This window comes from Paraburkholderia sp. CNPSo 3274 (genome assembly GCF_024206475.1).
GTDB lineage: Bacteria > Pseudomonadota > Gammaproteobacteria > Burkholderiales > Burkholderiaceae > Paraburkholderia.
In genome coordinates this window covers 1-57,109 of record NZ_JAMBPR010000059.1, presented here as the reverse complement: position 1 = coordinate 57,109, position 57,109 = coordinate 1, and the positions used below count along the sequence as shown (strand labels likewise).

Below are 57,109 nucleotides of genomic sequence, written 5' to 3'. Positions count from 1 at the left end.
CGGCGCACCTCACGCTCAAGGACGCGAGCGTACCCGTGAACGTGAACCTGCGCACCTACGCGGGCCCCGAAGCGCGCTTCTGCCCGGCCGCGGTGTACGAGTTCATGAAGAACGACGACGGCAGCGACCGCTTGCAGATCAACGCGCAGAACTGCGTGCACTGCAAGACCTGCGACATCAAGGACCCGACGCAGAACATCGTGTGGGTCACGCCGGAAGGTGGCGGCGGCCCGAACTATCCGAACATGTGAGTCCGGTAAACGAAAACAGCCGCTTCAGGTGCAAGCCTGAAGCGGCTTTTTTGTTGCCCGCGCAACGAGTGCGGCTCACGCCGCGCCGATCGACTTCACTCGTCGCTGGCTGCGATCCTGGGCGTCGTCACGACGACGTCGGCATTCTGCGCGCGGTGGCGCAGCGCGTGATCGATCAGCACGAGCGCGAGCATGGCCTCGGCGATCGGCGTCGCGCGAATGCCCACGCACGGGTCGTGGCGGCCGAAGGTCTCGACCGTCGCGGGCTCGCCCGCCTTGTCGATCGAACGTCGCGGCGTGCGGATGCTCGAGGTCGGCTTGATGGCGATCGAGACGGTGATGTCCTGCCCCGTCGAAATGCCGCCGAGCACGCCGCCAGCGTGGTTACCGTGGAATCCATTGGGCGTGAGTTCGTCGCCGTGTACCGAGCCGCGCTGTGCAACGCTCGCGAAGCCCGCGCCGATCTCCACGCCCTTCACCGCGTTGATGCCCATCATGGCATGCGCGATGTCGGCATCGAGCCGGTCGAACAGCGGCTCGCCCCAACCGACCGGCACCCCGCTCGCCACCACGTTCACGCGCGCGCCGATCGAGTCGCCGTCCTTGCGCAACGCGTCCATGTAGTCCTCGAGCTGCGGCACGACGTCGGCGTTGGGCACGAAGAACGGGTTCTCGTGCACGTGCTCCCAGCTCACGAACGGCACGTCGATCTCGCCGAGCGCGCGCATGTAGCCGCGCACTTCCACGCCGAAGCGCTCGCGCAGCCACTTCTTCGCAACGGCGCCCGCCGCGACCGTGGGCGCCGTGAGGCGCGCCGACGAGCGGCCGCCGCCGCGATAGTCGCGAATGCCGTACTTCTGCCAATAGGTGTAGTCGGCGTGTCCGGGGCGGAAGGTCTCGACGATGTTGCCGTAGTCCTTGCTGCGCTGGTCGGTATTGCGGATCAGGAGCGCGATGGGCGTGCCCGTGGTGCGCCCTTCGAACACGCCCGAGAGAATCTCGACCTTGTCCTCTTCCTGCCGCTGCGTCACGTGACGCGACGTGCCGGGGCGACGGCGGTCCAGGTCGATCTGGATGTCGGCTTCGGTGAGCGCCATGCCGGGCGGGCAGCCGTCGATGACGCAGCCAATGGCCGGACCGTGGGATTCGCCGAAGGTGGTGACGGTGAAAAGCGTACCGAGCGTGTTGCCGGACATGGCGGTCGTCCAAAGTGAATCGGGGAATCCAGCATTATGCCAGCCCGTGCGCGGCGTCGCCCGACCGGGCGGTCGGGCGAAAGGCGGCGCAACGCCGGTTTGGGTCGCGCGCCCGGCCCCGCGCCGCATGGCCCCGAGTCAGCGCCGCGCGCCGCGCAGTTCCTCCACTGTCTCCTGCAGGCGCTCTAGCGTGGCGTCCGCCGCTGCGATCGGCTCGCCCACCGCGAGCGTCAAACGGCTGGTCAGACCGCGTCGCAGTGGCCGTTCCTGACCGGACCCCGCATAGCGCGAGAACGCACTGCCCCAAAGCCCGCGCAACGCCATCGGCACGACCGGCACGGGCGAGCGCCTGAGGATTTCGCTCACGCCGTGGCGAAACGGGTTGATCTCCCCGGTGCGCGTGAGCTTGCCCTCGGGAAAAATGCAGACGAGGTCGCCCTCGGCCAGTGCGGCGGCGCACGCATCATAGGCAGCGACGAGCGCATCCGGGTCCTCGTGCGCGGGCGCAATCGGAATCGCCTTCGCGTGGCGGAACACCCAGCCGAAGAACGGCGAGCGGAAGATCTGCTGATCCATCACGAAGCGGATCGGCCGCGGGCTCTCCGCCATGATGACGATTGCATCGACATAGCTCACGTGATTGCAGACGAGCACTGCCGCGCCCTCGGCGGGAATGCGTTCGGTGTGGACGAGCCGCACGCGGTAGACCGTATGCACGAGCACCCATGCGACGAAACGCAGCAGGAACTCGGGCACGAGCGTGTAGATATAGGCGGCCACGACGATATTGAGCAGCGCCGTGGTGAGAAAGATGCCGGGAATGCCGACGCCCGCGGACGTGAGCGCCATCGCCATGAGCGCCGAGACGATCATGAAGAGCGAATTGAGGATGTTGTTCGCGGCGATGATGCGCGCGCGGTGGCTGGGCGCGCTGCGGCTCTGGATCAACGCGTAGAGCGGCACGCTGTAGAAGCCGCCGAACATGGCGAGCAGGAACAGGTCGGCGAGCACGCGCCAGTGCGCGGCGGTGCGCAGGAATTCGCCCACCGAAAGCAAATGGGGCGCGGCAGGCAACGCATGGCTCGCAAAGAACAGATCGATGCCGAACACGCTCATGCCGATCGAGCCGAGCGGCACGAGGCCCACCTCGATGCGCCGCCGCGAGAGCCGCTCGCAGAGCAGCGACCCCAAGCCGATGCCGAGCGAAAACATGGCGAGCAGCACAGTCACGACGTCGGGGTCGGCCGACATCACGTCTTTCGCGAAATTGAAGAACGAGGCGAGAAACGTCGCGCCGACGAACCAGAGCCACGAGATGCCGAGCAAGCTCAGAAACACGGTGCGGTTGCCGTGCGCGAGGCGCAGATTGCGCCAGGTCTCGGAAACCGGATTCCAGTTGATGCGCAGATCCGGCTGCGACGGCTCGCACGGCGGCACAAAAGCCGAAGCCACGCGCCCCACGAGCGCGATCACGATGCACATGCCGCCGAGCCACCATGCACCAAGTGGCGGCCCAACATCCGCATGCGCCGCGGCGGCGTCCATCGCCCCGATACCCGCCGCCACGCCCCCGAGGATCGTGCCGAGCAGAATCGCGACGAATGTGCCCATCTCGACGAGCCCGTTGCCGCCAACCAGTTCATCGGGCGCCAGGCGCTGCGGGAGGTACGCGTACTTGACCGGCCCGAATACGGTGGAATGCACGCCCATCAGGAAGGTGCACGCATACAGCAGCGGCGCGCTATGCATCCAGAAGCCGGCCGCGCCGATCAGCATGACCGCGATCTCGAAGGTCTTGACCCAGCGTGTGAGCATCGCCTTGTCGTACTTGTCGGCGACCTGGCCCGAGGTCGCGGAAAACAGCACGAACGGCAAGATGAAAATGGCCGAGATGAGGAACGCGACCGTCTTCGGATCGACGCCCGAAAAGCGTGCGGCCTGATACGTGACGAGCGAGGTGAAGCCGATCTTGAAGACGTTGTCGTTCATCGCCCCGAGGAACTGCGTCCAGAAAAACGGGGCGAAACGACGCTGGCGCAGCAGCGCGAACTGCGACGCATGCGAAGCGTGGTCACCCTCATGGTGCGCTTTGCGCTCGTCACGCTGCGCCGCGGGCATCGGTCTATCGTTCATCGAGTAGGAATCGCACTGACAGAGTTCATGGGGCCCAGACGCGAAAAAGCGCGCCTGACGCGCGCTTTTTCATGCCGATCTACCAGGCGTTAGACGGGCTGCGCTCAGCGCGCCGGCTGACGCTCCTCTTCGGGCCAGTCGCGAATATAGGCCTTGAGCAGCTTGTTCTCGAAGCCCTGCGCTTCCACCACGGCCTTCGCCACGTCGTAAAACGAGATCACGCCCATGAGCGAGCGGCTTTCCATGACCGGCAGGTAGCGCACATGGTGCTCGAGCATCATGCGGCGCACCTCGTCGACCTCGGTTTCCGGCGTGCAGGTGATGGGATGATCGTCCATGACCTTGCGGATCGTCGTGGTGCCGATGCTGCCGCCGTTTGCCCGCAGCGTGAGGATGATCTCGCGGAAAGTGAGCATGCCGACCAGATCGCCGTACTCCATGACGACGAGCGAGCCGATATCGTGCTCGGCCATGGTGTTGACTGCCTCGTGCAGCGCAGTGTCGGGCGTGACGGTGTAGAGCGTGTTGCCCTTCACCTTGAGGATGTCGCTGACACGCATGATGTGTCTCCAGAAATGCCGCTAGTAATGGGGGAAATGCTGAAAAGATGCCTACCTGATTCGATCCTAGCGGAAAGATTGTTAAAAGGAAAGCCGCCCGGCGGCCGGTCCACGGCGGCCCGAAACGTCTGCCGAAAGCCGTGGCGAGGGGTTTTCCACACGAATCCGGCCGCGCAGGACACGCTCCATCAGGCCCGAAAAACGCCCGGCCGGGCGTCCCCGCGCCCCGCCGCCGGTGATACGATGCCCTTCACCCTCGACACCAGGCCGGTTCGCGCCGGCCGCGCCGCCACGATGCCATCGAATCCCGCATCAAATCCCGCATCAAATCCCGATACCCGCTTCGACACGCTCGCGCTGCATGCGGGCGCGGCGCCCGACCCTGCCACCGGCGCCCGCGCGACGCCGATCTACCTCACCACCTCGTTCTCGTTCCGCGACACCGACCACGCCGCCGCGCTCTTCAACATGGAGCGCGCGGGCCACGTGTACTCGCGCATCTCGAACCCGACCGTCGCCGTGTTCGAAGAGCGCGTCGCTGCGCTCGAAGGCGGCGCGGGCGCGATCGGCACCGCGAGCGGCCAGGCGGCGCTGCATCTCGCGATCGCGACGCTGATGGGCGCGGGCTCGCACATCGCCGCCTCAGCGGCGCTTTACGGCGGCTCACACAACCTGCTGCACTACACGCTCAAGCGCTTCGGCATCGAGACGACCTTCGTGAAGCCCGGCGACCTCGACGCCTGGCGCGCGGCGCTGCGGCCCAACACGCGCCTGCTGTTCGGCGAAACGCTCGGCAATCCGGGCCTCGACGTGCTCGACATTGAAGCCGTCGCGCAAATCGCGCACACACATGGCGTGCCGCTCCTCGTCGATTCCACGTTCACCACGCCTTACCTGCTGCGCCCCTTCGAGCACGGCGCGGATCTCGTCTATCACTCGGCCACCAAGTTCCTCGGCGGCCATGGCACGACGATCGGCGGCGTGCTGGTGGATGGCGGCACCTTCGACTTCGAAGTGTCGGGCCGCTTTCCCGAACTCACCGAGCCCTATGCAGGTTTTCACGACATGGTGTTCAGCGAGGAAAGCACGGTCGCGCCCTTCCTGCTGCGGGCGCGCCGCGAGGGCCTGCGCGACTTCGGCGCGTGCCTGCATCCGCAGGCCGCGTGGCAATTGCTGCAAGGCATAGAAACGCTGCCGCTGCGCATGGAGCGGCATGTGGCGAACGCGCGGCGTATCGTCGAATTTCTCGCCGCGCACGAGGCGGTCGAATCGGTCGCGTGGCCGGAGCTGCCGAGCCATCCCGATTACGCGCTTGCCAGGCGTCTACTGCCGCGCGGCGCGGGCGCCGTGTTCAGCTTCAACCTGCGCGGCGGCCGCGCGGCGGGCAAGCGCTTCATCGAATCGCTCACGCTGTTCTCGCATCTGGCCAACGTCGGCGACGCGCGCTCGCTCGTGATCCACCCCGCCTCGACCACGCATTTCCGCATGGACGCCGCCGCGCTTGCGGCCGCCGGCATTGCGGAGGGCACGATCCGGCTCTCGATCGGGCTCGAAGACCCCGCCGATCTGGTCGATGACCTCAAGCGCGCGCTGAAGGCGTCGCAGAAAACGGAAGCGTCGATTGCCAGGCCCACCGGCAAGGAGGCGTCATGATCGTCGATGTCGCCGGTAAGCCGGTCTATGCCTACACGGCGTCGCGCCCTATCGACCGCGCGCTGCCGTTCGCGGTGTTCGTCCACGGCGCGCAGCACGACCACAGCGTCTGGGCGCTGCAGTCGCGCTATTTCGCGAACCACGGCTTCAACGCGTTGGCCGTCGATCTGCCCGGCCACCTGCGCAGCGCGGGCCCGGCGCTGACGAGCATCGGCGCGCTCGCCGACTGGCTCGCCGCGCTGCTCGACGCGCTGAACGCCCCGCAAGCTTTTGTCGCCGGCCACAGCATGGGCTCGCTCATCGCGCTCGAATTCGCCGCGCGCCATCCCGAGCGCGCGCAGCGCATCGCCCTGCTCGCCACCGCGTTCCCAATGACAGTCGCGCCATCCCTGCTCGAAGCCGCGCGCGAACGCGAGCCGGAGGCGATCGCGCTCGTCAACGCGTGGTCGCATTCGACGCTCGCCGCCAAGCCGTCGAGCCCCGGGCCCGGCTTCTGGCTGCGCGGCATGAACCAGCGGCTCATGGAGCGTGCCTCGGCGCGCGGCGAGCCGCAGCTTTTCCATATCGATTTCGCGGCCTGCAATGCCTATGCGGACGGCCTCACCAGCGCTGCGAACGTCCGCTGCCCGGTGCGCTTGATCGTCGGCAAACGCGACGCGATGACGCCCCCGCGCGCAGCGCGCGCCCTCGCTGAGGCGCTTGCGCAAGCGGGCACGCCCGTGGACACGGTCACGCTGGACGCGGGCCACGCGCTGATGACCGAGCAACCCGATGCGACGCTGGACGCGCTCTATGCTTTTGCAACGCAGCAAGCGCCGCGCGTGGGCAACGGCTGACGGCTGTGATCAGCCCTGGTTGCACGGTCGTTCGGAACGCCGGAAAATGGCTCAACCAACCATCCCCTGCGTGCCCGCGCAGAAAGGAGGAGACGATGCAACCCACCACGCATACCGAGCATTTTTCGAGCTTCGCGCAGTTCTATCCGTTCTACCTGAGCGAGCATAGCCATCCCGTGTCGCGGCGGCTGCATTTCATCGGGTCGCTTGGCGTGATCGGCTTCGTCTGCATGGCGATCGCCACCGGCAACTGGCTCTGGCTGCCGCTTGCCATCGTGTGCGGTTACGGCTTCGCGTGGGTCGGACATTTCAAGTTCGAGAAGAACCGCCCCGCCACTTTCCGTCACCCCATCTACAGCTTGATGGGCGACTGGGTCATGTTCGCGGATATCTGCCGCGGCAAGATTTCTCTTTGATTCGACTCTGATGCGACGGCGCGCCTCTCATGGGCGCGCCGCATCGTTACGTCGCCGGATGCGGGAGCCCCGGCGGATGCTCCTCCGTGAGCGCCGGGAAACGCCGCGTCGCGAGCAGCGAGGCGAGCGAAATCGCGAGCTTGTCGTTGTCGAGCGCACCCAGCAGCATGTGCGCGTCGATACTGCTCGACTTGAGCTGATACGCCAGTTCCTCGCGATCGATCGCGAAGCGGTTGAAGATGCGCGTCACCGAAATGCGCGCGGGATTGCCGATCAGCAGGAACAGCGTTTTCGCGCGTTCCTCTTGCTCGAGACGCCCCACGAGTTCATCCTCTTCGAGGCCGTCGATCAGGCGCGTTACCGTGGCCAGGTCACGCCGCAGCAACTGAGCGAGTTGCTCGGTCGTGCGGCCCGGCTCGCCCGCTTCTCGCGCATCGGCGAGACCCGCGAGCAGTTCGAGCGCGTCGAGCAGATCGCTGCCCGGAAAGCGCGGCCGGTCGAAGCGCCCGGTGCGGATTTCGGGCAGCGCCGAGGTGATCATCGCGCCCACGAGCGTGATGAACCAGCTCAGGTACATCCATAGCAGGAACATCGGCGCGGCCGCGAAGGCGCCATAAACAGCGGTATAAGTCGGAATGCGCCGCACGTAGTAGCCAAAGCCGCGCTTGGCCGCCTCGAATGCGATCGCCGCGGCGATGCCGCCCACCAATGCATCGCGCCACTGCACGCGGCAGTTCGGCAGATACACATAGAGCATCGTGAACGCGAGCGCCGTAAGCGGCAGCGAAGCGCCGATCAGCATCCAGTCGAGGATGCCCGAAACGTGCTGCTCGGTCGCAATCACGGCCGAGCGCGTGAACACGTACGAGGAGATCGACAGGCTCACGCCGATCAGGATCGGCCCGAGCGTGAGAATGGCCCAATAGACGAGCACGCGCTGCGCGAAGGGCCGCGCCTTGCGCACGCGCCAGATCAGGTTGAAGGCCGACTCCACGGTCATCATGGTCATGACCGACGTGACGAAGAGCACGATCATGCCCATCGTCGTGAGGCCCTTGGCCTTCGAGGCGAACTGATTCAGGTACTTGAAGATCTGGCTGTTGATCTGCGCCGGCATGAGGTGGTCGGCGAGAAAGGCCTGCAGCGAGTTCTGGAACGAAGCGAAGATCGGGAACGCGGTGAAGAGCGCAAACGCGACCGTGGCGAGCGGCACGAGCGAGAGCAACGTGGTGAACGTGAGGCTGCCCGCGACCTGCGGAATGCGATCTTCGCGGCTGCGCCGCACCGCGAAACGTGCGAGCCGCTTCACGATGTCCAGATCGATCTTCACCCTCGACAGCACATCCATTGGCCCGCCTTCCTCGCCACCGTGAACACTTTGATTGCTACGCTTTTTGCCGCGGCTTCGTCCCACCGATTTCGCGCGCACGCAGTGTACCTATTTGCCCATGATTTGCACGTGACATGCGCCTCGCTCGCCATGCGCCGCTGCGGCGGCAAACCCAACCCCTATAATATCCCGTCCACCGACGAGGCCCGATGAAACCGATTCTTGTGCTCTATTACAGTCGAAATGGCGCAACGCGCGAACTCGCGCGCGCCATCGCCCAGGGTATCGACAGTGTTCCCGGCGCCGAAGCACGCGTGCGCACGGTGCCGCCCGTCTCGACGGTCTGCGAGGCCACCGCGCCCGACATCCCCTCCGACGGCCCACCCTACGTCGAACTGCGCGACCTCGAAGAATGCGCGGGTCTCGCGCTCGGCTCGCCCACGCGCTTCGGCAACATGGCTGCGCCGCTCAAGTACTTTCTCGACGGCACCACGCCGCAGTGGCTTTCGGGTGCGCTCGCGGGCAAGCCCGCTTGCGTGTTCACGTCGACGGGCAGCCTGCACGGCGGCCAGGAAAGCACGCTGCTCTCGATGATGCTGCCGCTGCTCCATCACGGCATGCTGCTCGTGGGCATCCCCTACACGGAAAGCGCGCTCACGACCACGCAGGGCGGCGGCACGCCCTACGGCGCCTCGCATCACGCGCGCCAGGACGCGCGCGGCCACGGTTTGAGCGCCGACGAAAAGACACTCGCGAGTGCGCTGGGCGTGCGGCTTGCGCGCGCGGCGCTCGCGCTGACTGTGACTGAGCAAGGCCAGCGGCTGTGAACACCCGCGTGGACAGCGTCACTGAGCCCATCGCCCAGCGTCGCGGCGCCGCGCTCGGCGCCTTTGCGATGCTCGCCGCGCTCACGCTGCTGTGCATTGCGTGGGAATGGCGGCTCGCGCCGCTGCGCCCCGGCGGCAGCGCGCTCGTGCTCAAGGCCGTGCCGCTCGCCATCGCCCTGCCTGGCGTGCTGCGACGCAGGCTTTACACGCTGCAGTGGGCGGCGATGCTCGTGCTGCTCTACTTGGCGGAAGGCATCGTGCGCGGCATGACCGATCGCGCGCCCGGCAACCGGCTTGGCTGGGTTGAAGTCGCGCTGGCTCTTGGCTTCTTCGCGTGTGCGCTTGCCTATGTCGCGCCGTACAAACGCGCTGCGAAACGTGCCGCAAAGCCTGCGAAGCGCGAGTCGGCCTAAGCGGCTCCCTCTACCGCGCATCCACGCCGCATCCGCCCTGTCCACGAGCGCTGCGTGAAGGCTATCGCCGTGTCACACTAGCCGCTTCAGCCTCGCGATTTCACGACAATCGCGCCGCGAGCCAGCCCAGGCGCGAAACTCCGAGACACCATGACCGACTCCACCCCGACTGCCTGCCAAGCCTTTCTCGACGCCTGCGCCGCCGCCATCGGCGCGCAATACGTGCTGACCGACGCGCACGACACCGCGCCCTACCTGGCCGACTGGCGCCGCCGCTACCAGGGCGCGGCCATCGCCGTGCTCTGCCCGGCCAAGACGCAGGAAGTCGCCGCTGTCGTGAAGCTCGCGCACGAGCATCGCGTCGCGCTCGTGCCGCAAGGCGGCAACACGGGCCTCGCGGGCGGCGCGACGCCGGACGCGAGCGGCAACCAGGCCGTGCTGAGCCTGCGCCGGCTGAACCGCGTGCGCGAAATCGACGCGCACAACAACACGATCACCGTCGAAGCCGGTGTGATCCTCGCCGAAGTCCAGGCGCGCGCAAGGGATGCGGGCCGCCTCTTCCCGCTTTCGCTCGCGGCCGAAGGCAGCTGCACGATCGGCGGCAACCTCTCGACCAATGCGGGCGGCACCGGCGTGCTGCGCTATGGCAACACGCGCGAGTTGTGTCTCGGCCTCGAAGTCGTCACGCCGCAAGGCGAAATCTGGGACGGTCTGCGCGGCCTGCGCAAGGACAACACCGGCTACGATCTGCGCGATCTCTTCATTGGCGCGGAAGGCACGCTCGGCATCATCACCGCTGCGGTCATGAAGCTGCATCCGCTGCCGGCCGCACGCGTCACCGCGCTCGCCGCGCTCGGCTCGGCACATGCCGCGCTCGACTTCCTCGCGCTCGCGCAGCGCCACGCCGGGCCGCTGCTCACGGGCTTCGAGCTGATGTCGGACTTCTGCATGTCGCTCGTCGGCCGTCACTTCCCGCAACTGCGCTATCCGTTCGCGGAGCATCACGCGCAAGTGGTGCTGCTCGAACTGTCGGACAACGAAAGCGAAGAACACGCGCGCGCGCTCTTCGAGCGGCTCATGGAAGAAGCGCTCGAACAAGGTCTAGTGGAAGACGCCGTGGTCGCGGAAAGCCTCGCGCAGTCGCAGGCGTTCTGGAATATCCGCGAGCACATTCCGCTCGCGCAGGCGCAGGAAGGGTTGAACATCAAGCACGATATCGGCGTGCCGATCTCGCGCATTGGCCATTTCATCGAGGAAACCGACGCCGAAATCGCCCGCGCGGTGCCCGGCGCGCGCATGGTCACCTTCGGCCATCTCGGCGACGGCAATTTGCACTACAACGTGCAGGCGCCCGAAGGCGGCGACCCGAAGCGCTTCCTCGCCGAAAACGAGAAGACGCTGAACCGCATCGTCTACGACAGCGTGGATCGCCATCGCGGCACGATCAGTGCGGAACACGGCCTCGGGCAGTTGAAGATCGACGAGAACATGCACTACAAGAGCGAGGTCGAACTCGCGTTGATGCGCGCGATCAAGACCGCGCTCGATCCGCTGAACCTGCTGAATCCGGGGAAAGTGCTGCGCTAAAAGCGCAGGACGCAAGGAGCCGACATTGTGTTGAAGATCCGCGTGCTGTCCGACCTGCATCTGGAAAACGACGAGCCCGACACGATCCCGCATGCGCAGGCCGATCTCGTCGTGCTCGCGGGCGACATCCACAATCACGGGCTCGGACTGCGCTGGGCAGCCGAAACGTTCGATCCGCAGGTGCCGGTGGTGTACGTGCCCGGCAATCACGAGTACTACGACGGCGACCTCGGCGCGCTGGAAACGGCGATGCGCGACGCGGCCTCCACGCTCGACAACGTGCATTTCCTCAACGACGGCATGTATCTCGATCCGGCGGGCCGCTTTCGCGTGCTCGGCACGACGCTGTGGGCGGACTTCGCACTCTTTGGCGCCGACGATGCCGCGCGTGAGGCCGCCATTGCGGCTGCGATGCGCGTGATGCTCGACTTTCGCGGATTGATCCAGGTGTCCTGGCCGGATAGCCCGCAAGCGCTCGCTCGCGACTTCACGCCGGCCGACTCGCTCGCGCTCCATGCGCGTTCGCGCGAATGGCTCGAAGCGGAACTGGCGAAGCCCTTCGCGGGCGAGACGATCGTCGTCACGCACCACGCGCCACACAAGCAGAGTCTCGCGCCGCGTTACGCGGAAGATCTGGTGTCGGCGGGATTCGTGAGCGATCTCGACGCGCTGGTGCGCGCGCCTGTCGCGTTATGGATACATGGCCACACGCATACGTGCTTCGACTACACGGTCAACGGCACGCGCGTGGTGTGCAATCCGCGCGGCTATCGCGACCGCCGCACGGGGCAGCCGGAGAATCCGGCCTTTGCGTGGGACAAGGTGGTGGACATCTAGCGGGGCAAACGCGCCCGCAGCTTTAGTGCAGGCGTGCGTCGTCGCGGCGCGCGCTCAGCGTCACGGGCTGGAGCTGCGCGCGGCGCATGCGCAGCAGATCGCGCGATGCCGCGATGCCGATCAGGCCCATCATCACGGCGATGCCGATCATCAGATGCGTATCCATTCGAGTTCCCGGTGTTGGCAGAAAGAGGGTTGCGTGAAACAGTCCCGCTACCTTACCAAGCCGCCGCGCCGCCGGGCGTAAGGAAGTGTTGCCATCTGCGCAAGCTGTAACAGGCTGTCACAGCCGGCGTGCGCCTTTTGTTCGCGCGCAAGCGCAACAGGCTCAGGTGCGCGCGAACTGTCGCAGTTCGTTCTGATCCCGTGCGAGCGTCGACGGCATGCTCTCGCGCAGCAGCTCGACCCATGTGCGGATCTTCGCGTCGAGATACTGTCGCGACGGGTACACCGCAAAGACGTTCATCTCCTGCGACTTGTACTCCGGCAGGATCCATTGCAGCTCGCCGCTGCGCAGACCGCTGATCGCCGAATAGATCGGCAGCAGGCCCACGCCCATGCCCTCGCGCACGGCCACCGCCATCGCCTCCGCCACGTTCACCTGGAAGGTCGCCGTGCCGAGATCGACCGCGGTCTCGCCTTCGGGGCCGGTGAACTGCCACTGCGCGGTCGGGAACACAGGCGTCACCATCTGCAGGCAGGTGTGGGTCGCGAGATCGGCGGGCTTTTGCGGCACGCCGCGCTTTTCCAGATACGCCGGCGAGGCAACCGCGATGCTGAACGCGCTCGTCAGCCGCTGCGACACGAAACCGGAATCCGGCAGATCGGTCGCGACCACGAGGGCCACGTCATAACCCTCGTCAAGCAGGTCCGGCATGCGCTGCGCGAGCGTGAGTTCCACGTGCACGTCCGGATAGAGCTGCTGATACTGCCCCACCGCCGGCACCACATAGTGCTGGCCGAAGCTCGTCATGGCGTGGACCTTGAGCTTGCCCGAGGGGCGCGCATGCGCGTCGCCGGCTTCCGCTTCGGCCTGATCGACGTAGGCGAGTATCTGCTCGCAACGCTGCAGATAGCGCTCGCCCGCCTCGGTGAGCGCGATGCGGCGCGTCGTGCGGTTCAAGAGGCGCGTGCGCAGATGCGCCTCCAGATCGGAGACCGCGCGCGAAGCGTAAGCCGTGGTCGTGTTCAGGTATTGCGCCGCGCCCGTAAAGCTGCCCGCCTCCACCACCCGGACGAATACACGCATGTTTTGAAGCGTATCCATACCAATCCTCTATCTGACACACGAATTGTTTCATATTTCGCAAGATCGATTGTCTCATGTTCCGTAAAAATGCCTTGCATCCTTACCGGTTATTCATCAATCGGGCAAAAAATATAATGACGGACAGTGATTCATAGTCAAGATAAGGAGTAAATCGTGCAGTCTCCGGTACCGAAAGGACTAGTCGCACTCACGGTTCTTACGTTCTCGTTGATAATCGCGGGCTGCGCCAGTACCGGGGGCATCGCACCGCAAGCAAAACAGGCCGAAGCCGCGCAACTCGACGCCGGATCGGCGATCCGCGCGGCCAACACCGACGCCGGCTGGCCCGCCAGCGACTGGTGGCGCGGCTATAACGACCCTCAACTGAACGCCTGGATCGAAGCCTCCGTGGCCGGCAACCCCTCGCTTGCCGCCGCCCAGGCGCGTGTGCGCGAAGCGCGCTCGATGGTGGGCGTGGCCCAGGCCGGGCTCCTGCCGCAAATCAACGGCAGCATGTCCATCCAGCGCCAGCAATGGTCCGACAACGTCTACTACGGGCCGGGACCGCTCGCGGGCGCGAACACGTGGAACAACACGGCCACGCTCGGCCTCTCGTATCACCTCGACCTCTGGGGCCAGGACAAGAACAACGCCGAGCGCGCACTGGACGTGGCGCACGCCAGCGCCGCCGATGCGCGCGCGGCGCAGCTCGAACTCGAAGTCAATGTCACGCGCACCTACATCGAGATGTCGATGAACTACGCGCTGCTCGACATTGCGAAGCAAACGCTCGGCCAGCAGCAGCGCATTCTCGCGCTCGCGCAAAAGCGCCTGGCGGGCGGCATCGGCACCCAGCTCGAAGTAAGCCAGGCGCAAACGCCGCTGCCCGAGTACGAACGCCAGATCGACGCGCTCGAAGAATCCATCGCCCTCGGCAAGAACCAGCTTGCGGCGCTCGCAGGCAAGGGCCCCGGCGCCGGTGAATCGATCCAGCGGCCAGCGCTCGCGCTCGCCGCACCCGCGGGCCTGCCCTCGGCGTTGCCCGCCCAGTTGATCGGCTATCGCCCCGACGTGGTCGCGGCGCGCTGGCTCGTCGCCGCGCAGGCGCGCGGCATCGACGTCGCGAAGGCCGACTTCTATCCGAACGTGAATCTGCTCGTCTCGATGGGCGGCTACGCGGCGGCCGGCCCGCTGTTCCAGTTCCTCAAGTCGATGAGCGGCAGCTATGCGGCCGGCCCTGCGTTCTCGCTGCCGATTTTCGACGGCGGACGCCTGCGCGCGCAGCTCGGCGCGCAGTCCGCCGCGTACGACATCGCGGTCGATCAGTACAACCAGACGATCGTCACCGCGCTCAAGGAAATCGCCGATCAGGTCGTGCGCATGCGCTCGCTCGCGACGCAGGAAGACGACGCGCATCGCTCGGTCGCGGCCGCGCAGCGCAACTACGATCTCGCGCAGGAAGGCTTCCGCCGTGGTCTGACCGACTATGTGAACGTGCTGATCGCGCAAACGCAGTTGCTGCGCGCCCAGGAAGGCGTCGCGCACATCCAGGCCGAGCGGCTCGCCGCACACGCCACGCTCGTCGCGGCGCTGGGCGGCGGCATGATCGACGCATCGAGCGATACCGCAGCGAAAGGCCCGACCGAAGCCGAGCAACTCCCCGCGCACGGCAAGAAGACGCGCGACGTGCCGCTCATGCCCGCGGCGCTACTCGCGCCGCACGGGTCGCATGCTGCGTCCGGACCAGACGCCGCCGATGCGAGCGCATCGGGCAACGCCAGCGCAACCAGCGCGGCGCACTGAGGCAGCCGACCATGCAAGTGTCCACATCCTCACCCTCGCAGCCGGGGGGCCAAAGCCTCTACGCGGCGCTCGCCGACTGGGCGCGTACCGACGGCCTCGTCTGGATCTATCTCTTCAAGGCGATCGCCGCTGCGCTGCTCGCGCTCGGCATCGCCATGAAGCTCGATCTGCCGCAGCCGCGCACGGCCATGACCACCGTGTTCATCGTGATGCAGCCGCAAAGCGGTCCCGTGTTCGCAAAGAGCTTCTACCGGCTTTGCGGCACGCTCGTGGGCCTCGTCGCGATGCTCGCGCTGATCGGCCTCTTTGCGCAGCAGCCGGAACTCTTCATCGTCTCGACGGCGCTGTGGGTTGGCCTGTGCACCGCGGGCGCCGCGCGCAACCGCAACTTCCGTTCGTACGGCTTCGTGCTTGCGGGCTATACGGCGGCGCTCATCGGCATTCCGGCCTCGCAGCATCCCGACGGCGCGTTCATGTCGGCGATGACGCGCGTGGGTGAGATCTCGATCGGCATTCTTTGCTCGGGCTTCGTCAGCGCCGTGGTGTTTCCGCAGTTTACGGGCGAGATGCTGCGCTCGAACGTGCGGCGCCGTTTCTCGTCGTTCGTCGATTACGTTTCGGCTGCGCTTGCCGGACGTATCGATCGTTCGCACATCGAAGCGAGCAATGCGCGCTTCGTCGCCGACGTCGTGGGCCTCGAAGCGAGCCGCAGCATGGCCGTGTTCGAGTCGCCCGACGCGCGTATGCGCTCGGGGCGCCTCGCGCGCCTGAACAGCGAGTTCATGACGGTCTCCACGCGCTTTCACGCGCTGCATCAGTTGATGAACCGTCTGCGTGCGGATGGCTCCTCGGCTACCGTCGATGCGCTCGAACCGTACTTCCGCGAGATCGCGCCGCTGTTCGCAAAAGCGGGCGAGCCGGTGCTCACGGCCGCCGACGCGACCCATGTCTCAAAGCAACTCGACGCCTACCGCTCGGCGCTGCCGAGGCGCGTGCGCGCCACGCGTGCCGGGCTCGAAGCACAAGGCGATGCGCGCCTGCTCGACTTCGACACCGCCACGGAACTGTTCTACCGCTTCGTGCACGAGATGACCGAGTACACGGCCACCTACGCCTCGCTCGCCGTCGATACGCACTCGCGGGAGAAATGGATCGCGCGCTACGTGCCGAAGACGAACCTGATCGCAGCGGGCGTGTCGGGCTTGCGCGCCGCGATCGTGATGACGCTGCTCGGCGCGTTCTGGATCGCCACCGCGTGGCCGAGCGGCACGACCCTCGTGCTCAATGCCGCCGCGACCTGCGCGCTCGCCTCGTCCGCGCCGCAGCCCTCGCGCATGGCGACGCAGATGGCGCTCGGCACCGTGCTCGCATCGGTCGTCGGCATGATTCTCACGTTCGGCGTGTTTCCGCATATCGACGGCTTCGTGATGCTGTGCGTCGCGCTCGCACCTGCGCTCGCGTTCGGCGTGTTCCTCACGACGCGCCCGAAGTACGCAGGCTACGGCGTGGGCTACTGCATCTTCCTGTGCTTTCTCGCGGGGCCGGACAACGTCGTGCAGTACAACCCGAGCAGCTATATGAACGACGCGCTCGCGCTCATCGCGTCGATGGCGGTCTCGGCGCTGGCGTTCGCCGTACTCTTGCCGCCGTCCACGCCGTGGCTGCGCCGGCGTCTGCTCGCCGACCTGCGCGGCGGCGCCGTGCACGCTTGCCGCGCGCGCCTGAAGGGACTGCGCAACCGCTTCGAGAGCGGCGCGCGCGACCTGATGTTCCAGCTCTCCGCAATCGCCGGCAACGACGACGCGCAACGCCGCGACACGCTGCGCTGGCTCTTCTCGACGCTCGAAGTGGGCAACGCCGCGCTCGATCTGCGCCACGAGCTGGCCACGCTGCCCGCGCATCCGCAGTACGCGCCGGCAACGGTATGGCGGGTGGCGATCGACGCGACGCTCAAGGCCGTGAGCGCGCTCTTCGATCGACCGAGCGAGGCGCGCTACCGCGACGCGCTCGCGGCGACGGAACGCGCCATCGACGCAAGCCAGGCCGTGCTGCAAGGCATGTGGAAGACCGATGCGACGAGCGCAACCGAGCGTGGCGACACGCCGCCCCGCGAAGAGCGCCACCAGTTGCTGCGCATCCAGAGCCATCTGCATTTCATCCGCACCGCGCTCATCGACCCGCAATCGCCGCTCGCGGCGTATGCGGGCAACGAAGGCGCGAATGCCAGCCAACATCATGAAGACAATCGGGGAGCCAACCATGCCTCGTGACGTCGCGTTTCTCGACGCCTATATCCCGGCGATCGTGCTGCTCTTCATTCTGGGCGCGGCGATCACCTGGGTGCTCGATTCCGTACTGGCCAGAACCGGTCTCTACCGCGTCGTGTGGCACCCATCCCTCTTTCGCGTGAGCCTGCTCGTGGTCGTATGCTGCGTGCTCGGTCTCGCGGTCTATCACTAAATGCGTCGCTGAATGCATCGCTGAACGAATCAACCGAATCATGACAATCCGCAACCTCATTGGCTTTATCGCGACGGCCATCATCTTCGTCGTCGCCATTCTGGTCGGGCGCGTCCTGTGGGTTCACTACATGGACGAGCCGTGGACCCGCGACGGCCGCGTGCGCGCCGAAGTGGTGAACATCGCCCCCGACGTCTCGGGCGCCGTGGTCGAGCTGCCCGTGAAGGACAACCAGTTCGTGCACAAGGGCGACCTGCTCATGCAGATCGACCCGTCGCACTATCAGATCGCCGTGGAGCAGGCCGAGGCCGCCGTGGCCGCGCGCAAGGCCGAGCTGACGATGCGCCAGGACGACGCGCGCCGACGCGCCGACATGGACAGCGAGGTCGTCTCGGCGGAAAACCGCGAAAACGCCTCGCACACGGCCAATTCGGCGCAAGCTCAGTACCAGCAGGCAATCGCCGCGCTCGACGCCGCCAAGCTCAACCTCGAACGCACGCGCGTGGTCTCGCCGGTGGACGGCTACATTACGAACCTGCAGGTATTTCAGGGCGACTACGCGATCTCGGGCCAGGCCAAGCTTGCCGTGGTGGACAGCCATTCGTTCTGGGTCTACGGCTACTTCGAGGAAACCAAGCTGCCGCACGTGAAGGTGGGCAACAAGGCCGACATCAAGCTGATGAGCGGCGGCACGCTCCAGGGCCACGTCGAGAGCATCTCGCGCGGCATTTACGACCGCGACAATCCGCAAAGCCGCGAACTGCTCGCTGACGTGAACCCGACCTTCAACTGGGTGCGCCTCGCGCAGCGCGTGCCGGTGCGCATCCACATCGACAAGGTGCCGGACGACATGGTGCTCGCCGCCGGCACGACCTGCACGGTGGTCGTCAAACCGGGCACGTGATGAAGCGGTGACGCAGCGTGCCGGCCGCGCACGCGCTGCCAGCCGGGCTACGCAAAAACGCACGCAAAAGGGGAACGCCAGTTTGGCGTTCCCCTTTTTTGTTGCTGCGCGTGGACGGAGTGTTAGCGATTGCCGCACATTGCTCCGACAGCGAATCAATGAGTATTGCAAATCATCGCCTTTATCACGATTAAACCTATCTCGATTGATACACATCAACGGAGGTTTGTCGAATTACTCGGATTATTCCTACTCCCCCACTCTCACAACCAACCATCAACGTGATCCTTCGCCTACATCGCCCTCCCGAAATCGGCGACATACCGCAGGCAACGCGCGACGACGGCGCGGTGCGCGCCTTCGCGCGCCGCGCACTGGCCGGGCTCGCGAACCGCCAGGCCCTCGCGCCGCAACGCGTGGTCGTGCTCGGCCTCGGCAATGTTCAATGGGGCGATGCCGGCGTAGGCGTTCTCGCGCTCGAGCAGCTGAAGGCGAAATGGCAATGCCCCGCGCAGGTCGAACTCGTGGAAGCCGGCATGCGCGGCCGTGCGCTCTTGCCCGTCGTCGAATCCACGCAGCGTTTGATCGTGCTCACCGCAATCGATTTCGGGCTCGAGCCGGGTGCGCTGCGCGTGCGCACCGGCGATGCGGCCGCCGAACACCTCTACATGCGCCGTCCGAGCCGGCCCGGAATGGGCTTCGCCGACGCGCTCGCCTGCGCGCAGTTGAGCGGCCGCTCGCCGCGCGAGATCGTGCTGATCGGCGTGCAGCCACAAGGCAGCGACTGTTACGGCGCGTGCTTGTCGAGCACGGTGCGCGCACAGCTCGATGCGACTGTCGAAGCCGCGCGGCTCTGGCTGCGCCGCTGGCGTGTCACGCCGCTGCCGCGTCTCGAGCATCCCGAAATCCGCGGCTGAGCGCCGCGCAGGGGTTGCGCGGGCTTTGCACGAGCCCAGCGGGCGCGCCGCATGCGCCCGAACCTGCAAATCTGCGGGAGAACCCGCGGGAGAACCCGCGTTGCCCGCGCGCATTGCACTGCACTATCCTAAAAAACTGCGCCAGATCCGGCCAACGGCATAGGCCAGTTACTGCGGCCGCCTGCACCATCAGCACGGGAGGAAGGTAAGTCATGCGTTACCGCGATTTTCACCGCGAGTCGGTGGCGAACCCCGACGATTTCTGGCGCCGCGAGGCCGAGCGCATCCATTGGGAGACGCCGTTCGACCAGGTGCTCGACCGCTCGAACCCGCCGTTCGCGCGCTGGTTCTGCGGCGGCCGCACGAACCTGTGCTTCAACGCCGTGGACCGTCACCTCTCGTCGCGCGCGCACCAGAACGCGCTCGTCTATGTCTCGACCGAGACCGGCATCGAGCGGCGCTACACCTACGCCGACCTGCACGCCGAAGTGAACCGCATGGCCGCCGTGATGCGCTCGCTCGGCGTCAGGCGCGGCGAGCGCGTGCTGATCTATCTGCCGATGATTCCCGAGGCCGTGTTCGCCATGCTTGCCTGCGCGCGCCTGGGTGCGATCCACTCGGTGGTGTTCGGCGGATTCGCCGCGCCGAGCCTCGCCGCGCGCATCGACGACGCGAAGCCCGCGCTGCTCGTGACCGCCGACGCCGGTGCGCGTGGCGGCAAGGTGATCGACTACACGCCGCTCGTGGACGAAGCCATGGCGCGCGCCGAATTCGCGCCGCCCAAGGTGCTGCTGATCGACCGCCAGCTCGCGCCCGAGCGGTTGAACGCGCCGTATCTCGTCGACTACGAGCCGCTGCGCGAGCAGCACTACGACGTGCAGATTCCCTGCGAATGGCTCGAATCGAACGAGCCTTCGTACATCCTCTACACCTCGGGCACGACGGGCAAACCCAAGGGCGTGCAGCGCGACGTGGGCGGCTACGCGGTAGCGCTCGCGGCATCGATGGAATACATCTTCGAAGGACGCGCCGGCGACACCATGTTCACGGCGTCGGACATCGGCTGGGTGGTGGGACACAGCTACATCATCTATGCGCCGCTGCTCGCGGGCATGACCACGGTGATGTACGAAGGCACGCCGGTGCGCCCCGACGGCGGCATCTGGTGGCGCCTCGTCGAGCAGCACCGCATCAACCTGATGTTCACGGCGCCGACGGCCATTCGCGTGCTCAAGAAGCAGGACCCGGCGCTCCTGCACTGTGCCGATCTTTCGAGCCTGCGCACGCTCTTTCTCGCGGGCGAACCGCTCGACGAGCCCACGGCCGCATGGATCTCCGAGGCGCTCGGCAAACCCGTCGTCGACAACTACTGGCAGACCGAGACCGGCTGGCCGATGCTGGCTATCCAGCGCGGCGTCGATCCGCTGCCGCAGAAGCTCGGCTCGCCGGGCGTGCCCTGCTATGGCTACGACCTCGTGCTACGCAACGAACATACGGGCGAGCCCTGCGCGCAAGGCGAAAAAGGCGTGATCACGCTCGGCTACCCGTTGCCACCCGGCTGCATGCAGACCGTGTGGGGCGACGACGCGCGCTTCGTGAACACGTACTGGGAAAGCGTGCCCGGCCAGCAGGTGTATTCGACCTTCGACTGGGGCGTGCAGGACAGCGACGGCTATGTGACGATCCTCGGCCGCACCGACGACGTGATCAACGTGGCGGGACATCGTCTCGGCACGCGCGAAATCGAAGAGGCGATCTCGTCGCACGCGGCAGTCGCGGAAGTGGCTGTGGTGGGCGTGAACGACGCGGTGAAGGGTCAGGCGGCGCTGGCTTTCGTCGTGCTGCGCGACGCGAACGCGGCAGCCGATCCCGCCGATGCACAGAAGCTCGCTGCTTCGCTGACCGCGACGGTGGACCGCCAGCTCGGCGCGATCGGCCGGCCCGCGCGCGTGCACTTCGTGCCGATGCTGCCCAAGACGCGCTCCGGCAAGCTGCTGCGCCGCGCGATTGCCGCGCTTGCCGAAGGGCGCGACCCGGGCGATCTACCGACCATCGAGGATGCCTCGGCGCTGCAGTCGATTCGCGAGGCGGTGAGCGCAGGCGGCAGCTGAGGCCGGCGCGTGCGCCCGCTCAGCGCGCGAGCGGCCGGTAACCCGCAAGAAAGCGCTTGAGGATGCCCGTCGAATACGTGCCCGCGATATCGGTAAGGAAGCTCGAGAACGAGGTGCTCGCGTGCTCGTCGGCGGTATCGGAGATCGTGCGGACCACCGCGCAGGGCACGTCGTACTCGTGGCAAACCTGGGCGATCGCGGCACCTTCCATCTCGACGGCGAGCGCATCGGGCAACAACGCGCGCAGCGCGCCCACGGCCGCCGCGCTCGCCACGAACTGGTCGCCGCTGATCACGAGCCCGCGATGCACCTGCGGCAACGCCGTCTCGAAGCGCGGCAACGCGGCCTTGAAGCGCGCGGTCAACTCCGGCCCCTCCTCCGCGATGAAACGCTCGCATGCGGCGGCGAGCGCTTGCGCCAACGCGTGATCGGCATCGAAACGCGAGCGCGCGAGCAGCGGGATCTCGTGACGCGGGAACAGCGGCTCGGCGTTCATGTCGTGCTGGAGCAGCGTTTCGCCCACGACCACGTCGCCCACGTGGACGCCCGAACCCACGCCGCCTGCCACGCCCGTAAAGACGATCGCTTCCACATCGAACGCATGGATCAGCGCGCTCGCGGTGGCGGCGGCGGCCACCTTGCCGACCCGCGCGAGCGTCACCACACAGGGTGCGCCGTGCACGGTGCCGAGGTGATAGTCCCGCCGCCCAAACGTGCGGGTCACGACCCCCGATTCGGCCTGCATGGCCGCGATCAGATCGCCGAGTTCCTGGGGCAGCGCGGCGAGTACGCCGAGCGGGCGGGCGGTCGTGCCGCTCGCCTGGGTCGAGAGATTCATCTTCGAATAATTTCCGTCTGAGTCGTTTGAGGCTTGCGGGCGCTCACTCCACCGGCTGCAGCTTGGCCACCGCCAGCGCGAGCCACTTCTCGCCGTGACGCTTGAAGCGCACCTGCGCCTTGGCGTCGGTGCCGCTGCCTTCGAGGGCCGTGATCGTGCCTTCGCCGAACTTCGTGTGGAACACGCCCTGGCCTACACGGAAGCCCGTCTCGGCGGCGCGCTGCTCGTTGGCGAACGCCGGCGCCGGGCTCTTGTCCGCGATATAGGCGTCGCGCTCGCGACGGCCGCCGTCGCTGCTGCCGCCACTGCCGCCGCCCGGACGCGAGAACCAGTCGCGGCCCCAGCCGGCGTTGTCGGAGCGGCCGCCCCAGCGCGCGCCGGCTTCGACTTTCGGTGTGAGCCACTTGAGCGATTCCTGCGGCAGCTCGTCGAAAAAGCGCGAGCGCACGTTGTAGCGCGTCTGGCCGTGCAGCAAGCGGCTCTGCGCGAACGAGATATAGAGCCGCTCTTTCGCACGCGTGATCGCCACGTACATCAGGCGGCGCTCTTCTTCGAGGCCGTCGGCTTCCATCGCGCTGTTCTCGTGCGGGAACAACCCCTCTTCGAGACCGGTGATGAAGACCGCCGTGAATTCGAGACCCTTCGCCGCGTGCACCGTCATCAGCTGCACGGCGTCCTGGCCCGCCTGCGCCTGGTTGTCGCCGGCTTCGAGCGACGCATGCGAGAGGAAGCCCGCAAGCGGCGTCATGACGTCGGGGTTCTGCGCGGGGTCGGTGATCGTGGGCGCGTCGAGCACTTCGATCTCGCCGTCCTGCGAGACGATCTCGGGCACCGCGCTCGCGCCCGGTCGCAGCGGAATCGAGCGCGCGGGCGTGTCGAGGCCGTAGCCCGCCTCGCTCACGAACGCCGTGGCCGCGGTCACGAGTTCCTGCAAGTTCTCGAGGCGATCCTGGCCTTCGCGCTCGGTCTGATAGAACTCGGCGAGGCCGCTCATGCGCACCGTGTATTCGACGGTTTCCGGCAGGCTCATCTGCGCCGTCTCGGCGCGCATCTTCGCGACCAGATTGGCGAACGAACCGAGGCTCGAGCCCGCCTTGCCCGTGACGTATGGAATGGCCGCACCCATCGAGCAGTTGTAAAGGCGCGCGGCATCTGCCAACTGCTCGATCGAGCGCGCGCCAATGCCGCGCGTGGGGAAATTCACGACACGCGCGAACGCCGTATCGTCGTTCGGATTGTCGATCAGGCGCAGATACGCGAGCGCATGCTTCACCTCCTGACGCTCGAAGAAGCGCAAGCCACCATACACCTTGTACGGCACGCCCGCGTTCACGAGCGTGTGCTCGATCGTGCGCGACTGCGCGTTGCTACGGTAAAGAATGGCGATCTCGTTGCGCGCGAGCCCCTGGTTGATGAGTGCACGAATCTCCTCGACGATCCAGCCCGCCTCCTGCGAATCGGTCGCCGCCTCGTACACCCGCACCGGCTCGCCGTGGCCCGCATCCGTGCGCAGATTCTTGCCCAGACGCCGCGAGTTATGCGCGATCAGGTAGTTGGCCGCATCGAGAATATGGCCGTGCGAACGGTAGTTCTGCTCCAGCTTGATCATGTGCTTCACGCGGAACTCGTTCTCGAAGTCGCGCATGTTGCCGACGTTCGCACCGCGGAACGCGTAGATCGACTGGTCGTCGTCGCCCACCGCGAAGATCGCGTTGCCCGGCCCCGCGAGCAGCTTGAGCCACGCGTACTGGAGCTTGTTGGTGTCCTGGAACTCGTCCACCAGAATGTCGCGAAAGCGCCCCTGATAGTGCGCGCGCAGCGGCGGGTTGTACGCGAGCAGTTCGTAGCAGCGCAGCAGCAGTTCGGCGAAGTCGACCACGCCTTCGCGCTGGCACTGCTGGTCGTAGGCCTCGTAGAGTTCGACGAATTTGCGGTTGAAGTCGTCGCTCACGTCCACGTCTTTCGGACGCAGGCCCTGCTCCTTCGCGTTGTTGATGAAGTACTGCAGGTTCTTGGGCGGGTACTTCTCGTCGTCGACGTTCAGGCCCTTCATCAGACGCTTGATGGCCGAAAGCTGGTCTGCGGTGTCGAGGATCTGGAAGGTCTGCGGCAGGCCGGCGTCGCGGAAATGCGCGCGCAGCATGCGGTTGCACAGGCCGTGGAACGTGCCGATCCACATGCCGCGCGTGTCGATGGGCAGGAGCGCCTGGAGGCGCCCCATCATTTCGCGCGCGGCCTTGTTCGTGAAGGTCACGGCCAGGATGGTCGAGGGCGAGGCCATGCCCTGCTGGATCAGCCACGCAATGCGCGTGATCAGCACGCGCGTCTTGCCGCTGCCGGCCCCGGCCAGAATGAGCGCCGGTTCGTTGGGCAACGTGACGGCGGCGAGTTGTTCGGGGTTCAGGTTCGCGAGCAGTTCGGGCATGGGCTGAAAAGGAGCGTGACCCCAGGGCGGGACCCCAGGGACGTGGCGCGCGGCAAAGGCACGCCGTTGAATGGCAGAGCGCCATTATAAGTGCGCGCGCACGCGGCGGCTCGGGCGACCCGGGCGGGGTGCGCCTCGCGCGCAGACCGCCCACACTGCGGCCCGCACCTTGGCCCGCGCACCGCCCCACCTCGGCTGGCGCGTCGGCTCCGACAGGACTTCCCCTTATAATCGAACGTTTCCGCATCCTTTTTTCGGCAGATTCCACCCATGAGCGACAGCACGCTAGCGAAAAGCTTCGAGCCCCAGACGATCGAGGCCCATTGGGGCCCCGAATGGGAGCGTCGCGGCTACGCCGCCGCGACCTTCGAGCCCGGCCGCAACAATTTCTCGATCCAGTTGCCGCCGCCCAACGTCACCGGCACGCTGCACATGGGGCACGCGTTCAACCAGACGATCATGGACGGCCTCGCGCGCTACCACCGCATGCTCGGCGACAACACGCTGTGGGTGCCGGGCACGGACCACGCGGGCATCGCCACGCAGATCGTGGTCGAGCGCCAGCTCGACGCGCAGAAGATCTCGCGCCACGACCTGGGCCGCGAGAAGTTCGTCGAGCGCGTGTGGGAATGGAAGCAGCAGTCGGGCTCGACCATCACGGGCCAGGTGCGCCGCCTGGGCGCGTCGATCGACTGGTCGCGCGAGTACTTCACGATGGACGACAAGATGTCGGCCGCCGTGCGCGACGTGTTCGTGCGTCTGTATGAGCAGGGCCTGATCTACCGCGGCAAGCGCCTCGTGAACTGGGACCCGGTGCTGCTCACCGCCGTCTCGGACCTCGAAGTGGCGAGCGAAGAAGAAAACGGCAACCTGTGGCACCTGCGCTATCCGCTCACGGACGGCTCGGGCCACCTCACGGTCGCGACCACGCGCCCGGAAACCATGCTCGGCGACACGGCCGTGATGGTGCACCCGGAAGACGAGCGCTACGCGCACCTGATCGGCAAGACCGTGAAGCTGCCGCTCGCGGACCGCGAGATCCCCATCATCGCCGACGAATACGTGGACCGCGAGTTCGGCACGGGCGTCGTGAAGGTCACGCCCGCGCACGACTTCAACGACTACCAGGTGGGCCAGCGCCACGGCCTGCCGATGATCGAGATCCTCACGCTCGACGCCAGGATCAACGACAACGCACCCGCCAAATACCGCGGTCTCGACCGCTTCGAGGCGCGCAAGCACGTCGTGGCCGACTTCGAGGCGCTGGGTCTGCTCGACTCGGTCCAGCCGCACAAGCTCATGGTGCCGCGCGGCGACCGCACGGGCGTGGTGATCGAGCCGATGCTCACGGACCAATGGTTCGTGGCGATGACGAAGCCCGCACCCGAGGGCACTTTCAACCCCGGCAAGTCGATCACCGAAACCTCGCTCGACGTGGTGCGCAGCGGCCAGATCAAGTTCGTGCCGGAAAACTGGACGACCACCTATTACCAGTGGCTCGAGAACATCCAGGACTGGTGCATTTCGCGCCAGCTCTGGTGGGGCCACCAGATCCCGGCATGGTACGGCGAGAACGGCGAGATCTTCGTTGCGAAGAACGAGGAAGAAGCGCGCGCACAGGCCGAAGCCAAGGGCTACAAGGGCGCATTGAAGCGCGACGAAGACGTGCTCGACACGTGGTTCTCGTCGGCGCTCGTGCCGTTCTCGTCGCTCGGCTGGCCGCAGGAGACGCCTGAACTGAAGGCATTCCTGCCCTCTTCCGTGCTGGTCACGGGCTTCGACATCATCTTCTTCTGGGTGGCGCGCATGGTCATGATGACCACGCACTTCACCGGCAAGGTGCCGTTCGACACGGTGTACGTGCACGGCCTCGTGCGCGACGCCGAAGGCCAGAAGATGTCGAAGAGCAAGGGCAACACGCTCGACCCGATCGATATCGTCGATGGCATCGAACTGGAAGCGCTGGTCGGGAAGCGCACGACCGGCCTCATGAATCCCAAGCAGGCCGCGACCATCGAAAAGAAGACGCGCAAGGAGTTCCCGGACGGCATTCCCGCGTTCGGCACCGACGCGCTGCGCTTCACGATGGCTTCCATGGCCACGCTCGGCCGCAACGTGAACTTCGACCTCGCGCGCTGCGAAGGCTATCGCAACTTCTGCAACAAGCTCTGGAACGCCACGCGCTTCGTGCTGATGAACTGCGAAGGCCACGACTGCGGCTTCAGCAAACCGGGCGCATGCCAGCCGGGCGATTGCGGCCCCGGCGGCTACACGGACTTCTCGCAGGCCGACCGCTGGATCGTCTCGCTCCTGCAACGCGTGGAGGCCGAAGTCGCGAAGGGCTTCGCGGACTATCGCTTCGACAACGTGGCCAACGCCATATACAAGTTCGTCTGGGACGAATACTGTGACTGGTATCTGGAACTGGCGAAGGTGCAGATCCAGACGGGTACGCCCGAGCAGCAGCGCGCGACGCGCCGCACGCTGCTGCGCGTGCTGGAAACGGTGTTGCGCCTCGCGCACCCGGTGATTCCGTTCATCACCGAAGCGCTGTGGCAGAAGGTGGCGCCGCTCACCGACGCGTACCCCGAGGGCGCCGCCGAAGGCGCAGCATCGATCATGGTGCAGCGTTACCCGATAGCGCAAGCGAAGAAGATCGACGAAGCCGCGGAACAGTGGGCCGCCGACCTGAAGGCCGTGATCGACGCGTGCCGCAACCTGCGTGGCGAAATGGGCCTCTCGCCCGCCACCAAGGTGCCGCTGCTCGCCACGGGCAACGCCGGGCGCCTCGCGACGTTCGCGCCCTATGCGCAGGCGCTTGCAAGGCTTTCGGAGGTCCAGATCATCGCCGACGAAACGGCGCTCGACGCAGCCTCGGCAGGCGCGCCAGTTGCTATCGTGGGAACGGACAAGCTCGTGCTGAAGGTGGAGATCGATGTCGCCGCCGAGCGCGAACGCCTGTCGAAGGAAATCGCCCGCCTCACCAATGAGGTGACGAAGTGCAAGGCCAAGCTCGGAAATGACAGTTTTGTAGCGAAAGCGCCGCCCACAGTCGTTGAGCAGGAGCAGAAAAGGCTGGCAGAATACCAGGCAACGCTGGACAAGCTGACCGCGCAACTCGCGCGGTTGTCGGCCTGAGCGCCATATCGGCCAAAGGCTGTAGCGCGTGACGCTGCACCCGCGGCGTCACACGAGCACCAGGACAGGGACTAAAGACATGCTGAAAGTGACAAAAGCGGTATTCCCGGTAGCGGGCCTCGGCACGCGCTTCCTTCCGGCCACGAAAGCAAGCCCGAAGGAAATGCTGCCTGTGGTCGACAAGCCGCTCATCCAGTACGCGGTCGAAGAAGCCGTGGCTGCGGGCATCACTGAAATGATCTTCGTGACCGGGCGCAGCAAGCGCGCGATCGAGGACCATTTCGACAAGTCGTACGAGATCGAGGCCGAACTCGAAGCGCGCGGCAAAGCCAAGCTGCTCGAACTGGTGCGCAACATCAAGCCGAACAACGTCGACTGCTTCTACGTGCGTCAGCCCGAGGCGCTCGGCCTTGGCCACGCCGTGCTGTGCGCGGAAAAGCTCGTGGGCGACAACCCGTTCGCCGTGATTCTCGCGGACGACTTGCTTTATGGCACGCCGCCCGTCATGCAGCAGATGGTCGAGGTGTTCGACCACTACCATAGCTCGGTGCTCGGCGTGGAAGAGATTCCGCCCTCGGAAACGCGTTCGTACGGCATTGTCGACGGCAAGGAGTGGGAAGATTCGATCGTCAAGCTCTCGGGCATCGTCGAGAAGCCGGCGCCCGAAGTCGCACCGTCGAACCTCGGCGTGGTCGGCCGCTACGTGCTCAAGCCGCGCATTTTCGAGCATCTGAAGGCGATCAAGCCGGGCGCGGGCGGCGAGTTGCAGCTCACCGACGCGATCCAGTCGCTGCTCGCCGACGAGCAAGTGCTCGCCTACAAGTACCACGGCACGCGCTTCGACTGCGGCAGCAAGCTCGGCTACCTGAAGGCGACGGTGGAGTTCGCGCTGCGTCACCCGGAAGTCGGCGCGGATTTCGACGAGTATCTGCGTACGCGCAAGCCGGTGCTGGAAGGCTAGGGCGCCCCCGGTTAAGATTTCCGCACCGCACACATGAAAATGGCCCGCACGAGTTTTCACACTCATGCGGGCCATTTTTTTTGCCGATGCGCTTAGCGCCGGCGCATCAGGAACACGAACGTCTTGTCCTGCTGCGAGCTTTCCACGATCTCGTTACCGGTTTGCTTCGCGAACGCGGCGAAATCGCGCTGCGAACCCGGATCGGTCGCGAGGACCTTGAGGATCTGGCCGCTTTCCATGTCGGCGAGCGCCTTCTTGGCGCGCAGGATCGGCAGCGGGCAGTTCAGCCCGCGCGCATCCACTTCCTTGTGAACCTGAATCTGCATCGGGGTTGGATCCTTCGGTGGCGCACCGTCGCGGCGTGAGACGGCGCTGGCAATAGCACCGATTTTACCGCAGCCACGCCAGCCGCCGCTTGCGTCCCGATCACGGCACGGTTTACAGCGTGACCGCAGCCCCCGTATGCAGCGATTCGCGCAGCGCCTGGCCGATGCGCGTAGCCTCCAGGGCGTCTTCGAGCGTCGCGCCAAGGCTCGCCCTCTGCGCTCCACCAGCATTGCGCGCCGCGACTTCCGCGACGAACGCCTGTGCTTCGATCAGGAACGCCTCTTCGAAACGGTCGAAGAACGTGGGCGTGCAAACGCTGCGCACGCCCGTCGCGTCGTAGACATCGACGCGATTCGCGCGCGGAATACGGCCTATCGCCAGCGCGCCCGCCGTGCCGATCACGTCGCTCGATGTGTCGTTGCCGTGCGCCATCGTGCGCGAGGCGTAAAACATCGCGAGACGCCCGCCCTCGAACTCGCAAATCGCCACGCCGTTGTCCACGTCGCCCGATTCGCGCAGGCCATCGTGCAGCGCGATCGCGCCCGCGGCGTACACACGCGTGGCGCGCGGCTTGCCGAGCAGCCAGCGCGCGACGTCGATGTCGTGGACCGTGCAGTCGAGGAAAATGCCGCCCGAACTCGGCGCGAAGCGCACGAAAAAGCCTTCCGGATCGTTGAGATCGCAGGTCTGCGAGCGCACCATGAACGGCTTGCCGATCGCGCCCGCCTGCACTTTTGCATAGGCATCCTGATAACTCGGATCGAAGCGGCGCATGAAGCCAATGGTCACCTGGCGGTCAGTATGACGACGCGACAGGTTCACCACCCGCTCGCATTCGGCCACGTCGAGCGAGAGCGGCTTCTCGCAAAACACATGCTTGCCCGCTTCGAGCGCCTGCACGATCTGCCCGGCGTGCAAGGCCGAAGGCGTGACGAGCCACACCGCATCGACCGATTGATCCGCCAGCAGGTCGGCGTACTCGCCATACAGCCGCGCGGCGGGCAGCGCCTCGCGCGCCCACGCGAGATCCGCTTCGAGCGGACTGCACGCGGCCGCCAGCGTCGCGCCCGGCACGCGATACGCCAGGTTCTGCGCATGCCGCCGCCCCAACCTCCCAAGTCCCGCCACGCCCACGCGCAACGGCTGGGCACGATCGATTGCCTGCATCCTTGCTCTCCTCGCTCGATCCGCGCTTGATCTGCGCTTGATGCGTTTCAGTCGCCCAGCTTCACCACACGGCCCTCGCGCCACGACAGCGAGGCGGCTTCGGCCAACTCCAGCGCCTTCAGGCCGTCGGCGACCGACGTGCGCACCGGCGCGCCCTGCGTCACCGCTTCGTGAAAATGCGCCATTTCGCGCGCGTAGGCTGCGCGATAGCGCTCGAGGAAGAACGCCTCGGGCACGTCCTGCGCGACAGCGGTCTTCGACCACGCCACCACTTCGGTCGGCTTCATGTTGCCCGCCTGCAGCATGCCCTCGCTGCCCAGCACCTCGAAGCGCTGGTCGTAGCCATAGGCCGCGCGCCGCGCCGTGTTGATCTGACAAAGGCGCCCGCGCTTCGTGCGGATCGTCACCGCCGTCGAATCGATGTCGCCCGCGTCGGCAATCGCCGGGTCGGACAGGCAGCTGCCCGTGGCATGCACGCTCAACGCTTCGTCGTCGAGGATCCAGCGGAAGATGTCGAAGTCGTGGATCAGCATGTCCTTGAAGATGCCGCCCGAGTGCTTGATGTACTCCACCGGCGGCGCGCCCGGATCGCGGCTCGTGACGATCAGCATTTCCGGCGTACCGATCTCGCCTGCGTCGAGGCGCGTCTTGAGCGCGGCGAACGTGGGATCGTAGCGGCGCTGAAAGCCGATCATGGCCACAACGCCCGCGCGCTGAACCGCTTCTGCGCAGGCGCGTGCGCGCTCGATGGTCAGGTCGACGGGTTTTTCGCAGAAGATATGCTTGCCCGCCGCAGCCGACTTCAGGATCAGTTCGGAGTGCGTATCGGTACTCGAGCAGATTACCGTGGCGCCGATCGAAGCGTCGCCGAACGCGGCGTCGACGTCCACGACCTGTGCGCCGTGCTGTGCGGCGAGCGCGGCGGCGGCTTCGCGATTGACATCGATCACATACTTGAGACGCACGCCCGGCTGGCGCGCGAGATTCCCCGCATGAATGCGGCCAATGCGCCCCGCGCCGAATACCGCCACATCCAGCGTTTGCGCTGCGCCGCTTGCTGCACTAATCATCGTATCCTCCGGTGTCGGTCGATTCTTCCACGTTGAGTTCGAGCCGGTACGCAAGCGCAATGAACAGCGCCTGGCACAGGCAGAAGGTGCTGGTGAGCGAGCGGAACGCGAACGCGCTCCCCTCCTTCACATAGAGTTGCGCGTTCGCGTGGCGCGCGAGCGGCGAGAGCTGGCTGTCGGTGATGACGAGCGTTTTGGCGTGATGCTGCTGCGCCACGCGCAGGCAGTATTGCGTCTCTTTGCCGTAGGGCGCGAAGCTGATGGCGATCACTACGTCGCCCTTCTTCACGCCGCGAATCTGTTCGTGATACATGCCGCCGAGCCCCGAGACGAGGTGCACGCGCTTGCGCGTGTGCTGCAAGGCATAGACGATGTAGCTCGCCACCGGAAACGAGCGGCGCACGCCGATCACGTAGATGTTGTCCGCCTGCTCGAGCATCTTCACGGCCTCGTCGAACTGCGCGCCGTCGAGGCCGGCTTCGAGTTCGTCGAGCCCGCTGCGGCACGCGCCGATGAACTCGCGCGCCACGGCGCCGCCCATGTCCGGGCTCGCCTCGCCCTCCTTGGCGTCGATCAGCTGGCGAATGCGCTGCTGATAGCTCGTGGCCGAGGCGCCCTGCCCCGCGTACGCCTGACGGAACACGGCCTGCAGGTCGGAGAAGCCCGAGAAACCGAAGCGCTGCGCAAAGCGCACCACCGCCGAAGGATGGACGCCACAACTCGCGGCAATGTCGCTCGTGCGATCCATCATCACGCTCGCGCGGTGCTGCTCGATGTAGGTCGCGATGCTTTTCAGCTGACGCGGCAGCGCCTCGTAATCCCGCGCGATGCGCTGCATCAATTCGTCTACGCCCGCTACGGCGTCGGTTGTGTCATCCGCCATGATTGTTTTCCTTGGCTAGTTGCCGCACTGCCGCAAAGCCTTACCAGGCCTCGATTCCACGGCATGCCGACGGAGCCGATTATAGGCAGCGTGTCACATGAATGGAACAGATTTTCCATTTTTATTTGCAATGAAATTTTCGTTGCAAGTCGCGAGGCGATGTCCTACTCTTGTCGATGAGCGCGGCAGCTGGTGCATGTAACAGGCGGCATGTAAAAAGCGCGGCTGCGGCAATCACCCCAAGAACGAACGACAGACCGAGAAAGGTGGAGACAATGACTCAACGCAAGGGCAAGACCATGCTCCGAAAGTTGGCCGCAGTGCTCGCGCTGGCAGCCGGGCTGACCGGTGCGAGCGTGCTCAGCGCGCAAACGGCACAAGCCGCCGACGCGCATTTCGTGCTGATCAGCCACGCGCCCGATTCCGACTCATGGTGGAACACGATCAAGAACGCCATCAAGCAGGCCGACGAAGACTGGAACGTCGAGACCGACTACCGCAATCCGCCTAATGGCGACATCGCCGACATGTCGCGCCTGATCGAACAGGCCGCCGCGCGCAACTACGACGGCGTGATCGTCACCATTGCCGACTACGACGTGCTCAAGAGCTCCATCGGCAAGGTCACGGAAAAGAAGATCCCGCTCGTGACGATCAACTCGGGCACCGAGGAACAGAGCGCGAAGCTCGGCGCGATCATGCACGTGGGTCAGCCTGAATATGTGGCGGGCCACGCAGCCGGCGAGAAGGCCAAGGCTGCGGGCGTGAAGTCGTTCCTGTGCGTGAATCACTTCGCGACCAACGCCGTGTCGTTCGAACGCTGCCGCGGCTTTGCCGATGCGCTCGGCGTGGACTACAAAACCTCGACGATCGACTCCGGCCAGGACCCGACGGAAATCCAGTCGAAGGTGAGCGCGTATCTGCGCAACCATCCGAACACGGGCGCGATCCTCACGCTTGGGCCCGTGCCGGCGGCCGCCACGCTCAAGGCGGTCGAGCAGATGGGCCTCGCGGGCAAGATCTACTTCTGCACGTTCGACTTCTCGGATGACATTGCCAAGGCGATCCGCGCGGGCACCATCCAGTTCGCAATCGACCAGCAGCCGTACTTGCAGGGCTATATCCCTGTGGCCGTACTCGCGATCGTGAAGAAGGAGCACACCACGGACCCGCAGAAGATCCGCCAGATTCTCGAAGCGAACCCGAAGTTCAAGCAGCGCCTTGAAACCTATGGCCTGCAGCCCTCGTACGGCCCGAAGAATATCCGCTCGGGTCCGGGCTTCATCACCAAGGAGAATCTCGACAAGGTCGTGAAATACGCAGGTCAGTACCGCTAAGCATTTTTCGTCAGCCACGCGCGGCGGTGGCTAGCATCTTCCGATGCCCATCGCCTCTCGCCAGCCTCGCCGCGCGCCATTCACCGTGTTGCTTTTACTGCAAGGCAGTTGCTTGCGGGGAACGCGCTCGGGCATTTGAGCCAATGCAGGTGCGAACGCGCCCGCCACGGCCGATCGCCTTGCATAGGACCAGCGTAAGGCGCTAAAGCACCAACTCTGGTCGATACAGGAGACATCATGGGTGTAGCCGGCAAACACTTCCCCTCGCACGCTCAGGAAGACGGCGCGCAAGACGCGCCCGCGCCGCAGCCAGGCGCCAGCGACGAACGCGTGCGCCGCGAATCGTGGTTCGGCCATCTGCTCGGCCGCCCCGAATTCGCCGCGATTTCCGGCGCCGTGCTGGTCTTCGCCGTCTTTGCGATCGGCGCGGGCGGCTCAGGCATGTTCGATCTCGACGGCGTGATGAACTGGTCCCAGGTCGCCGCCTACCTTGGCATCCTGAGCGTCGGCGCGTGCCTGCTGATGATCGCCGGCGAGTTCGACCTCTCCATCGGCTCGATGATCGGCTTCGCCGGCATGATGGTGGCGATCCCCACGATGTACTTCCACTGGCCCATCGCGCTTTCCATTCTGTTCGCGTTCGTGGGCTGTACCGCGCTCGGCGCGCTCAACGGCTACCTCGTGATGCGCACGCGGCTGCCATCGTTCATCGTCACGCTCGCGTTCCTCTTCATTCTGCGCGGCCTGACCCTCGCGCTCTCGATCATGTTCGCCGACCGCACGATCGTCTCGGGCGTGGGCGACGTGGCCAAAGCCGACTTCGTGACCAACCTGCTCTTTCACGGCACGGCGTTCAAGGGCCTGTTCGCGGCGCTCGCGCATATCGGCATCGGCAAGATGCTCGACAACGGCCAGCCGCTCGTGCCCGGCGTGCCGAAGGTGATTCTCTGGTGGTTCGCGCTCGTGGCAGTCGGCGCATTCGTGCTCGCCAAGACGCGCTACGGCAACTGGATACTCGCCGTGGGTGGCGACTCAAATGCCGCGAAGAACGTGGGCGTGCCGGTGAAGCGCGTGAAGATCTCGCTGTTCATGCTCACCGCGTTCTGCTCGTGCCTCTTCGCCGTGCTGCAAGTGTCCGACATCGGTTCGGCCGCTGCCGACCGTGGTCTCCAGAAGGAGTTCGAAGCGATCATCGCCGCGGTGATCGGCGGCACGCTGCTCACGGGCGGCTATGGCTCGGTGATCGGTGCGGCGTTCGGCGCGCTTATCTTCGGCGTCGTGCAGATCGGCATCACTTACACGAACATCGATTCGGACTGGTTCCGCGTGTTCCTCGGCGTGATGCTGCTCATTGCCGTGCTCTTCAATCACTATGTGCGCCGCCGCGTCGCGCAATCGTAAGCCGGAGGCTCAAATGTCCGATACCACCAACACCGCAAACGGCGACACGATTCTCGCGCTCGAGAATGTCAGCAAGTACTTCGGCAAGGTCATCGCACTGAACGGCGTCACGCTGCGCTTAAAGCGCGGCGAGGTGCACTGCCTGCTCGGCGACAACGGCGCGGGCAAGTCCACGCTCATCAAGACGCTCGCCGGCGTGCACCAGCCAACCTCCGGCCAGTATTTCGTGGACGGCAAGCCCGTGACGTTCGATTCGCCGAAAGACGCGCTCGATCTCGGCATCGCCACCGTCTATCAGGATCTCGCGCTCGTGCCGCTGCTCTCGGTCGCGCGCAACTTCTTCATGGGCCGCGAACCGCAAAAGAAGCTGTTCGGCTTCATCAACGTGATGGATCTCGATGCGAGCGCAACGATTGCGAAGGATCGCCTCGCCGGAATGGGCATCAACGTGCGCGACCCGCATCAGGCCATCGGCACGATGTCGGGCGGCGAGAAACAGTGCCTCGCGATCGCACGCGCCATTCACTTCGGCGCACGCGTGCTGATTCTCGACGAGCCGACCGCCGCGCTTGGCGTGAAGCAGAGCTTCAACGTGCTCAGGCTGATTCATGCGGCACGCGCCAAGGGCATTTCGGTGATCTTCATCACCCACAACGTGCACCACGCCTACCCCATCGGCGACTCGTTCACGCTGCTCAATCGCGGCCGGTCGCTGGGCACCTACACGAAGGACACGATCAGCAAGAACGAAGTGCTCGACATGATGGCGGGCGGCGCGGAGATGCAGAAGATGATCGCCGAACTCGACGGCGCGACTATCTGATCACGCGCGCACGGCACAGCACTCAACAGGAATACACATGGCCCTGACTCATTCAACCCCGCCCCGTTCAACGCCAAGCCGCTTCGCCGCCGGGCGCAGCCGCGACATTGTCTGCCTCGGCCGCCTGGGCGTCGATCTCTACGCGCAACAGGTGGGCGCGCGGCTCGAAGACGTCTCCACGTTCGCGAAGTATCTGGGCGGCTCGTCCGCGAACATCGCCTTCGGCTGCGCGCGTCTTGGTCTGAAATCGGCCATGCTCACGCGCGTGGGCGACGACCACATGGGCCGCTTTCTCCTGGAAACGCTCACGAAGGAAGGCTGCGACACGAGCCATGTGCGCGTGGACCACGAACGCCTCACGGCGCTCGTGCTGCTGGGCCTGAAAGACCGCGACACGTTCCCGCTCATTTTTTACCGCGAGAACTGCGCCGACATGGCCGTCGATTCGAGCGATTTCGACGAAGCCTTCATCGCCTCGTCGAAAGCGCTGCTCATTACCGGCACGCACTTCTCGACCGAGCAGGTGAACCGCACGAGCCTCACCGCGCTCGACTACGCGCGCCGCAACGACGTGCGCACCGTGCTCGACATCGACTACCGTCCCGTGCTCTGGGGCCTCACGGGCAAGGCGGACGGCGAGACGCGCTTCGTCGCGAGCGAAGGCGTGAGCGCCCATTTGCAGCGCATCTTGCCGCATTTCGATCTCGTGATCGGCACCGAGGAGGAGTTCCGCATTGCAGGCGGCAAGGAATCGCTCGTCGATGCGCTCGAGCGCGTGCGCGAAGTCACGGGCGCGACGCTGCTCGTCAAGCGCGGGCCGCTTGGCTGCCAGATCGTGGAAGGCGCCGTGCCCGCCTCGATGGACGATTTGCCGATGCAGCGCGGCGTGGAAGTCGAAGTGCTCAACGTGCTCGGCGCAGGCGACGCTTTCGCCTCCGGCTTTCTTTCGGGCTGGCTGCGCGACGCCTCGCTCGAAGATTGCGCACGCTCGGCCAACGCGTGCGGCGCCCTCGTCGTCTCGCGGCATGGTTGCGCGCCCGCCATGCCCACGCCGGTGGAACTCGACTACTTCCTGCGCGAAGCGGCCGTCGACCCCGTGCGCATGCGCCGCCCCGACCGCGACGCGACGCTCGCGCGCCTGCATCGCGTCACGCCCGCGCGCAAGCGGCATGACGAAGTGCTCGGTTTCGCGTTCGACCATCGCAACCAGTTCTTCGATCTCGCCCAGCAAACCGGCGTAAGCGAAGCGCGCATTTCGTATCTCAAGAATCTCTTCGTCGAGGCTGTGGCGCAGACCGAGCGCACGCTCGGTTTGCAGGGACGCATCGGCGTCCTGATCGATGACCGCTACGGCCAGGATGCGCTCAACGCCGCGACCGGCCGCGGCTGGTGGATCGGCCGCCCGGTCGAGTTACCGGGTTCCGTGCCGCTCGTGTTCGACCATGGCCGCTCGATCGGCACGACGCTCGCTACCTGGCCCATCGACCACACGGTGAAGTGCCTCGTGCAGTTCCATCCCGACGAGTCCATCGAGCAGCGTCTCGAACAGGAAGCGCAGTTGCGCGCGCTTTACGACGCCACCCAGGCGAGCGGCCACGAGTTGCTGCTCGAAGTGATTCCGCCGAAGCTGGGCGGCAAGCCGAATGCGCCCGATACGGTCTATCGCGCGCTCAAGCGGCTCTACAACATCGGCCTCTATCCGGAGTGGTGGAAGCTCGAACCGACGGGCGCCGCGCAATGGCGCGACATCGACGCGCTGATCGCCGAGCGCGACCCGTATTGCCGCGGCGTCGTGCTGCTCGGGCTCTCCGCGCCTATCGACCAGCTCGTGGAAGGCTTCCGCGCGGCGGCCGCCTCGAACACGTGCCGGGGCTTCACGGTGGGCCGCTCGATCTTCTACGAGCCGAGCCTCGCCTGGCTCTCAGGCGAAATCGGCGACGACGAAGTGATCGCCCGCGCGCGCCGCGCCTTCGAAACGCTGATCGGCGCTTGGCGCGCCGCGCGCGCCGACGCTCAAGGCGCGCACGATAACCATGAGGAGAAGGCGGCATGAATCAACGCATTGCTCCTGGCGATGACGCCTCGCAGGTAAGCGCGCAGAACGCCAAGCCCGGCGCGCACGCGAGCACCGTGCGGCTCACGGCGGCGCAGGCGCTCGTGCGCTACCTCGGGGCGCAGCGCGTGGCGAGCGAGGACGGCTCGGGCCGCACCGAGCCGCTATTCGGCGGCGTGTTCGCGATCTTCGGTCACGGCAACGTGGCCGGCATCGGCGAAGCGCTCTATCAGTATCGGCACGAACTGCCCACGCTGCGCGCGCACAACGAGCAGGCCATGGCGCACAGCGCGATCGCTTATGCCAAGGCGCACTTTCGCCGCCGCATGATGGCGGTGACGACCTCGATTGGCCCGGGCGCGACGAATCTCGTCACGGCGGCCGCGCTTGCGCACGTGAACCGCTTGCCGGTGCTGCTGTTGCCCGGCGACATTTTCGTTTCGCGCGAACCCGATCCGGTGTTGCAACAGATCGAGGACCTGCACGACGGCGGCATCTCCGCGAACGACTCGCTGCGCCCCGTGTCGCGCTACTTCGACCGCATCGTGCATCCCGCGCAGTTGCTCACGGCGCTGCCGCGCGCGCTGCGCGTGCTCACCGACGCCGCGCTCTGCGGCCCGGTCACGCTCGCGCTGCCGCAGGACGTGCAGACGATGGCGTGGGACTATCCCGCGAGCTTCTTCACGCCGCGCCTCGTGACGTTCCACGCGCCCTCGCCTGTTCAGACCGAGATCGACGCGGCGCTTACGCAGTTGCATCGCGCAAAACGCCCGCTCATCGTGGCGGGCGGCGGCGTGCTCTATTCGCGCGCCTCGCAGGCCTTGCAGACGCTTGCGGCCTCGCGCGGCATTCCCGTGGCCGAAACGCAGGCGGGCAAAGGCTCGCTCGCGTGGGACGATCCGCTCAACGTCGGCGCGCTCGGCGTGACGGGCTCGCCCGCCGCCAACGAACTGGCGCGCGACGCCGACTGCGTGCTCGCCGTGGGCACGCGTTTGCAGGACTTCACGACCGGCTCGAACTCGCTTTTTGCGAACGCGCATGTGATCGGCGTGAACGCCAACGGCTTCGACGCACTCAAGCACGACGGCCTCGCCGTGCAGGCCGACGCGCGCCAGGCGCTCGCCGCGCTCAACGACGAACTGATCAACTGGCGCGCCGAAGCGAACTGGACCGCCCGCGCCCAGGGCCTCGCCAACGACTGGCGCGCGAGCATCGAGCGTCTCACGCACGCGCCGCAGGAACGCAACTGCCTGCCCTACGACGCCGATGTGATCGGCGCTGTCCAGCGTTCGTCGAGTCGTTCGTATACCGAAGATATCGTCGTCTGCGCGGCTGGCACGTTGCCCGCCGAGCTGCACAAGCTCTGGCGCGCGGGCCGGCCCGGCGCCTATCACGTCGAATACGGCTACTCGTGCATGGGCTATGAGATCGCGGGCGGTCTCGGCGCGAAGCTCGCGCGGCCCGATCGCGAGGTCATCGTCATGGTGGGCGACGGCAGCTATCTGATGATGAACAGCGAGATCGCCACCTCGGTCATGCTGGGCGCGAAGCTCATCGTCGTCGTGCTCGACAACCGCGGCTATGGCTGTATCAACCGGTTGCAGCAAGCTTGCGGCGGCGCGCCGTTCAACAACCTGTTCGACGACTGCGCGCAAGGGCCGCTCGGCGCGCCGCGCATCGACTTTGCCTCGCATGCGCGCTCGCTCGGCGCACAGGCCGAACACGTGGCGAATGTCGCGGAACTCGAAGCGGCGCTGCAACGCGCACGCGCTGCGTCGCGCACTTATGTGGTCTGCATCGACACCGACCCCGCGCGCACGACCGAGGAAGGCGGCTGGTGGTGGGAAGTCGCCGTGCCCGAGGTGTCCACGCGCGCTGGCGTGCGCGAGGCGCGCGAACGCTATGAAGAACATGTCGCGCAGCGCGGCGCGCGCGCGCAAGCGACCGAAGACACGCCCGCCAGCGACGACGAACCCGGCAACGCATCACGCGTCTGACGACACAGACATCGAGGAGCGCACATGAGCGCATTTGAAGTACGCATCGGCATCAACCCGCTGTCGTGGATGAACGACGACCTGCCCTCGCTCGGCGGCGAGACGCCGCTATCGCAGGCGCTGACCGAGGGCCGCGAGATCGGCTATGAGGGCTTCGAGCTAGGCAACAAGTTTCCGTGCGAGCCGCAGGCGCTCAAGGCGCTCCTCGCGCAATACGACCTTTCGCTCGTCTCCGGCTGGTACTCGGGCATGCTCGCGCGGCGCAGCGTGGAAGAAGAGATCGCCGCGGTAGAGAAGCATCTGGACCTGCTCGCGCAGAACGGCGCAACCGTGATGGTCTACGGCGAGGTCGCCGATTCGATCCAGGGCGCGCCGCGTCCGCTCTATCAGCGTCCGCGCTTTTTCAGCGACAAGCAGTGGGACGAATACGCCGCGCGCGTGGACGCGTTCGCGCGCCATACGCTCTCGCGCGGCGTGCGGCTCGCGTACCACCATCACATGGGCGCTTATGTCGAAACGCCCGCCGACGTCGACAAACTCATGGCGCGCACGAGCGACGCCGTCGGCCTGCTGTTCGACGCGGGCCATATGACGTTTGCGGGCGGCGACCCCGTCGTCGAACTCGACAAGCACATTGCGCGCGTGTGCCATGTGCACTGCAAGGACGTGCGCCCCGCCGTCATGAAACTCGCTCGCAACCGCAACTGGAGCTTTCTCGACGCCGTGCTCGCAGGCGCGTTCACCGTGCCGGGCGACGGCGCCGTCGATTTCCCCGCGATCATCGCGCGGCTGAGGCATCACGGCTATCGCGGCTGGCTCGTCGTCGAAGCCGAGCAGGACCCTGTGATCGCACCGTCTTACGAATATGCGCAAAAGGGTTACCGTACGCTGCGCACGCTCGTCGATGCTACGGACACCCAATCGAAGGAGGCAGCATGACTCTGCTGGTCAAGGCCGCGCGCGAAGGCCAGACAATCGCGCGCGTCACGCCCGACACCGCGGGCTGGCGCTATGTCGGCTTCGCCGCCTATCGGCTCGAGGCGGATGAAGTCGTCTACGTCTGCGAGCCCGATCGCGAAAGTTGCATCGTCGTGCTCTCGGGCGCGGTGGATATCGAGGCGGGCGGCGAGCGCTGGTCGAGCCTGGGCTCGCGCGACAGCGTCTTCGAGGACGCCGCGCCGTATGCCCTTTATGTGCCGCCCGGCGTGAAAGCGACCGTGCGCGCCACACGCAACGCCGAAGTGGGCGTGGCGAGCGCGCCCGCCAAAGGCACGCTGCCCATTCGCCTCATCGAGCCCGCGCAGATGAAGCGCTCCACGCGCGGCAAGGGCGCGAATACGCGCTACGTATGCGATATCCTGCCGCAAGACGCGCCCGCGGAATCGCTGCTCGTGGTCGAGGTGCGCACGCCATCGGGCCATTCGTCGAGCTACCCGCCGCACAAGCACGACGCCGACCGCTTGCCGCAGGAAAGCGCGCTCGAAGAAACCTATTATCACCGGCTCAATCCGCAGCAGGGTTTCGCATTCCAGCGCGTGTACACCGATGCGCGCGATCTGGACGAAACGATGGCCGTGGAAAATCACGACGTCGTGATGGTGCCGCGCGGCTATCACCCGGTAGTCGTCCCGTATGGCTATGACTCGTACTACCTGAACGTGATGGCGGGCCCCACGCGCGAATGGCACTTCCACAACGACCCGGCGCACGAGTGGATCATCGAGCGCGACGCGAAATGACGCGTCCATAAAAAACGCCGCGTGTAGAACCACGCGGCGTTTTTCGTTGTGCCCGCACCGAACGGCAAGAGCATCAAGCCAGCCGGAATTTCCCCACCAGCCGCTTGAGCACCTTCGCCTGATCGTCGAGCGATTGCGCAGCGGCAGTCGCCTCTTCCACGAGCGCCGCGTTCTGCTGCGTGCCGGCGTCCATCTGCGTGACCGCGCGGCTGATTTCCTCGATGCCCGAGCGCTGCTCGCGCGAAGCCGCCGAAATTTCACCGATGATGTCGTTTACGCGTCTCACGGCCTTTACGACTTCGTCCATCGTCGAGCCCGCGTCCTGCGCCAGCGTCGAGCCATTGGTCACGCGCTCGACGGACGCGCCGATCAGCGCCTTGATCTCCTTGGCCGCCGCCGCGCTGCGCTGCGCGAGGCTGCGCACCTCGCCCGCCACCACGGCGAACCCGCGCCCTTCCTCGCCCGCACGCGCCGCTTCCACGGCGGCATTGAGCGCGAGAATGTTGGTCTGGAACGCAATGCCCTCGATCACGCCGATGATGTCCGCGATACTCTTCGCGCTGTCGTTGATCTCCTGCATCGTCGCGACCACACGCCCCACCACCGAGCCGCCCTTCTCCGCGATTGCCGAGGCGTTGCCCGCGAGCGTGCTGGCCTGTTCGGCGTTTTCGGCATTCAGGCGCACCGTGGACGTGAGCTGCTCCATGCTGCTCGCCGTGCGCTCGAGCGCCATGGCCTGTTCTTCAGTGCGGCGCGACAGATCGAGATTGCCGGTCGAGATTTCGCCCGAGGCGGAGGCGATCGCCTCAGCGCTGGCCGCGATTTCGGCCACCGTGGTCGAGAGCCCTTTCTGCATGTCGCGCAGGGCGCCCAGCATGCTCGCCGAGTCGCGTGCGTGAACCGTGACGGGCTGTGCCAGATCGCCCGCCGCGATGCGCGCCGCGATGGCCTTGGCGTGCGCGGGCTCGCCGCCCAGTTGCCGCGCGATGCGGCGCACGACCCATTCGCTCACGAAGAACGCGAGCACGAACATGGCCACGGTCGCCACGGCCATCATCACGAACGACGACTGGAAGATGAACTCGGCCTTCGCGATGGTCGCCTTCGCGGCCGTCCCGCGCTGCGTGACGAGGTCGTTGACGAGCGTTTCGAGCTTGCCGGTCTCCACGAGCAGCGAGACGTCCTGCGTGCCCACCTGCCAGCTCATCTGCGAGAGATCGAGCGGCTGCTGCTTCACGAGCGTCACGAACTCGCGCAGATGGCCGCTCCACGCCGTGGTCGCATCGGCGAGCTTCTTTTGCAGTGCGAGCGCGTCGCCGCCCTGCTCCTGCGCGTATTGCTGCAGCTGGCTCATGCCGCGCTCGAGCGCGCCGAGATCCTTGTCGATGTCCTGGCCCAGTTCGTCGCGCTCGCGCGCCGTGGTCGCGGTGAGCAGCATCTTCTGTGCGCGGCTCGCACGCAGCACGTGGCCGCGCGCTTCCTCGGCGGCGCGGCTCGCGACGTAGCCCTGTTCATAGATCGATTGCGTCGAGCCGTTTAGGCGGCTGATTTGCGCGAGCGAAACGGCGCCGATGGCGAGCGTGCCGATCAGCACCAGCGCGAAGGCGAGGCGCAGTGTGGCCTTCACGGAAAGCCGCGAGTGTCGCGTTGCCGCGCCGGCGCGTCCCGTTTTGCGTTGCTGTGCGTTCGCCGCGCTGCCTGCCGGATCCTGCGGCACGAAGCCCGCGTGCCTGCCGCCTTGCGATACTGCTTTCATCTTTTCGGTCTCCAGCATTGTTGTCAGGCTCAGCGCCATCGTTCTTGATTTGCGCTACGCCTCAACCCCGGTCTACGGCACACCGGCGCGCAATCTTTAACCCCGTCGCGCGCGGTGCGGCCCGCATTCCGGCCCCGTATTGCGCACCTCGTGGGCGCACATATCGGCGGTTTATACATGGCCAAAATGAAACGCCAAAAATCCCGGAGCAATTTCGAGTATTGGCTCCGGCCCCTTGCGGCATTGGGCCGCAGGGTAACGGCGCGCTGTTCATGTCTGATTCTCGACAAATCTTGTCCGTACAGTTCAAGCAAGACACATTACACTGCGCTCATAACTCCTATACATGTCCTTTCATGCCGTCGCCGCTGCCCGCCTGGGGTGGTGCCCGCTGAATACTCTCTGCTGCTACCGAAAACATGGAAACCAGTCTCGACAAGCGCGCCCTCCCGGGCGCCGCCGCCGGCTCTTCCGCGGCCGCTTCCGCCCCCGCCGCGGGTGCGGTGCAACGCACCGTCTATTCGGTGCTGGGCGCGATCAGCTTCTCGCACCTGCTCAACGACATGATCCAGTCGCTGATCCTTGCCATCTACCCGATGCTCAAGGACAACTTCTCGCTGTCGTTCACGCAGATCGGTCTCATCACCCTCACCTACCAGATCACGGCGTCGATGCTGCAGCCGCTGGTGGGCGTTTTCACCGACAAGCGGCCCCTGCCGTACTCGCTGCCCGTTGGCATGGGCTTCACGCTGTGCGGCCTGCTGCTGATGTCGGTCGCGCCGACCTTCGGCGTGCTGCTCGTGGCAGCCGCACTGGTGGGCTGCGGCTCGTCGGTGTTCCATCCGGAGTCCTCGCGCGTGGCGCGCATGGCGTCGGGCGGGCGTCACGGACTCGCGCAGTCGCTCTTCCAGGTGGGCGGCAACGCGGGCACGTCGCTCGGGCCGCTGCTCGCCGCCGCGATCGTCATTCCGCACGGCCAGCGCAGCATCGCGTGGTTCTCGGCGGCAGCGCTCGTCGGCATGGTCGTGCTCACGCAGATCGGCCGCTGGTACAAGGCCCATCCCGCGATGAAGAAAAAGCGCGCCGAGGTGCCGCACGTCGTGCTCCCGCGCAAGCGGGTGGCGACCGCCATGGGCGTTCTCGTGCTGCTCGTGTTCTCGAAGTACTTCTACCTCGCGAGCATCAACAGCTACTTCACGTTCTATCTGATCGACCGCTTCCACCTCTCCGTGCAGGCCGCGCAGATCCATCTGTTCGTGTTCCTCGCCGCCGTTGCCGCAGGCACGATCATCGGCGGCCCGGTGGGTGACCGCATCGGCCGCAAGTACGTGATCTGGGTCTCGATTCTCGGCGTGGCGCCGTTCACGCTGCTCCTGCCGTACGCCAACCTGTTCTGGACCGGCGTGCTCACGGTGATCATCGGCGTGGTGCTGGCTTCGGCGTTCTCGGCCATCCTCGTCTATGCGCAGGAGCTGATTCCGGGCAAGGTGGGCATGGTCGCGGGCCTCTTCTTCGGCTTCGCGTTCGGCCTCGGCGGCATCGGCGCAGCGGTGCTCGGACAGTTGGCGGATGCGACCAGCATCGGCTTCGTCTACAAGGTCTGCTCGTTCCTGCCGCTCATCGGCATCCTCACCGTGTTGCTGCCCGACGTGGAAGGCAAGCGCGCGAAGAAGACCGCGTAAGCAGGTGGCATAAGCGCAGCGCAGCGCGGGTCGCTCAGCAAAACGGCCGGACGTCCCTCGGGACTCCGGCCGTTGTTCGTTGTGCGCCTGCACAGGCTTTGCCTCGCCGCGACTTCGTACTAGGCTTGTGGTTGGCCGCCGCCGCCCGCCAGCCCCTTCGGCCCGGCGAAAGGCGGCGCTTTCGAGACGCCCGCGCACGAGGTTCGCCATGCAACTGTCCACGGTAGAGATCGAAAAGCCCGAAGCCACCAACTTCATCCTGGGCCAGACCCACTTCATCAAATCCGTCGAGGATCTGCACGAGGCGCTCTACAGCACGGTGCCGGGCATCCAGTTCGGCGTCGCGTTCTGCGAAGCGTCGGGCAAGCGGCTCGTGCGGCGTTCGGGCACACAGGACGCGCTCATCGAGATGGCTACGCAAAACGCGTTGCGCATCGCCGCGGGTCACTGCTTCATCGTCTTTCTCGGCGACGGTTTCTTCCCCATCAACGTGCTCAACGCGATCAAGGCCGTCCCCGAGGTCTGCCGCATCTTCTGCGCCACCGCGAACCCCACGCAGGTGCTGATCGCGGAAACAGACCAGGGGCGGGGCATCGTCGGCGTGGTGGACGGCATGCCGCCGCTGGGCATCGAGGCCGAGGACGACGTGCGCTGGCGCAAGGACCTGTTGCGCGCAATCGGCTACAAGGCCTGAGCGCCGATGACAACGCTGTGTGCGGCGATCGAGCGGCAGACTGCGCACGCGCTCGCGTGCGGCGCGCTTCATCCCATCGAGACGGCGCATACCTGCATCGACGATGGCGGCATGCGCTTCTCCGTGCGCGTGGCCGGGAATCTCGCGCGGAAGGAGGCGGCGCGGCTCACGCCGCAGACGTCGACTTCTTCTGCTGGAGAGGCGCCGCGCGATCCGTTCCTGCCTTACGAGCCCGATCTCTTCGTCGGCGATCTTTCGCCCACGCATGTCGCGCTGCTCAACAAGTTCAATGTGATCGACCGGCATCTGCTGATCGTGACGCGCCGCTACGAGCCGCAGGAAGCGCTGCTCGACGCGGCGGACTTCACCGCGCTGATAGCGGTGCTGCGCGAGATCGACGGACTCGGGTTCTACAACGGCGGCGCAGCCGCGGGCGCGAGCCAGCCACACAAGCATTTGCAGATGGTGCCGCTGCCGCTCGCAGTCGATGCACCTCACGTGGCGCCGCTCGAAACGCTGCTCGGCGGCGCGCAGGCGGTGCCCGGCGCGCGTCCCATCGCGATCGTGCCGGGGCTCGCGTTTCGCCATGCGTTCGCGCGCCTCGACCTCGGCCCCGACACGGGCCCGGCGGACAGCGCCGCGCATATCGCACTCGACTGCTATCGCGCGCTGCTGGACGCGGCGGGCGTGCCCGCTATCGGCCTGGGCGGCGTGGCGCATCAGGGCGCGCCGTACAACCTGCTCGTCACGAGCCGGTGGATGCTGGTGGTGCCGCGCGTGGCGGAATGCATCGAAGGGATCTCGGTGAACTCGCTCGGCTTCGCCGGCTCGTTCTTCGTGCGCAACGCGGCGCAGTTGCAGACGCTCGCGCAGCTCGGCCCGATGACGGCGCTGGAACGCGTAAGCGTGGCGCGCTAAGGCGCGTCTAGCCGACCGCGTCTAGCCGACCGCGTCTAGCCGACAACGAGCGGCTCGAGCGCCGCGCGCAGCGCGTCGGGCAACGCGCTCACGGGCCGGCGCGTCGCCCGATCGACGTAGACGTGCACGAAATGCCCCTGCGCCACGGGCGCGTCCTCGCCTTCGCGAAAGAGCCCGACCTCGTAACGCACGCTCGACGAACCGAGACGCGCGACGCGCAGGCCCGCCTCCACGCGCTCCGGAAACACGAGCGGCGCGAAGTAGTTGCACTGCGTTTCGACGACGAGCCCGATGGTCGTGCCGTGCTCGATGTCGAGCGCGCCCGCGCGAATCAGATACTCGTTCACCACAGTGTCGAAGTAGCTGTAGTAGACGACGTTGTTCACGTGGCCGTAGACATCGTTGTCCATCCAGCGCGTGCCGATCGGCAGGAAATGACGATACCCGGATCGGGCGACGGTGACGGGTCGGTTCATCGAGGAGATCGAGGGAAGGCGTAGCGGGAAAGCGTCGATCGTCGCGCGGCCATCACTGGCCCGGACGCTCGACGAACTCGAACGGCAGGCCGCGCCGGCGCATCCATTCGCCGAGCGCCTGGCCCGTGCCCGCGCGCCACGGCCGCAGCTTCGCGGGCTCGATGAGGCGGTATTCGAGCAGTTCCGGCGAGAGCGAGATCGTGCCCGACGCCTTCACGTGATACGCGATGATGAGCTCGTTCTTGCGCATGAACTCGTACACGCCAACCAGTTCGACGCTCTCGGCGCGCAGCGCGGTTTCTTCATGCACCTCGCGCGCGATGCCCTCCTCGGGCGTCTCGCCGTTTTCGAGAAAACCGGTGATGAGCGCGAACATGCCTTCGGGCCAGGCCGCGTTACGGGCGAGCAGAATGCGGCCCTCGTACTCGACGATCGCCGCCACGACGGGCAGCGGATTATTCCAGTGGACGTAACCACAGACGTGGTCCGGGCAGGCAAGACGCACCCGGCCGCCTTCGTGGGCGGGATCGGCGCGCTCGGTCAGGCGCGTAGCGCAGCGCGGGCAAAACTGGTAGTCGCTCATGGGGAAAAAGGCAGGGGTCGATGGCGCTGGGAACCGGCCGCGCGGCCCGGGGGACGCTCGCGGCGCGCGCGAAAGCGTCCATTTTAGTGTGCTATCGGAGTCGGCGTGCGGCCTCGCGCGTACGCCAGGCCCGCCATACGAGCCCGATCGCGCCGGCCACGAGCGCGAGTGCCGCGAGCCACAGCGAAGGCGAGAACGAGCCCGTCGACGCCGCGAGCGGCGCGGCCACGAGCGGCCCCGCGATCTGCCCGATGCCATAGGCGGCCGTCGCATAGCCCATCAGCGCGGCGGCATGCTCGCCACGCAGTAGACGCGCTTCGCGCATCGCGAAGAGCGTGATCGCCGTGAACGGCAGTCCGATCAACACGCTGCCGAACGAGAAGCCCGCGGCGTTGGGCCAGATGATCCCAAGCACGATGCCCACGGCCTGCAGCACGTAGGCGCCCGCCAGCATCAGGCGGTTGTCCCAATGCAGCGGAAAGCGCGCAGCCAGCAGCGCGCCGGCGATCAGCGCCGCGCCAAGCATCGGCCAGAACAGATCGGGCCATGCCGACCCGGGCAGCGCATGGCGCGCGATCACGGGCAGGAACGTCGCCGTGATGATGTAGCCGAAGCCCGGCACGCCGTAGAGCAGCACGAGCCAGAAAGCGTCGGCGCGGCGGCCTTCGCGCTCGTGCGCGACGCTTGCCGCAGCACTTGCGGCACTCGCTGCGGGACGCGGCGCTAGCGCGCGCATGTCTTCTCCAAACGTCGACCAGACGACGGCGGCGAGCAGTGCGCTGATTAGCCCGAAGCCGATCCACCCCGTCCGCGCGCCGAGACCGCCTGCCGCGCTCACGAACAACCCGGTCGCAATAATGCCGATGCCGGGACCGGTGTAGATCACGCCGCCCCACTCGTTCGCGCCGAGCTGCGCGAGCCGCCGCAGGCCCCACTGCGAGGCGAAGACGAAAGTCCACGCGCTCACCGCGCCCGCCACGAAGCGCACCACCGCCCAGATCCAGAACTGCTGGGTGAAGCCCATCGCGAGTGTAAGGAGCACCGTGGCCACGAGGCCCGCGCGCACGATCTTCGCGGGCGCCATGCGCAGCGCGACGCAACTGATCGCGCCAACGAAGTAGCCCGCGTAGTTCAGGGATGCGAGCCAGCCGCCGTGGCGCAGGTCGAGCGCGCCGCCGTGCAGCATCAGCGGCAAAAGCGGCGTAAAGGCGAAGCGCCCGACGCCCAGCGCGACGGCGAGGCTCACCATGCAGGCCAACGCCGCGCGACGGCCGGCATGCGGGCGTGGCTCGGAAACGTGGACGGCGCCGGGGACGTAGTCGTTCATGAGATTAGCGGATTAAGCAACTGCCTACCATCGTAGGCAATTCTATCGTTCACGAAAAATGAATTATCATGAATCGATGCATTCCGAGGAGAGAACTATGGACCTCGCCGAACTGGCGATTTTCCGGGCGGTCGTGCGGGAAAACGGCGTGACGCGGGCCGCTGCCAAGCTCAACCGCGTGCAGTCGAACGTGACCACGCGCATCAAGCAGCTCGAAGATCAGCTCGGCACGCCGCTCTTCACGCGTGAGGGCCGCCGCCTCATTCTCACGCCCGCCGGTGAAACCCTGCTGCCCTATGCCGAACGTCTGCTCGCGCTCGCGGACGAAGCGCGCCATGCGCTGAAGGCCGGGCGCCCGGCGGGACGCCTGCGGCTCGGCACCATGGAGAGCGCTGCAGCAAGCCGTCTGCCCGGCCTGCTCGCGCACTATCACCAGACGTGGCCCGAGGTCACGCTCGAACTGGAAACGGGCACGACCGGCACGCTGATCGAGCGCCTGCGCGAGTACGAAATCGATGCCGCGCTGATCGCCACACCGCTCGACGGCCTGCCGGACCCCGAGGTGTTCGAGCTCGTGCCGGTCTATCGCGAGGAACTCGTGATGCTCACGCCGCGCGGGCACCGGCCGATCCGCCAGCCCGGCGACATCGCGCTCTCCACGCTCGTCGCGTTCGAGCGCGGCTGCGCGTATCGCGCCTATGTCGAGCGCTGGTATCTGGAGCACGGCATCCGGCCTTCGCGCGTGCTGGAACTGGGCTCGTATCACGCGATCGTCGCGTGTGTGGCGGCGGGCGCGGGCGTGGCCGTCGCGCCGCGCTCTGTGCTCGAACTGCAACGCGGCGCCGACGAGGTCACGATGCATTCGCTCGGCAAGCTCGGTCAAATCGACACGCTGCTGTCCTGGCGGCGGGGCCACTTTTCGCCCGCGCTCGGCGCGCTGAAGGAAGCGCTGCTGGAGCATGCGCAACGCACGGGCAGCGCGGCGTTGCCATTAGCGGGTGAAGCTGCAGCCACGCCCTCAGGTCTTCACGCCATATAAGCCGCGCGGGAAACAAAAAGGGCTGCCCTCACGGACAGCCCTTTTTCGCCGCAAAGCGGCGTTCAAGCCGCGACGCGCGGATTACAGCTTCGCTTCGACCCAGCCCTTCACGCCGGCGAGCGCGGCCGGCAGGTTGGCCGGCTCGGTGCCGCCTGCCTGCGCCATGTCGGGACGGCCACCGCCCTTGCCGCCGACCTGCTGGGCGACGAAGTTTACGAGTTCGCCGGCCTTGACCTTCTTGCTCGCCTCGGCGGTCACGCCCGCGATCAGACTGACCTTGCCGCCGTCCACAGCCGCCAGCACGATCGCCGCGCTCTTGAGCTTGTCCTTGAGCTTGTCCACGGTCTCGCGCAGCGTCTTCGAATCGGCGCCATCGAGCGTCGCCGCCAGTACGTGCACGCCGTTCACTTCGATGGCCTGCCCCACGAGCTCGTCGCCCTGGCTCGAAGCGAGCTTCGACTTGAGCGCGCCCAGTTCCTTCTCCAGCGACTTCACCTGGTCCTGAACTTGCGCGATGCGCTGCGTGAGTTCCGAAGGCTGCGCCTTCAGCGCCGCGGCTGCCGCGTTGATGTTGGCGTCGAGGTCCTGCACGAAGCGCACGGCGTTGTCGCCCGTGATCGCTTCCACGCGGCGGATACCCGCGGCCACGCCGCCTTCCATCACGATCTTGAAGAAACCGATGTCGCCGCTGCGCGTGACGTGCGTGCCGCCGCACAGCTCGCGCGAGAACCCGAGGTCGAGCACGCGCACTTCGTCGCCGTACTTCTCGCCGAACAGCGCCATCGCGCCGCCCTTCACCGCGTCGTCGTACGACATTACGCGCACGATGCCGGGCGCGTTCGCGAGCACTTCCGCGTTGACGATCTGCTCGACGCGGCGGATTTCGTCGTCCGTCATCGGTGCGTTGTGCGCGAAGTCGAAGCGGGTCTTATCCGCGTCGACGAGCGAGCCCTTCTGCTGCACGTGCGAACCGAGCACCTCGCGCAGCGCCTTGTGCATCAAGTGCGTGGCCGAGTGGTTGCGCGCGGTGCGGGCGCGGCGAATGGCGTCGATTTCCGCCTTCACGACGTCGCCAACCTTAAGCGTGCCCTGCTCGAGCGTGCCGTGGTGGCCACTCACATCTGCCTGAACCTTGAGCGTGTCGGCCACGGCGAAACGGATGCTCGCGTTCGAGATCACGCCCTGGTCGCCCACCTGGCCACCCGATTCCGCGTAAAACGGCGTGTGGTCGAGCACGACCACGGCGTCCTGGCCCGTCTTCACCTCGCCCACCGAAGCGCCGTCCACGTAAAGCGCGACCACCTTCGCGTCGTCGAACGCGATTTCCTCGTAGCCGTGGAACGACGTCTTCGCGCCCGAGTATTCGAGGCCCTGCGTCATCTTGAACTTGCCTGCCGCGCGCGCCTGCTCGCGCTGACGCGCCATGGCTTCGTCGAACGCCGGTTCGTCGACCGTGACGTTGCGTTCGCGGCAAACGTCGGCCGTGAGGTCGAGCGGGAAGCCGTACGTGTCGTGCAGCTTGAACGCGAGTTCGCCCGAGAGCGTCTTGGCGCCCTTGGCTTCGAGGTCGGCCAGTTCAGCTTCGAGAATCGACATGCCGTGCTCGATGGTCTCGAAGAAGCGCTCTTCTTCCTGGCGCAGCACGTCGGTTACGCGCTGCTGCGCATCGGCGAGTTCCGGATAGGCCGCGCCCATTTCGGCGACGAGGTCCGCCACGAGCTTGTGGAAGAACGCGCCCTTCTGGCCGAGCTTGTAGCCGTGGCGGATCGCGCGGCGCACGATGCGGCGCAGCACGTAGCCGCGGCCTTCGTTGCCGGGAATCACGCCGTCGACGATCAGGAACGAGCACGCGCGGATATGGTCGGCAATGACCTTCAGCGAGTTGTTCGTGAGGTCAGGCGTATTCGTTTCGCGCGAAGCCGCCTTGATGAGGTTCTGGAACAGGTCGATCTCATAGTTGCTGTGCACGTGCTGGAGCACCGCGGCGAGACGCTCCAGCCCCATGCCCGTGTCGACGCACTGCTTGGGCAGCGGCGTCATGTTGCCCTGGGCATCGCGGTTGAACTGCATGAACACGAGATTCCAGATCTCGATGAAGCGGTCGCCGTCTTCTTCAGGAGAACCCGGGGGGCCGCCCCAGATTTCCGGGCCGTGGTCGTAGAACACTTCCGAGCACGGGCCGCAGGGACCGGTGTCGGCCATCTGCCAGAAGTTGTCCGACGCGTAACGCGCGCCCTTGTTGTCGCCGATGCGGATGATGCGCTCGACCGGTACGCCGATTTCCTTCGCCCAGATGTCGAAGGCTTCGTCGTCTTCCTTGTAGACGGTGACCGTGAGCTTTTCCGCCGGCAGCGCGTAGACCTTGGTCAGCAGCTCCCAGCAGTAGTGGATTGCGTCGCGCTTGAAGTAGTCGCCAAACGAGAAGTTGCCGAGCATCTCGAAGAACGTGTGGTGACGCGCCGTATAGCCGACGTTCTCGAGGTCGTTGTGCTTGCCGCCTGCGCGCACGCTGCGCTGCGCGGTCGTGGCGCGCGTGTACGGGCGCTTCTCGGTGCCGAGGAACACGTCCTTGAACTGCACCATGCCCGAGTTGGTGAAGAGCAGTGTCGGGTCGTTGCCCGGCACGAGGCTCGACGAGCGCACGATCGTGTGGCCCTTCGATTCGAAGAACTTGAGGAATTTCTCGCGGATGTCGGCGGCTTTCATGGCGTGCGTTGGGTCCTTCCTGGGGCGTACGGTGCTGAATCTTTGTCGTGGTCGCGCTCGGGGCCCATGCTGCTGGCGAAAACCCCGATGCTGAATCGAGCGATTATACGGGATCGTCGCGCGCTCGCGGCGGCGCGCCCGGCGTGGTTTGCATGGGCGCGACAAGGCGCGCGACAGCACATTGGAGCGAATAATTTTGTTCCGCACTGCGGAACCTTGTACCGAATATTGACGCATACCGCGCCTTTTCGCTTACTATGGGCGGCATCGGCCAGCGCACAACACGCGCTCGTGGCCTGCCTTAGAACGACATTGGAAGACACAGCATGGGCGCTCTCAGCCATATCCGCGTACTCGATCTCACCCGCGTCCTCGCCGGACCGTGGTGCGCACAGACCCTCGCCGACTTCGGCGCCGACGTGATCAAGGTGGAGCGCCCCGGTGCCGGCGACGACACACGCCACTGGGGCCCTCCGTACCTGAAGACGCCCGATGGCGCGGACACAGCCGAGGCCGCCTACTACCTCGCCGCGAACCGCAACAAGCGCTCGGTGACGGTGGATATCGCCACGCCCGAGGGGCAGCGCATCGTGCGCGAGCTGGCTGCGCAAAGCGATGTCGTGCTGGAGAACTACAAGGCAGGCCAGTTGAAGAAATACGGCCTCGACTACGCGTCGCTGCGCGAAGTGAAGCCCGATCTCATCTACTGTTCGGTCACCGGCTTCGGCCAGACCGGGCCCTACGCCTCGCGCGCGGGCTACGACTTCATCGTGCAGGGCATGGGCGGCTTCATGAGCATTACCGGCGAGCGCGACGCGCTGCCGGGCGGCGGCCCGCAAAAGGCGGGCGTCGCGATCGCCGACCTCATGACCGGCATGTATTCGACCATTGCCGTGCTGACGGCGCTCGCGCACCGCGACCGCACGGGCGTGGGCCAATACATCGACATGGCGCTGCTCGACGTGCAGGTGGCGATGCTCGCGAACATGAACTCGAACTACCTGGCGAGCGGCAATCCGCCCGCGCGCTGGGGCAACGCGCATCCGAACATCGTGCCCTATCAGGCGTTCCAGACGAGCGATAGCTGGATCATCCTCGCAGTCGGCAACGACGGGCAGTTCCGCAAGTTCGTCGAGGTGGCGGGCCAGCCCGAGCTTGCCGACGACGAGCGCTTCGCGACCAATCCGGCGCGCGTGCGCCATCGCGACACGCTCGTGCCGATCGTTGCCGATCTGATCCGCGCGCGCACGAAAGCCGACTGGATCAGCGCGCTCGAAGCCGCAGGCGTGCCGTGTGGGCCGATCAACAACCTCGCGGAAGTGTTCGAGAACGAGCAGGTGATCGCGCGCGGGTTGCAGGTGGACGTGCCGCACCCATCGGGCGGCACGGCGCGGCTCGTGGGCAACCCCATCCGCATGAGCGAAACGCCGCCGCGCGTGGCGAGTCATCCGCCCACACTCGGCGAGCATACCGATGCGGTACTGCGCGAAGTGCTTGGCTACGGCGAGGAGCAGGTGGCGGCGCTGCGCAGCAAGGGCGTGGTGTAACGCACGGGCGGCTGCTTAGCCGCCCACTTTCCCCATCGACATCAGCCACTCCAGCCCCTGCGGCCAGTCATCGAGCCTACTTTCCGCATTGATATGCCCGCGCGCGCCGATGTCGATCCAGCGGCTGCCCCACGCCTGCGCGCAGCGCTCCGAGAACGCCACGCCGCCATACGGATCGTCGCTGCTGGCGACTACGACGCTCCCAAACGGCAGCGCCGCCAGCGGAACCGGATCGAAGCCTCGCGCCTCGCGCGGAAATTCGGGACCGTGCGGATCGGGTAGCGCCACCAGCAGCGCGCCAGCCACCTTCGCGCGCGTCGCCGCGCTCGCGTGATGCGCGGCCCAGTGCGCCACGGTCAGGCAGCCAAGGCTGTGAGCGGCGAAGCGCACGCCAGCAGGCGCGCGCTGTACGGCAGCCTCCAGCGCCGCGCACCACGTCTCGCAGTCCGGGTGCATCCAGTCGGGCATCTGCACCCTTGTGAAGCCCGCGTGCGCGGCTTCCCAGCGCGTCTGCCAGTGCCCCGGCCCCGAATCCATATAGCCCGGTAGCACCAGCACCGGCGTTTCGCTCGTCGTCACGTTTTCCCCTCGTTTGTTGTGGTCCGCGCGACGATCCGGCACCGGGACTGGCACGGCGGGTCGCGTCAGGTAGAATGGAAGACACCATCGGGTGCCCAGTTACGCGCTTTTATCCTTTTGACGGGCGCCCTCGAACGACTCCCTTTTCGCATGAATACCGAACGTAAAGACGCCGACCGCACGGAAGCGCCTGCGGCATCCAATTTCATCCGCAACATCATCGACGACGACAACCGCTCGGGCAAGTGGGCGCAGCGTGTGGAAACGCGTTTCCCGCCGGAGCCGAACGGCTATCTGCACATCGGCCACGCGAAGAGCATCTGCCTGAACTTCGGCGTCGCGAAAAGCTACGGCGGCGTGTGCCACCTGCGCTTTGACGACACGAACCCGGAGAAGGAAGACGTCGAGTACGTCAACTCCATCATCGACGCCGTCGAATGGCTCGGCTTCGAGTGGAAGAAAGACGATCAGGAATACCTCTTCTACGCGAGCGACTACTACGACAAGCTCTACGAGTTCGCCGAACTGCTGATCCAGCGCGGCCGCGCGTATGTCGACAGCCAGTCGCCGGAAGAGATGCGCGCGAACCGCGGCTCCGCCACCGAAGCCGGCAAGAACTCGCCGTTCCGCGATCGCTCCGTCGACGAAAACCTCGACCTCTTCCGCCGCATGAAGGCAGGCGAATTCGAGGAAGGCGCACATGTGCTGCGAGCGAAGATCGACATGGCGTCGCCGAACTTCAACATGCGCGATCCGGTGATCTACCGCATCCGCTTCGCGCATCACTACCGAACCGGCGACAAGTGGTGCGTGTACCCGATGTACGACTACACGCACTGCATCTCGGACGCGCTGGAAAACATCACACATTCGCTGTGTACGCTCGAGTTCGAAGACCATCGCCCGCTGTATGACTGGGTGCTGGGCGAACTCGCCGACGCCGGCGTGTTCGCACGCCCGCTGCCGCAACAAATCGAGTTTTCGCGCCTGAACCTCACCTACGCGATCACGAGCAAGCGCAAGCTGCTGCAACTGGTGACCGAAGGCCATGTGGAAGGCTGGGACGACCCGCGCATGCCGACCATCGTCGGCGTGCGCCGCCGCGGCTTCACGCCCGAAGCGATCCAGCTCTTCTGCGAGCGTATCGGCGTGACGAAGGTCGATTCGTGGATCGACATGAGCGTGTTCGAAGGCGCGCTGCGCGACGACCTCGACGACAAGGCGCCGCGCACGGCCGCCGTGCTCGACCCGCTCAAGCTCATCATCGACAACTATCCGGAAGGTCAAAGCGAAGACTGCACGGCACCCGTGCATCCGCACCATCCGGAGCGCGGCTTGCGCACGTTCCCGATCTCGCGCGAGCTGTGGATCGAGCGCGAGGACTTCAACGAAACGCCGCCGAAGGGCTATTTCCGCCTGTTCCCGGGCAACAAGGTGCGTCTGCGCTATGGCTTCGTGATCGAATGCACGGGCGCGGACAAGGACGAGAACGGCAACGTGATCGCCGTGCACTGCAACTACTTCCCGGACAGCAAGTCGGGCACGGAAGGCGCGAACAACTACAAGGTGAAGGGCAACATTCACTGGGTCAGCGCACCGCATGCGTGCCCGGCGGAAGTGCGCCTCTACGATCGCCTGTTCCGCGAAGAGCAGCCCGACGCGGGCGGCCGCGACTTCCTCGAGGCGCTCAATCCGGATTCGAAGCGCGTGGTGCAAGCGTATCTGGAACCTGGCGCACGCGACGCCGCGCCGGAAGACCGCTATCAATTCGAGCGCCATGGCTACTTCGTCGCCGACCGCTACGATTCGAAGCTGGGTGCGCCGGTTTTCAACCGCATCGTCGGTTTGCGCGACAGCTGGGGCAAGTAAGGCTCGCGCCGCGCCTGCCGGCCAACAAAAAGCCCGCACGGATTTGTGAACTGACCCCGGAAAGCTGGACAGTATTTGGCTAGGGCCGAACGGGCTGAGTTCTGTACATCACAGGACTCAGCCCGTTTAACTTCAGCTTGATGCGTTGGTGATTGTAGTAGTGAATGTAGTGTTTGATGCCGGCCTGAAGTGCTTCGATGCTCTCGAAGCGAGTCGGGTAAAAGAACTCGGACTTCAGGGTGCCGAAGAAGCTTTCCATGGCGGCGTTATCGTGGCAGTTGCCCTTGCGCG

General features: G+C 66.1%; 48 protein-coding genes. 29 read left to right on the top strand and 19 right to left on the bottom strand.

All coding sequences use genetic code 11. The annotated features are described in order from the left end of the window. Positions 1-251, top strand: a 251-nt coding sequence (locus tag M3I54_RS31780) for a 4Fe-4S dicluster domain-containing protein (protein ID WP_254343082.1), incomplete at its 5' end; no start/stop codon positions are given. Between the two features lie 95 nt (positions 252-346). Here the strand turns inward: M3I54_RS31780 and aroC are convergent. The 3 genes from aroC to M3I54_RS31765 all read right to left on the bottom strand — a co-directional run bounded on the left by aroC (position 347) and on the right by M3I54_RS31765 (position 4,140). After that, on the bottom strand, positions 347-1,447 hold the full coding sequence (gene aroC / locus M3I54_RS31775) for a chorismate synthase (RefSeq protein ID WP_254343081.1): 1,101 nt from the start codon (positions 1,445-1,447) through the stop codon (positions 347-349). Positions 1,448-1,585: 138 nt separating this feature from the next. Then, on the bottom strand, positions 1,586-3,580 hold the full coding sequence (locus M3I54_RS31770) for an MFS transporter (protein WP_254343080.1): 1,995 nt from the start codon (positions 3,578-3,580) through the stop codon (positions 1,586-1,588). Between the two features lie 104 nt (positions 3,581-3,684). Next, the gene (locus M3I54_RS31765; RefSeq protein WP_028208058.1) at positions 3,685-4,140 is read right to left on the bottom strand and encodes a CBS domain-containing protein; all 456 of its coding nucleotides are present in this window, start codon (positions 4,138-4,140) and stop codon (positions 3,685-3,687) included. Between the two features lie 294 nt (positions 4,141-4,434). Between M3I54_RS31765 and M3I54_RS31760 the strand changes: the two genes are divergently transcribed. The 3 genes from M3I54_RS31760 (at position 4,435) to M3I54_RS31750 (ending at position 7,045) form a co-directional block, all read left to right on the top strand. Beyond that, positions 4,435-5,793, top strand: coding sequence for an O-acetylhomoserine aminocarboxypropyltransferase (locus M3I54_RS31760; protein ID WP_254343087.1), 1,359 nt, complete (start codon positions 4,435-4,437; stop codon positions 5,791-5,793). After that, positions 5,790-6,629 carry an alpha/beta fold hydrolase gene (locus M3I54_RS31755; protein WP_254343079.1) on the top strand — a complete coding sequence of 280 codons (840 nt, stop codon included), beginning with the start codon at positions 5,790-5,792 and terminating at the stop codon, positions 6,627-6,629. The genes M3I54_RS31760 and M3I54_RS31755 overlap by 4 nt, the downstream gene beginning before the upstream one ends. A 95-nt stretch (positions 6,630-6,724) precedes the next feature. Then, positions 6,725-7,045 carry an Mpo1-like protein gene (locus M3I54_RS31750; protein WP_254343078.1) on the top strand — a complete coding sequence of 107 codons (321 nt, stop codon included), beginning with the start codon at positions 6,725-6,727 and terminating at the stop codon, positions 7,043-7,045. 46 nt (positions 7,046-7,091) lie between these two features. On the opposite strand, the gene M3I54_RS31745 is transcribed toward M3I54_RS31750, so the two are convergent. Further along, entirely contained in the window at positions 7,092-8,393 is a 1,302-nt protein-coding gene (locus M3I54_RS31745) for a YihY family inner membrane protein (protein ID WP_254343077.1), read from the bottom strand. Between the two features lie 191 nt (positions 8,394-8,584). On the opposite strand from M3I54_RS31745, the gene wrbA reads away from it, so the two are divergent. The 4 genes from wrbA (at position 8,585) to M3I54_RS31725 (ending at position 12,039) form a co-directional block, all read left to right on the top strand. Next, positions 8,585-9,202, top strand: a complete 618-nt coding sequence (gene wrbA / locus M3I54_RS31740; protein WP_254343076.1) for an NAD(P)H:quinone oxidoreductase — start codon at positions 8,585-8,587, stop codon at positions 9,200-9,202. 68 nt (positions 9,203-9,270) lie between these two features. Continuing rightward, positions 9,271-9,615: a DUF2069 domain-containing protein gene (locus M3I54_RS31735; RefSeq protein ID WP_254343086.1), complete on the top strand. Its 345-nt coding sequence runs from the start codon at positions 9,271-9,273 to the stop codon at positions 9,613-9,615. Positions 9,616-9,765: 150 nt separating this feature from the next. Beyond that, the gene (locus M3I54_RS31730) at positions 9,766-11,202 is read left to right on the top strand and encodes an FAD-binding oxidoreductase (RefSeq protein ID WP_254343075.1); all 1,437 of its coding nucleotides are present in this window, start codon (positions 9,766-9,768) and stop codon (positions 11,200-11,202) included. Positions 11,203-11,232: 30 nt separating this feature from the next. Beyond that, positions 11,233-12,039, top strand: coding sequence for a metallophosphoesterase (locus M3I54_RS31725; protein WP_254343085.1), 807 nt, complete (start codon positions 11,233-11,235; stop codon positions 12,037-12,039). A gap of 22 nt (positions 12,040-12,061) precedes the next feature. Here M3I54_RS31725 and M3I54_RS31720 read toward each other — a convergent pair whose 3' ends face one another. After that, positions 12,062-12,205 (bottom strand): hypothetical protein, encoded by a 144-nt coding sequence (locus M3I54_RS31720; protein WP_254343074.1) that lies wholly within the window; start codon positions 12,203-12,205, stop codon positions 12,062-12,064. Between the two features lie 162 nt (positions 12,206-12,367). Then, positions 12,368-13,306, bottom strand: a complete 939-nt coding sequence (locus tag M3I54_RS31715; protein ID WP_254343073.1) for a LysR family transcriptional regulator — start codon at positions 13,304-13,306, stop codon at positions 12,368-12,370. A 156-nt stretch (positions 13,307-13,462) separates the two neighbouring features. Here M3I54_RS31715 and M3I54_RS31710 point away from each other — a divergent pair, with 156 nt between their 5' ends. From M3I54_RS31710 to M3I54_RS31685, 6 genes are all read left to right on the top strand, one after another. Next, the gene (locus tag M3I54_RS31710; protein ID WP_254343072.1) at positions 13,463-15,091 is read left to right on the top strand and encodes an efflux transporter outer membrane subunit; all 1,629 of its coding nucleotides are present in this window, start codon (positions 13,463-13,465) and stop codon (positions 15,089-15,091) included. A gap of 11 nt (positions 15,092-15,102) precedes the next feature. Beyond that, complete coding sequence (locus tag M3I54_RS31705; RefSeq protein ID WP_254343071.1) at positions 15,103-17,361, top strand: FUSC family protein; 2,259 nt, start codon at positions 15,103-15,105, stop codon at positions 17,359-17,361. After that, on the top strand, positions 17,351-17,551 hold the full coding sequence (locus M3I54_RS31700; RefSeq protein ID WP_028208049.1) for a DUF1656 domain-containing protein: 201 nt from the start codon (positions 17,351-17,353) through the stop codon (positions 17,549-17,551). Before M3I54_RS31705 ends, M3I54_RS31700 begins: the two co-directional genes overlap by 11 nt. Positions 17,552-17,591: 40 nt before the next feature. Beyond that, the gene (locus tag M3I54_RS31695) at positions 17,592-18,455 is read left to right on the top strand and encodes an HlyD family secretion protein (protein WP_069268663.1); all 864 of its coding nucleotides are present in this window, start codon (positions 17,592-17,594) and stop codon (positions 18,453-18,455) included. Between the two features lie 281 nt (positions 18,456-18,736). Further along, positions 18,737-19,372: a hydrogenase maturation protease gene (locus M3I54_RS31690; RefSeq protein ID WP_254343070.1), complete on the top strand. Its 636-nt coding sequence runs from the start codon at positions 18,737-18,739 to the stop codon at positions 19,370-19,372. 212 nt (positions 19,373-19,584) lie between these two features. Beyond that, positions 19,585-21,483, top strand: coding sequence for a propionate--CoA ligase (locus tag M3I54_RS31685; protein WP_254343069.1), 1,899 nt, complete (start codon positions 19,585-19,587; stop codon positions 21,481-21,483). A gap of 19 nt (positions 21,484-21,502) precedes the next feature. On the opposite strand, the gene M3I54_RS31680 is transcribed toward M3I54_RS31685, so the two are convergent. After that, positions 21,503-22,321 (bottom strand): 5'-methylthioadenosine/adenosylhomocysteine nucleosidase, encoded by an 819-nt coding sequence (locus tag M3I54_RS31680; RefSeq protein WP_254343068.1) that lies wholly within the window; start codon positions 22,319-22,321, stop codon positions 21,503-21,505. A gap of 43 nt (positions 22,322-22,364) precedes the next feature. Further along, on the bottom strand, positions 22,365-24,746 hold the full coding sequence (locus M3I54_RS31675; protein WP_254343067.1) for a UvrD-helicase domain-containing protein: 2,382 nt from the start codon (positions 24,744-24,746) through the stop codon (positions 22,365-22,367). 270 nt (positions 24,747-25,016) lie between these two features. Between M3I54_RS31675 and M3I54_RS31670 the strand changes: the two genes are divergently transcribed. Both M3I54_RS31670 and galU read left to right on the top strand, forming a co-directional pair. After that, complete coding sequence (locus tag M3I54_RS31670; protein WP_254343066.1) at positions 25,017-27,884, top strand: valine--tRNA ligase; 2,868 nt, start codon at positions 25,017-25,019, stop codon at positions 27,882-27,884. Positions 27,885-27,963: 79 nt separating this feature from the next. Beyond that, complete coding sequence (gene galU / locus M3I54_RS31665; protein ID WP_233881131.1) at positions 27,964-28,845, top strand: UTP--glucose-1-phosphate uridylyltransferase GalU; 882 nt, start codon at positions 27,964-27,966, stop codon at positions 28,843-28,845. Positions 28,846-28,937: 92 nt separating this feature from the next. On the opposite strand, the gene M3I54_RS31660 is transcribed toward galU, so the two are convergent. The 4 genes from M3I54_RS31660 to M3I54_RS31645 all read right to left on the bottom strand — a co-directional run bounded on the left by M3I54_RS31660 (position 28,938) and on the right by M3I54_RS31645 (position 32,292). Further along, positions 28,938-29,165, bottom strand: a complete 228-nt coding sequence (locus M3I54_RS31660) for a sulfurtransferase TusA family protein (RefSeq protein ID WP_028208042.1) — start codon at positions 29,163-29,165, stop codon at positions 28,938-28,940. A 118-nt stretch (positions 29,166-29,283) separates the two neighbouring features. Next, positions 29,284-30,339: a Gfo/Idh/MocA family oxidoreductase gene (locus tag M3I54_RS31655; protein WP_254343065.1), complete on the bottom strand. Its 1,056-nt coding sequence runs from the start codon at positions 30,337-30,339 to the stop codon at positions 29,284-29,286. 47 nt (positions 30,340-30,386) lie between these two features. Beyond that, positions 30,387-31,409: an inositol 2-dehydrogenase gene (gene iolG, locus M3I54_RS31650; RefSeq protein WP_254343064.1), complete on the bottom strand. Its 1,023-nt coding sequence runs from the start codon at positions 31,407-31,409 to the stop codon at positions 30,387-30,389. Continuing rightward, complete coding sequence (locus M3I54_RS31645) at positions 31,402-32,292, bottom strand: MurR/RpiR family transcriptional regulator (RefSeq protein WP_254343063.1); 891 nt, start codon at positions 32,290-32,292, stop codon at positions 31,402-31,404. The genes iolG and M3I54_RS31645 overlap by 8 nt, the downstream gene beginning before the upstream one ends. 275 nt (positions 32,293-32,567) lie before the next feature. On the opposite strand from M3I54_RS31645, the gene M3I54_RS31640 reads away from it, so the two are divergent. The 7 genes from M3I54_RS31640 (at position 32,568) to iolB (ending at position 41,642) form a co-directional block, all read left to right on the top strand. Next, positions 32,568-33,629 carry a sugar ABC transporter substrate-binding protein gene (locus M3I54_RS31640; protein WP_254343062.1) on the top strand — a complete coding sequence of 354 codons (1,062 nt, stop codon included), beginning with the start codon at positions 32,568-32,570 and terminating at the stop codon, positions 33,627-33,629. 237 nt (positions 33,630-33,866) lie between these two features. Next, positions 33,867-35,030 (top strand): ABC transporter permease, encoded by a 1,164-nt coding sequence (locus M3I54_RS31635; protein ID WP_254343061.1) that lies wholly within the window; start codon positions 33,867-33,869, stop codon positions 35,028-35,030. A gap of 13 nt (positions 35,031-35,043) precedes the next feature. After that, positions 35,044-35,853: an ATP-binding cassette domain-containing protein gene (locus M3I54_RS31630; RefSeq protein ID WP_254343060.1), complete on the top strand. Its 810-nt coding sequence runs from the start codon at positions 35,044-35,046 to the stop codon at positions 35,851-35,853. Positions 35,854-35,890: 37 nt separating this feature from the next. Beyond that, complete coding sequence (gene iolC, locus M3I54_RS31625; protein WP_254343059.1) at positions 35,891-37,906, top strand: 5-dehydro-2-deoxygluconokinase; 2,016 nt, start codon at positions 35,891-35,893, stop codon at positions 37,904-37,906. Continuing rightward, positions 37,903-39,903, top strand: a complete 2,001-nt coding sequence (iolD, locus tag M3I54_RS31620) for a 3D-(3,5/4)-trihydroxycyclohexane-1,2-dione acylhydrolase (decyclizing) (protein ID WP_254343058.1) — start codon at positions 37,903-37,905, stop codon at positions 39,901-39,903. The genes iolC and iolD overlap by 4 nt, the downstream gene beginning before the upstream one ends. A gap of 24 nt (positions 39,904-39,927) precedes the next feature. Then, on the top strand, positions 39,928-40,842 hold the full coding sequence (iolE, locus tag M3I54_RS31615) for a myo-inosose-2 dehydratase (protein ID WP_254343057.1): 915 nt from the start codon (positions 39,928-39,930) through the stop codon (positions 40,840-40,842). Continuing rightward, on the top strand, positions 40,839-41,642 hold the full coding sequence (iolB, locus tag M3I54_RS31610) for a 5-deoxy-glucuronate isomerase (RefSeq protein WP_254343056.1): 804 nt from the start codon (positions 40,839-40,841) through the stop codon (positions 41,640-41,642). The genes iolE and iolB overlap by 4 nt, the downstream gene beginning before the upstream one ends. Before the next feature lie 73 nt (positions 41,643-41,715). Here iolB and M3I54_RS31605 read toward each other — a convergent pair whose 3' ends face one another. Continuing rightward, entirely contained in the window at positions 41,716-43,398 is a 1,683-nt protein-coding gene (locus M3I54_RS31605) for a methyl-accepting chemotaxis protein (RefSeq protein ID WP_254343055.1), read from the bottom strand. 419 nt (positions 43,399-43,817) lie between these two features. On the opposite strand from M3I54_RS31605, the gene M3I54_RS31600 reads away from it, so the two are divergent. The 3 genes from M3I54_RS31600 to M3I54_RS31590 all read left to right on the top strand — a co-directional run bounded on the left by M3I54_RS31600 (position 43,818) and on the right by M3I54_RS31590 (position 46,692). Further along, positions 43,818-45,080: an MFS transporter gene (locus M3I54_RS31600; RefSeq protein ID WP_254343054.1), complete on the top strand. Its 1,263-nt coding sequence runs from the start codon at positions 43,818-43,820 to the stop codon at positions 45,078-45,080. Between the two features lie 208 nt (positions 45,081-45,288). Continuing rightward, positions 45,289-45,774 carry an adenosine-specific kinase gene (locus M3I54_RS31595; RefSeq protein ID WP_254343053.1) on the top strand — a complete coding sequence of 162 codons (486 nt, stop codon included), beginning with the start codon at positions 45,289-45,291 and terminating at the stop codon, positions 45,772-45,774. Positions 45,775-45,780: 6 nt separating this feature from the next. After that, positions 45,781-46,692: a DUF4922 domain-containing protein gene (locus tag M3I54_RS31590; RefSeq protein ID WP_254343052.1), complete on the top strand. Its 912-nt coding sequence runs from the start codon at positions 45,781-45,783 to the stop codon at positions 46,690-46,692. A 35-nt stretch (positions 46,693-46,727) separates the two neighbouring features. Here M3I54_RS31590 and M3I54_RS31585 read toward each other — a convergent pair whose 3' ends face one another. The 3 genes from M3I54_RS31585 to M3I54_RS31575 all read right to left on the bottom strand — a co-directional run bounded on the left by M3I54_RS31585 (position 46,728) and on the right by M3I54_RS31575 (position 49,078). Then, positions 46,728-47,168, bottom strand: a complete 441-nt coding sequence (locus M3I54_RS31585) for a thioesterase family protein (RefSeq protein ID WP_254343051.1) — start codon at positions 47,166-47,168, stop codon at positions 46,728-46,730. A 52-nt stretch (positions 47,169-47,220) separates the two neighbouring features. Further along, a complete protein-coding gene (locus M3I54_RS31580) occupies positions 47,221-47,751 on the bottom strand; it encodes an NUDIX domain-containing protein (protein ID WP_254343050.1) in 531 nt (176 codons plus the stop codon). Between the two features lie 91 nt (positions 47,752-47,842). Then, a complete protein-coding gene (locus M3I54_RS31575; protein WP_309249659.1) occupies positions 47,843-49,078 on the bottom strand; it encodes a YbfB/YjiJ family MFS transporter in 1,236 nt (411 codons plus the stop codon). Between the two features lie 97 nt (positions 49,079-49,175). Here M3I54_RS31575 and M3I54_RS31570 point away from each other — a divergent pair, with 97 nt between their 5' ends. Next, a complete protein-coding gene (locus M3I54_RS31570) occupies positions 49,176-50,117 on the top strand; it encodes a LysR substrate-binding domain-containing protein (protein WP_254343049.1) in 942 nt (313 codons plus the stop codon). 81 nt (positions 50,118-50,198) lie between these two features. Here M3I54_RS31570 and alaS read toward each other — a convergent pair whose 3' ends face one another. Beyond that, entirely contained in the window at positions 50,199-52,823 is a 2,625-nt protein-coding gene (alaS, locus tag M3I54_RS31565) for an alanine--tRNA ligase (RefSeq protein ID WP_254343048.1), read from the bottom strand. 326 nt (positions 52,824-53,149) lie between these two features. Here alaS and M3I54_RS31560 point away from each other — a divergent pair, with 326 nt between their 5' ends. Continuing rightward, a complete protein-coding gene (locus tag M3I54_RS31560; RefSeq protein WP_254343047.1) occupies positions 53,150-54,370 on the top strand; it encodes a CaiB/BaiF CoA-transferase family protein in 1,221 nt (406 codons plus the stop codon). A 15-nt stretch (positions 54,371-54,385) separates the two neighbouring features. Here M3I54_RS31560 and M3I54_RS31555 read toward each other — a convergent pair whose 3' ends face one another. Continuing rightward, on the bottom strand, positions 54,386-54,949 hold the full coding sequence (locus M3I54_RS31555) for an alpha/beta hydrolase (protein WP_309249658.1): 564 nt from the start codon (positions 54,947-54,949) through the stop codon (positions 54,386-54,388). A gap of 150 nt (positions 54,950-55,099) precedes the next feature. On the opposite strand from M3I54_RS31555, the gene M3I54_RS31550 reads away from it, so the two are divergent. Beyond that, positions 55,100-56,818, top strand: a complete 1,719-nt coding sequence (locus M3I54_RS31550) for a glutamine--tRNA ligase/YqeY domain fusion protein (protein ID WP_254343046.1) — start codon at positions 55,100-55,102, stop codon at positions 56,816-56,818. A gap of 79 nt (positions 56,819-56,897) precedes the next feature. Here M3I54_RS31550 and M3I54_RS31545 read toward each other — a convergent pair. Then, positions 56,898-57,109, bottom strand: a 212-nt coding sequence (locus M3I54_RS31545; RefSeq protein WP_254343045.1) for an IS3 family transposase, incomplete at its 5' end; no start/stop codon positions are given.

Bases quoted from the DNA above. Each gene is read 5' to 3' on its own strand.
- aroC (WP_254343081.1), bottom strand. From the start codon at position 1,447: ATGTCCGGCAACACGCTCGGTACGCTTTTCACCGTCACCACCTTCGGC.
- M3I54_RS31770 (WP_254343080.1), bottom strand. From the start codon at position 3,580: ATGAACGATAGACCGATGCCCGCGGCGCAGCGTGACGAGCGCAAAGCG.
- M3I54_RS31765 (WP_028208058.1), bottom strand. From the start codon at position 4,140: ATGCGTGTCAGCGACATCCTCAAGGTGAAGGGCAACACGCTCTACACC.
- M3I54_RS31760 (WP_254343087.1), top strand. From the start codon at position 4,435: ATGCCATCGAATCCCGCATCAAATCCCGCATCAAATCCCGATACCCGC.
- M3I54_RS31755 (WP_254343079.1), top strand. From the start codon at position 5,790: ATGATCGTCGATGTCGCCGGTAAGCCGGTCTATGCCTACACGGCGTCG.
- M3I54_RS31750 (WP_254343078.1), top strand. From the start codon at position 6,725: ATGCAACCCACCACGCATACCGAGCATTTTTCGAGCTTCGCGCAGTTC.
- M3I54_RS31745 (WP_254343077.1), bottom strand. From the start codon at position 8,393: ATGGATGTGCTGTCGAGGGTGAAGATCGATCTGGACATCGTGAAGCGG.
- wrbA (WP_254343076.1), top strand. From the start codon at position 8,585: ATGAAACCGATTCTTGTGCTCTATTACAGTCGAAATGGCGCAACGCGC.
- M3I54_RS31735 (WP_254343086.1), top strand. From the start codon at position 9,271: ATGCTCGCCGCGCTCACGCTGCTGTGCATTGCGTGGGAATGGCGGCTC.
- M3I54_RS31730 (WP_254343075.1), top strand. From the start codon at position 9,766: ATGACCGACTCCACCCCGACTGCCTGCCAAGCCTTTCTCGACGCCTGC.
- M3I54_RS31720 (WP_254343074.1), bottom strand. From the start codon at position 12,205: ATGGATACGCATCTGATGATCGGCATCGCCGTGATGATGGGCCTGATC.
- M3I54_RS31715 (WP_254343073.1), bottom strand. From the start codon at position 13,306: ATGGATACGCTTCAAAACATGCGTGTATTCGTCCGGGTGGTGGAGGCG.
- M3I54_RS31705 (WP_254343071.1), top strand. From the start codon at position 15,103: ATGCAAGTGTCCACATCCTCACCCTCGCAGCCGGGGGGCCAAAGCCTC.
- M3I54_RS31700 (WP_028208049.1), top strand. From the start codon at position 17,351: ATGCCTCGTGACGTCGCGTTTCTCGACGCCTATATCCCGGCGATCGTG.
- M3I54_RS31695 (WP_069268663.1), top strand. From the start codon at position 17,592: ATGACAATCCGCAACCTCATTGGCTTTATCGCGACGGCCATCATCTTC.
- M3I54_RS31685 (WP_254343069.1), top strand. From the start codon at position 19,585: ATGCGTTACCGCGATTTTCACCGCGAGTCGGTGGCGAACCCCGACGAT.
- M3I54_RS31680 (WP_254343068.1), bottom strand. From the start codon at position 22,321: ATGAATCTCTCGACCCAGGCGAGCGGCACGACCGCCCGCCCGCTCGGC.
- M3I54_RS31675 (WP_254343067.1), bottom strand. From the start codon at position 24,746: ATGCCCGAACTGCTCGCGAACCTGAACCCCGAACAACTCGCCGCCGTC.
- M3I54_RS31670 (WP_254343066.1), top strand. From the start codon at position 25,017: ATGAGCGACAGCACGCTAGCGAAAAGCTTCGAGCCCCAGACGATCGAG.
- galU (WP_233881131.1), top strand. From the start codon at position 27,964: ATGCTGAAAGTGACAAAAGCGGTATTCCCGGTAGCGGGCCTCGGCACG.
- M3I54_RS31655 (WP_254343065.1), bottom strand. From the start codon at position 30,339: ATGCAGGCAATCGATCGTGCCCAGCCGTTGCGCGTGGGCGTGGCGGGA.
- iolG (WP_254343064.1), bottom strand. From the start codon at position 31,409: ATGATTAGTGCAGCAAGCGGCGCAGCGCAAACGCTGGATGTGGCGGTA.
- M3I54_RS31645 (WP_254343063.1), bottom strand. From the start codon at position 32,292: ATGGCGGATGACACAACCGACGCCGTAGCGGGCGTAGACGAATTGATG.
- M3I54_RS31640 (WP_254343062.1), top strand. From the start codon at position 32,568: ATGACTCAACGCAAGGGCAAGACCATGCTCCGAAAGTTGGCCGCAGTG.
- M3I54_RS31635 (WP_254343061.1), top strand. From the start codon at position 33,867: ATGGGTGTAGCCGGCAAACACTTCCCCTCGCACGCTCAGGAAGACGGC.
- M3I54_RS31630 (WP_254343060.1), top strand. From the start codon at position 35,044: ATGTCCGATACCACCAACACCGCAAACGGCGACACGATTCTCGCGCTC.
- iolC (WP_254343059.1), top strand. From the start codon at position 35,891: ATGGCCCTGACTCATTCAACCCCGCCCCGTTCAACGCCAAGCCGCTTC.
- iolD (WP_254343058.1), top strand. From the start codon at position 37,903: ATGAATCAACGCATTGCTCCTGGCGATGACGCCTCGCAGGTAAGCGCG.
- iolE (WP_254343057.1), top strand. From the start codon at position 39,928: ATGAGCGCATTTGAAGTACGCATCGGCATCAACCCGCTGTCGTGGATG.
- iolB (WP_254343056.1), top strand. From the start codon at position 40,839: ATGACTCTGCTGGTCAAGGCCGCGCGCGAAGGCCAGACAATCGCGCGC.
- M3I54_RS31605 (WP_254343055.1), bottom strand. From the start codon at position 43,398: ATGAAAGCAGTATCGCAAGGCGGCAGGCACGCGGGCTTCGTGCCGCAG.
- M3I54_RS31600 (WP_254343054.1), top strand. From the start codon at position 43,818: ATGGAAACCAGTCTCGACAAGCGCGCCCTCCCGGGCGCCGCCGCCGGC.
- M3I54_RS31595 (WP_254343053.1), top strand. From the start codon at position 45,289: ATGCAACTGTCCACGGTAGAGATCGAAAAGCCCGAAGCCACCAACTTC.
- M3I54_RS31590 (WP_254343052.1), top strand. From the start codon at position 45,781: ATGACAACGCTGTGTGCGGCGATCGAGCGGCAGACTGCGCACGCGCTC.
- M3I54_RS31585 (WP_254343051.1), bottom strand. From the start codon at position 47,168: ATGAACCGACCCGTCACCGTCGCCCGATCCGGGTATCGTCATTTCCTG.
- M3I54_RS31580 (WP_254343050.1), bottom strand. From the start codon at position 47,751: ATGAGCGACTACCAGTTTTGCCCGCGCTGCGCTACGCGCCTGACCGAG.
- M3I54_RS31575 (WP_309249659.1), bottom strand. From the start codon at position 49,078: ATGAACGACTACGTCCCCGGCGCCGTCCACGTTTCCGAGCCACGCCCG.
- M3I54_RS31570 (WP_254343049.1), top strand. From the start codon at position 49,176: ATGGACCTCGCCGAACTGGCGATTTTCCGGGCGGTCGTGCGGGAAAAC.
- alaS (WP_254343048.1), bottom strand. From the start codon at position 52,823: ATGAAAGCCGCCGACATCCGCGAGAAATTCCTCAAGTTCTTCGAATCG.
- M3I54_RS31560 (WP_254343047.1), top strand. From the start codon at position 53,150: ATGGGCGCTCTCAGCCATATCCGCGTACTCGATCTCACCCGCGTCCTC.
- M3I54_RS31550 (WP_254343046.1), top strand. From the start codon at position 55,100: ATGAATACCGAACGTAAAGACGCCGACCGCACGGAAGCGCCTGCGGCA.